47 protein-coding genes (1 of these 47 running past the window's edge) are annotated in these 57671 nt (G+C 60.3%); 41 read left to right on the top strand and 6 right to left on the bottom strand.

The genetic code is table 11. The features are described 5' to 3' along the window. From mtnN to AB8C10_RS04940, 6 genes are all read left to right on the top strand, one after another. On the top strand, nt 1-680 hold the 3' portion of the coding sequence (gene mtnN / locus AB8C10_RS04965; RefSeq protein ID WP_368867041.1) for a 5'-methylthioadenosine/S-adenosylhomocysteine nucleosidase. Its footprint begins 214 nt before the window's first position; the window shows 680 of its 894 coding nt (coding positions 215-894); the start codon falls outside the window, past its left edge; the stop codon is at nt 678-680. Between the two features lie 233 nt (nt 681-913). Beyond that, complete coding sequence (locus AB8C10_RS04960; protein WP_049344379.1) at nt 914-1252, top strand: hypothetical protein; 339 nt, start codon at nt 914-916, stop codon at nt 1250-1252. Between the two features lie 252 nt (nt 1253-1504). After that, nucleotides 1505-2920, top strand: coding sequence for an amino acid permease (locus tag AB8C10_RS04955; protein ID WP_368867040.1), 1416 nt, complete (start codon nt 1505-1507; stop codon nt 2918-2920). A gap of 283 nt (nt 2921-3203) precedes the next feature. Continuing rightward, nucleotides 3204-3473 carry a 30S ribosomal protein S15 gene (rpsO, locus tag AB8C10_RS04950; protein ID WP_005507098.1) on the top strand — a complete coding sequence of 90 codons (270 nt, stop codon included), beginning with the start codon at nt 3204-3206 and terminating at the stop codon, nt 3471-3473. A 380-nt stretch (nt 3474-3853) separates the two neighbouring features. Continuing rightward, a complete protein-coding gene (locus AB8C10_RS04945) occupies nt 3854-6073 on the top strand; it encodes a polyribonucleotide nucleotidyltransferase (RefSeq protein ID WP_368867039.1) in 2220 nt (739 codons plus the stop codon). Nucleotides 6074-6273: 200 nt separating this feature from the next. Continuing rightward, nucleotides 6274-7605: a M16 family metallopeptidase gene (locus tag AB8C10_RS04940; RefSeq protein WP_049341706.1), complete on the top strand. Its 1332-nt coding sequence runs from the start codon at nt 6274-6276 to the stop codon at nt 7603-7605. 192 nt (nt 7606-7797) lie between these two features. Here the strand turns inward: AB8C10_RS04940 and AB8C10_RS04935 are convergent, their stop codons facing one another. After that, nucleotides 7798-9750: an acyltransferase family protein gene (locus AB8C10_RS04935; RefSeq protein ID WP_368867038.1), complete on the bottom strand. Its 1953-nt coding sequence runs from the start codon at nt 9748-9750 to the stop codon at nt 7798-7800. Between the two features lie 251 nt (nt 9751-10001). Here AB8C10_RS04935 and dapB point away from each other — a divergent pair, with 251 nt between their 5' ends. The 11 genes from dapB to AB8C10_RS04880 all read left to right on the top strand — a co-directional run bounded on the left by dapB (nt 10002) and on the right by AB8C10_RS04880 (nt 24291). Beyond that, nucleotides 10002-10772 carry a 4-hydroxy-tetrahydrodipicolinate reductase gene (gene dapB, locus AB8C10_RS04930; protein ID WP_368867037.1) on the top strand — a complete coding sequence of 257 codons (771 nt, stop codon included), beginning with the start codon at nt 10002-10004 and terminating at the stop codon, nt 10770-10772. A 9-nt stretch (nt 10773-10781) separates the two neighbouring features. Then, nucleotides 10782-11444, top strand: a complete 663-nt coding sequence (locus tag AB8C10_RS04925; RefSeq protein WP_368867036.1) for a hypothetical protein — start codon at nt 10782-10784, stop codon at nt 11442-11444. 194 nt (nt 11445-11638) lie between these two features. Next, on the top strand, nt 11639-12574 hold the full coding sequence (dapA, locus tag AB8C10_RS04920; protein WP_368867035.1) for a 4-hydroxy-tetrahydrodipicolinate synthase: 936 nt from the start codon (nt 11639-11641) through the stop codon (nt 12572-12574). Between the two features lie 383 nt (nt 12575-12957). Further along, nucleotides 12958-14673, top strand: coding sequence for a ribonuclease J (locus AB8C10_RS04915; protein WP_368867034.1), 1716 nt, complete (start codon nt 12958-12960; stop codon nt 14671-14673). Between the two features lie 257 nt (nt 14674-14930). Next, nucleotides 14931-18113 (top strand): FtsK/SpoIIIE family DNA translocase, encoded by a 3183-nt coding sequence (locus tag AB8C10_RS04910; protein ID WP_368867033.1) that lies wholly within the window; start codon nt 14931-14933, stop codon nt 18111-18113. 212 nt (nt 18114-18325) lie between these two features. After that, entirely contained in the window at nt 18326-18973 is a 648-nt protein-coding gene (gene pgsA / locus AB8C10_RS04905; RefSeq protein ID WP_368867032.1) for a CDP-diacylglycerol--glycerol-3-phosphate 3-phosphatidyltransferase, read from the top strand. A gap of 99 nt (nt 18974-19072) precedes the next feature. After that, the gene (locus AB8C10_RS04900; RefSeq protein WP_368867031.1) at nt 19073-19663 is read left to right on the top strand and encodes a CinA family protein; all 591 of its coding nucleotides are present in this window, start codon (nt 19073-19075) and stop codon (nt 19661-19663) included. A 248-nt stretch (nt 19664-19911) separates the two neighbouring features. Continuing rightward, entirely contained in the window at nt 19912-20319 is a 408-nt protein-coding gene (locus tag AB8C10_RS04895) for a helix-turn-helix domain-containing protein (protein WP_005507109.1), read from the top strand. Between the two features lie 169 nt (nt 20320-20488). After that, nucleotides 20489-20710 carry a DUF3046 domain-containing protein gene (locus AB8C10_RS04890; protein WP_070832680.1) on the top strand — a complete coding sequence of 74 codons (222 nt, stop codon included), beginning with the start codon at nt 20489-20491 and terminating at the stop codon, nt 20708-20710. A 390-nt stretch (nt 20711-21100) separates the two neighbouring features. After that, a complete protein-coding gene (gene recA / locus AB8C10_RS04885; RefSeq protein ID WP_070643892.1) occupies nt 21101-22204 on the top strand; it encodes a recombinase RecA in 1104 nt (367 codons plus the stop codon). 206 nt (nt 22205-22410) lie between these two features. Next, nucleotides 22411-24291 carry a regulatory protein RecX gene (locus AB8C10_RS04880; RefSeq protein WP_368867030.1) on the top strand — a complete coding sequence of 627 codons (1881 nt, stop codon included), beginning with the start codon at nt 22411-22413 and terminating at the stop codon, nt 24289-24291. A gap of 169 nt (nt 24292-24460) precedes the next feature. Here AB8C10_RS04880 and AB8C10_RS04875 read toward each other — a convergent pair whose 3' ends face one another. Then, the gene (locus tag AB8C10_RS04875; RefSeq protein WP_368867029.1) at nt 24461-25846 is read right to left on the bottom strand and encodes a hemin ABC transporter substrate-binding protein; all 1386 of its coding nucleotides are present in this window, start codon (nt 25844-25846) and stop codon (nt 24461-24463) included. Between the two features lie 35 nt (nt 25847-25881). On the opposite strand from AB8C10_RS04875, the gene miaB reads away from it, so the two are divergent. The 3 genes from miaB to dapF all read left to right on the top strand — a co-directional run bounded on the left by miaB (nt 25882) and on the right by dapF (nt 29433). Then, on the top strand, nt 25882-27396 hold the full coding sequence (gene miaB / locus AB8C10_RS04870) for a tRNA (N6-isopentenyl adenosine(37)-C2)-methylthiotransferase MiaB (protein ID WP_049355142.1): 1515 nt from the start codon (nt 25882-25884) through the stop codon (nt 27394-27396). Between the two features lie 84 nt (nt 27397-27480). After that, nucleotides 27481-28401 (top strand): tRNA (adenosine(37)-N6)-dimethylallyltransferase MiaA, encoded by a 921-nt coding sequence (miaA, locus tag AB8C10_RS04865; RefSeq protein WP_439958518.1) that lies wholly within the window; start codon nt 27481-27483, stop codon nt 28399-28401. Between the two features lie 96 nt (nt 28402-28497). After that, nucleotides 28498-29433, top strand: coding sequence for a diaminopimelate epimerase (dapF, locus tag AB8C10_RS04860; RefSeq protein WP_070643906.1), 936 nt, complete (start codon nt 28498-28500; stop codon nt 29431-29433). A gap of 126 nt (nt 29434-29559) precedes the next feature. Here the strand turns inward: dapF and AB8C10_RS04855 are convergent, their stop codons facing one another. Further along, nucleotides 29560-30183 carry a class I SAM-dependent methyltransferase gene (locus tag AB8C10_RS04855; RefSeq protein WP_368867027.1) on the bottom strand — a complete coding sequence of 208 codons (624 nt, stop codon included), beginning with the start codon at nt 30181-30183 and terminating at the stop codon, nt 29560-29562. A gap of 143 nt (nt 30184-30326) precedes the next feature. Here AB8C10_RS04855 and hflX point away from each other — a divergent pair, with 143 nt between their 5' ends. Beyond that, the gene (gene hflX, locus AB8C10_RS04850) at nt 30327-32039 is read left to right on the top strand and encodes a GTPase HflX (protein ID WP_368867026.1); all 1713 of its coding nucleotides are present in this window, start codon (nt 30327-30329) and stop codon (nt 32037-32039) included. A gap of 6 nt (nt 32040-32045) precedes the next feature. Further along, nucleotides 32046-34118 (top strand): ATP-dependent DNA helicase, encoded by a 2073-nt coding sequence (locus AB8C10_RS04845; RefSeq protein WP_368867025.1) that lies wholly within the window; start codon nt 32046-32048, stop codon nt 34116-34118. A gap of 246 nt (nt 34119-34364) precedes the next feature. Here AB8C10_RS04845 and lexA read toward each other — a convergent pair whose 3' ends face one another. Then, a complete protein-coding gene (lexA, locus tag AB8C10_RS04840; protein ID WP_005507121.1) occupies nt 34365-35039 on the bottom strand; it encodes a transcriptional repressor LexA in 675 nt (224 codons plus the stop codon). An 830-nt stretch (nt 35040-35869) separates the two neighbouring features. Here lexA and AB8C10_RS04835 point away from each other — a divergent pair. The 3 genes from AB8C10_RS04835 (at nt 35870) to AB8C10_RS04825 (ending at nt 38164) form a co-directional block, all read left to right on the top strand. Then, complete coding sequence (locus tag AB8C10_RS04835) at nt 35870-36517, top strand: LysM peptidoglycan-binding domain-containing protein (protein ID WP_368867024.1); 648 nt, start codon at nt 35870-35872, stop codon at nt 36515-36517. Nucleotides 36518-36635: 118 nt separating this feature from the next. Beyond that, the gene (locus AB8C10_RS04830; protein ID WP_368867023.1) at nt 36636-37379 is read left to right on the top strand and encodes an imidazole glycerol phosphate synthase; all 744 of its coding nucleotides are present in this window, start codon (nt 36636-36638) and stop codon (nt 37377-37379) included. Further along, entirely contained in the window at nt 37379-38164 is a 786-nt protein-coding gene (locus AB8C10_RS04825) for a HisA/HisF-related TIM barrel protein (protein WP_368867022.1), read from the top strand. Before AB8C10_RS04830 ends, AB8C10_RS04825 begins: the two co-directional genes overlap by 1 nt. Nucleotides 38165-38328: 164 nt before the next feature. On the opposite strand, the gene AB8C10_RS04820 is transcribed toward AB8C10_RS04825, so the two are convergent. Continuing rightward, the gene (locus tag AB8C10_RS04820; protein WP_012903892.1) at nt 38329-38751 is read right to left on the bottom strand and encodes a DUF1844 domain-containing protein; all 423 of its coding nucleotides are present in this window, start codon (nt 38749-38751) and stop codon (nt 38329-38331) included. Between the two features lie 293 nt (nt 38752-39044). Here AB8C10_RS04820 and infC point away from each other — a divergent pair, with 293 nt between their 5' ends. From infC to tyrS, 16 genes are all read left to right on the top strand, one after another. After that, nucleotides 39045-39746 carry a translation initiation factor IF-3 gene (infC, locus tag AB8C10_RS04815; RefSeq protein WP_005507875.1) on the top strand — a complete coding sequence of 234 codons (702 nt, stop codon included), beginning with the start codon at nt 39045-39047 and terminating at the stop codon, nt 39744-39746. Nucleotides 39747-39943: 197 nt separating this feature from the next. Next, nucleotides 39944-40138 carry a 50S ribosomal protein L35 gene (rpmI, locus tag AB8C10_RS04810; RefSeq protein WP_004006287.1) on the top strand — a complete coding sequence of 65 codons (195 nt, stop codon included), beginning with the start codon at nt 39944-39946 and terminating at the stop codon, nt 40136-40138. 114 nt (nt 40139-40252) lie between these two features. After that, complete coding sequence (gene rplT, locus AB8C10_RS04805) at nt 40253-40633, top strand: 50S ribosomal protein L20 (protein WP_005507127.1); 381 nt, start codon at nt 40253-40255, stop codon at nt 40631-40633. Between the two features lie 206 nt (nt 40634-40839). Next, nucleotides 40840-41751: a TrmH family RNA methyltransferase gene (locus AB8C10_RS04800; protein WP_368867052.1), complete on the top strand. Its 912-nt coding sequence runs from the start codon at nt 40840-40842 to the stop codon at nt 41749-41751. A 99-nt stretch (nt 41752-41850) separates the two neighbouring features. After that, on the top strand, nt 41851-42771 hold the full coding sequence (locus tag AB8C10_RS04795; protein ID WP_070687935.1) for a cation diffusion facilitator family transporter: 921 nt from the start codon (nt 41851-41853) through the stop codon (nt 42769-42771). A gap of 18 nt (nt 42772-42789) precedes the next feature. Then, a complete protein-coding gene (locus AB8C10_RS04790) occupies nt 42790-43605 on the top strand; it encodes a DUF421 domain-containing protein (protein WP_368867021.1) in 816 nt (271 codons plus the stop codon). 16 nt (nt 43606-43621) lie between these two features. Beyond that, a complete protein-coding gene (locus AB8C10_RS04785; protein WP_368867020.1) occupies nt 43622-44104 on the top strand; it encodes a (deoxy)nucleoside triphosphate pyrophosphohydrolase in 483 nt (160 codons plus the stop codon). A 313-nt stretch (nt 44105-44417) separates the two neighbouring features. Beyond that, complete coding sequence (locus tag AB8C10_RS04780; RefSeq protein ID WP_368867019.1) at nt 44418-44939, top strand: ABC transporter ATPase; 522 nt, start codon at nt 44418-44420, stop codon at nt 44937-44939. Between the two features lie 235 nt (nt 44940-45174). After that, nucleotides 45175-46302: a phenylalanine--tRNA ligase subunit alpha gene (gene pheS / locus AB8C10_RS04775; RefSeq protein WP_368867018.1), complete on the top strand. Its 1128-nt coding sequence runs from the start codon at nt 45175-45177 to the stop codon at nt 46300-46302. 3 nt (nt 46303-46305) lie between these two features. Further along, nucleotides 46306-48876, top strand: coding sequence for a phenylalanine--tRNA ligase subunit beta (gene pheT, locus AB8C10_RS04770; protein ID WP_368867017.1), 2571 nt, complete (start codon nt 46306-46308; stop codon nt 48874-48876). 191 nt (nt 48877-49067) lie between these two features. After that, nucleotides 49068-49862 (top strand): hypothetical protein, encoded by a 795-nt coding sequence (locus AB8C10_RS04765; RefSeq protein WP_368867016.1) that lies wholly within the window; start codon nt 49068-49070, stop codon nt 49860-49862. A 396-nt stretch (nt 49863-50258) separates the two neighbouring features. Then, nucleotides 50259-50744 carry an arginine repressor gene (locus AB8C10_RS04760; protein WP_005507137.1) on the top strand — a complete coding sequence of 162 codons (486 nt, stop codon included), beginning with the start codon at nt 50259-50261 and terminating at the stop codon, nt 50742-50744. A 152-nt stretch (nt 50745-50896) separates the two neighbouring features. Next, a complete protein-coding gene (locus AB8C10_RS04755) occupies nt 50897-52507 on the top strand; it encodes an AMP-binding protein (RefSeq protein ID WP_368867015.1) in 1611 nt (536 codons plus the stop codon). A 134-nt stretch (nt 52508-52641) separates the two neighbouring features. Further along, nucleotides 52642-53217, top strand: a complete 576-nt coding sequence (locus AB8C10_RS04750; protein WP_049341761.1) for an adenine phosphoribosyltransferase — start codon at nt 52642-52644, stop codon at nt 53215-53217. Between the two features lie 203 nt (nt 53218-53420). Continuing rightward, on the top strand, nt 53421-55715 hold the full coding sequence (locus tag AB8C10_RS04745) for a HelD family protein (protein WP_368867014.1): 2295 nt from the start codon (nt 53421-53423) through the stop codon (nt 55713-55715). Nucleotides 55716-55873: 158 nt separating this feature from the next. Then, nucleotides 55874-57178 carry a tyrosine--tRNA ligase gene (gene tyrS / locus AB8C10_RS04740; RefSeq protein ID WP_049358214.1) on the top strand — a complete coding sequence of 435 codons (1305 nt, stop codon included), beginning with the start codon at nt 55874-55876 and terminating at the stop codon, nt 57176-57178. 263 nt (nt 57179-57441) lie between these two features. Here tyrS and AB8C10_RS04735 read toward each other — a convergent pair. Further along, on the bottom strand, nt 57442-57671 hold a 230-nt coding region (locus tag AB8C10_RS04735), incomplete at its 5' end, for a hypothetical protein (protein ID WP_368867013.1).

Genomic DNA, 57671 nt, shown 5'->3' with positions numbered 1-57671 from the left:
CAGTATTCCACCCGCGCTACCTGCAGGTGGGCGAGGACCAGGTTCCGCTGCTGCTGGTTCGCTCCAAGATTGGTCTGGTGAACGCAGCGAGCGCCGTCACCGAGGCGATCAGCTACTCCTCGAACTGCCTGGGCGTCATTAGCGCAGGTACCGCCGGAGGTTTGGCTCGCGGCATCAACGTGGGTGACGTGCTGATTGGCGAGAACTACACCTACACTGACGCCGACGCGACCGCGTTCGGTTACGCGCGCGGCCAGGTTCCGGGCATGCCCGAAAGCTACGACGGTCAGGTGGACGAGTGGCAGGATGCCCTGGAGCATGCGCTCGCCGCGCTGGAGCCGGTGCGTGAGCAAGCTGAGAACGCGTGGGAGGTGCGCCGCGGCCAGATGCTGGCGGGTAACTCCTTCGTAACCGCCCACAACGTGAAGGACACCCGCGAGGCGTTCGAGGGCGCCATCAGCACCGACATGGAGACCACCGCTATTGCTCAGGTCTGCCACAACTATGAGATTCCGTTTATCGGGGTGCGTTGCGTGTCTGATCTGTGCGGCCCAGAGGCTGACCAGGACTTCCACCTCTCCGTGGATGTGGTGGCTCCTCGTTCGGCTCGTTACGCGCTGCAGCTGGCTGCTGAGCTGTGGACCGAAGCGCAGCTGGAGGCGCTGGAGCTGGCTCTCTAAAGTTCTAGAGCATGCGGCACGAAGTGAGCTCGCATGCGGCAAGTGCCGGGGCGTGAACCTGACGGGTTTGCGCCCCGCTCTTTGCGCCCCGGTCCTTTTATGCCGGTCTTTTTGTACTGGTTTTTGTACCCCAGTCTTTTTCTGATTAGGCACTTTGATGTACCCGGTCCGTAAGAAACGCAGAAATATTAACCGTGGTGAATATACATTCTGTGTGTCGTGGAGTACTATGAATGAGGAAACTGTCCGATCTCACAGAGGAGTACGTCGTGAAGTTCTGCCCGACTCTCGCCTCCGTCACCGGTCTGCTCGGTGGCTACAAGGTTGCATCTAGCACCGGCATCCGCCCGCTCGGTGGCGCTATCCTGGCACTGTGCGGTGCCGTGGCTTACAAGAATTGGAAGCGTAAGGCTGGCGCAGGCCGTGCCACCTTCCTCACCGCTGTCTACCTCGGCGCGTTCGGCGCCGCTCATCCGCTCGCCAAGAAGCTTGGCGCGTGGCCTGCAGTCTACACCGTGACTGCTGCAACCGCTCTGTGCTCTATCGTCATTGGACGTAAGCGACAGAAGTAGTCTTTGACGAAAAGACGGCGGAAAGGCAACGTTGCCTTCCCGCCGTCTTTTGCGTTCCCTCCCACCGTACCGGTTGGGTGGGGATGCGCCGGGGCGACGCGCGAAGGCAACACTTTCTGCGCAACGCCCCATCACTCGATGGGGAGTGAATCAACCGGTACCGCTCTCAGTCACCTGCTGAGCTGCGGCACCGCTCGATAAGTTTCCCCGCCACCGGCGGGTACACCCCACGAGGTAAAGGAAAAGAAGAAGATGAATACCACTCCGGACTCATCCCCGGTACAGCAGGGCGTAGCTGAGGCTACCTCCGAGAGCCCGCAGTTAGCGCGTGGACTCTCCCTGCGTCACATCATGTTCATCGCCCTCGGCTCCGCCATCGGCACCGGCCTGTTCTACGGTTCGGCATCCGCCATTCAGCTGGCGGGCCCCTCCGTGCTGCTTGCCTACGTTATTGGCGGCGCGGCAGTGTTCATGGTGATGCGCGCAATGGGCGAACTCGCCCTGGCGCACCCGGTCTCCGGAGCGTTCTCCGAATACGCCACCCGCTACCTTGGACGCTGGGCGGGTTTTGTGACCGGCTGGACCTACGCCCTGGAAATGGCGCTGGTCGCCATCGCGGACGTCACCGCCTTTGCCGTGTACATGAAGTTCTGGTTCCCGAACAGCCCCTCCTGGATTTGGATCGTCTCGGTTCTGCTGATTCTGCTCGCCATTAACCTGGCGAAGGTCAAGGCGTTCGGCGAAACCGAATTCTGGTTTACCCTCGTGAAGGTCAGCGCCATTATCGCCATGATCGTTGGCGGCGTGGTTCTGCTCTTCGTGGGTGTGCAGGCGCACGACTCCGTGGCGCCCTCGGTTACGAACCTCTGGGCTCTTGAGGGCGGCTTCTTCGCAAACGGATTTACCGGCTTCCTCGCTTGCTTTACCGTGGTGATGTTTGCCTTCGGCGGTATTGAGAACATCGGTATTGCCGCCGGTGAGGCGAAGGACCCGCGCACCTCGATTCCCAAGGCGATTCGCACGGTGCCGTTGCGCATCCTCATCTTCTACATTCTGACCCTGTCGGTCATCATGTCCCTGTACCCCTGGTACTCGGTGACCAAGGCGAACTCGCCGTTCGTGCAGATCTTTGAGGGACTGGGCATTCCGGCTGCCGCTTCGATTCTGAACGTGGTCATCATTACCGCCGCCATCTCTGCGCTGAACGCGGATGTGTACGGTGCCGGCCGCATGATGTACGGCCTGGCGAAGCAGAACCTGGCGCCGGCTTCCTTTGCGAAGGTTACGAAGAATGGTGCGCCCTGGATGACCACCCTCATCATGGTGCTGGTTATGGCGGTCGGCGTGATTGTGAACGTGCTCTTCGAGAACGCGTTCGAGGTGGTCGCCTCCCTGGCAACCTTCGCGACCGTATTCGTGTGGGTCATGATTCTGCTGGCGCACATTGCCTTCAAGCGTAGCGGCGCCGATACCGAGGCGCAGCCGGTACACCAGCCCCTGTGGCTGAGCTACATGGCGTTGGCGTTCATGGTCTTTATCGTGGTGCTCTTCGGCTGCTTCGCGGACACCCAGCTGGCGCTGGTGATGGGGGCAATCTGGTGCCTGTTCCTGCTGGGCTACTACCGCCTCGTGGTGGTGCGCGCTCGCGCTGAAGCAGCAGAAGCATAGGGAGCAGAAGCATGAATACCGAATAAACGTAGAGCTGGTGCGAAAACCCGGTGTAAGAAACCGATGTGAGAAACCGGCTGTGAAGCCCGGCGACCGGTAGTGTGATGAGCTACCTGCCGCCGGGCTTCTGCTCACCCTTCCACGAAAGCGTCCCGGTAGCGTAGAATGGGAAGAACGCGTCTGCAGTCCGCAGTAGACGACGTGTATTACAGGGCGTAAGCCCACCACCCGGCGGCAACCGTCCGTACGGGACGTATGCGGTACTAACTCTAGGAGTTAAAAAGTGGCACTGGATCCCGCTGTCAAGCAGGCAATCATCAAGGAATACGCAACCCACGAGGGCGACACCGGTTCGCCCGAGGTTCAGATTGCAGTTCTGTCTCGTCGTATCGCCGACCTGACCGAGCACCTGAAGTTCCACAAGCACGATCACCACTCCCGTCGTGGTCTGATGATCCTCGTTGGTCGTCGCCGCAACATGCTCGGCTACCTGAAGAGCGTCGACATCGAGCGTTACCGTTCGCTGATCGAGCGCCTGGGCCTGCGCCGATAAAACAGGAGCGTCTTGACGCTTTTGTGGTGATTAATCGCCTTTAGGCGGTGTGTGCGGACGTGCTGTCAGCACTACCAGCCCTCCATTTCGGAGGCGGGTAGCGCCAGCGCGTCCGTACTGCCGCGTTGAGGGGCGCATCTTCCGCTGGCTAGATTCCAAACTGGAATTCAAAGCTACGTGAGAAGATGCCGTCCCACCTGAAAGAAAGAACACAGGCCGTGCCGGCACACACGCCGCGGTCCTCGGTAGCGAATTACGGAACAACACCACCCCACAACCTCGCCGATAAAAATCGGGCATACGTAGGGGAGCGGTGCCGTGGTTTCCTATCGAAGGCCGACTCGTGCGCCGTACGGCCTACCAAGAAGAAAGAAGGAACCGTGGAAGGTCCCGAAATCAAGTTTGCTGAAGTCGAAATCGACAACGGCATTCACGGAAAGCGCCACGTGCGCTTTGAAACCGGCCGTCTCGCCAAGCAGGCTAACGGCTCGGTGCTCGTCACCATCGATGACGAGACCACCCTGCTCTCCGCAACCGTGGTCGGCAAGTCTCCCCGCGAGGGCTTCGACTTCTTCCCGCTGACCGTGGACGTGGAAGAGCGCATGTACGCCGCCGGCAAGATCCCGGCATCCTACTTCCGCCGCGAAGGCCGCCCCAGCACCGAGGCGATTTTGGCAGCCCGCCTGATTGACCGCCCGCTGCGCCCCGCCTTCACCAAGGGCATCCGCAACGAGGTGCAGGTCGTCGTGACCGTCCTGACCTACAACCCGGACGAAATCTACAACACCTTCGCGATCAACGCTGCATCCGCATCGACCTCCCTGTCCGGTGCGCCGTTCAACGGCCCCATCGGTGGCGTGCGCATGGCACTGATTGACGGCCAGTGGGTCTGCTTCCCCAAGTACTCCCAGTTGGAAAACGCTGTGTTCGACATGGCTGTTGCAGGTCGTATCGTCACCAAGGCTGACGGTACCGAAGACGTCGCCATCATGATGGTTGAGGCAGAAGCAACCGACAACTCCTGGAAGCTCATTAAGGAAGACGGCCAGACCGCTCCCACCGAAGAGATCGTCGCAGAGGGCCTGGAAGCAGCTAAGCCCTTCATCGCAGCACTGTGCAAGGCGCAGGCTGACCTGGTGGCTCGCGCAGGCAAGCCCGCCCTGGAACTGCCCTTCTTCGGCGGCCACGGCGAAGACGTCGACGCAGCAGTTGAGGCATTCGCAGCAGACCGCCTGGCAGAGGTGTACTCCATCGCTGGCAAGCAGGAGCGCGAAGCCGCAGCAGCTGAGCTGCAGGACGAGCTCATGGAAGCTCTCACCGGCGAAGGCAAGGAATTCGAAGAGCGCGCCAACGAGGTCTCCGTAGCATTCGCGGCACTGACCAAGCATGTGGTTCGCCAGCGCATCCTCACCGAGCAGGTGCGCATCGACGGCCGCGGCCTGACCGACATCCGCCAGCTCACCGCTGAGGTTGAAATCCTGCCCCGCGTGCACGGCTCCTCCCTCTTCGAGCGTGGCGAGACCCAGATTATGGGTATCACCACCCTGAACATGCTCAAGATGGAACAGCAGCTGGACTCCCTGCACCCGCTCAAGTCCAAGCGTTACATCCACCACTACAACTTCCCGCCGTACTCCACCGGTGAGACCGGCCGCGTGGGCTCGCCCAAGCGCCGCGAAATCGGCCACGGCGCACTCGCAGAGCGCGCAATCACTCCGGTGCTGCCCTCCCGCGAAGAGTTCCCCTACGCAATCCGTCAGGTCTCTGAGGCTCTGGGCTCCAACGGCTCGACCTCCATGGGTTCGGTCTGCGCATCGACCCTGTCCCTGCTGAACGCCGGTGTGCCGCTGCGCGCACCCGTTGCAGGTATCGCAATGGGCCTGGTCTCTGACGAGGTTGACGGCGAGACCCGCTACGCAGCCCTGACCGACATCCTCGGTGCAGAAGACGCACTGGGCGATATGGACTTCAAGGTGGCAGGTACCTCCGAGTTCGTGACCGCTATCCAGCTTGACACCAAGCTCGACGGTATCCCCGCATCCGTGCTTGCTGGCGCACTGACCCAGGCACGTGAGGCTCGCCTGCACATCCTCGAGGTGCTCGTCAGCGCGATTGACGCACCGGATGAGATGAGCGAGTTCGCACCGCGCATTATTTCCGTGAAGATCCCGGTCGCCAAGATCGGTGAGGTTATCGGCCCCAAGGGTAAGATGATCAACCAGATTCAGGAAGACACCGGCGCAGACATCTCCATTGAGGACGACGGCACCGTGTACATTGGCGCAGCTGACGGCCCCTCCGCCGAGGCTGCTCGTGCGGCAGTGAACGCTATCGCTAACCCGCAGGTTCCCGAGGTTGGCGAACGCTACCTGGGTACCGTGGTGAAGGTGACCGACTTCGGTGCGTTCATCTCCCTGACCCCCGGTAAGGACGGCCTGCTGCACATCTCCGAGATGCGTAAGCTCAACGGCGGCAAGCGCGTTGTTGACGCTGAGGACGTTGTCTCCGTGGGCCAGAAGGTCCAGGTGGAGATCACCAAGATTGATGACCGCGGCAAGCTCTCGCTGGCACCGGTCGTTGAGGGTGGCGACGACGAGTAGTCGTAACCCCCGCTAAGTGATGAGGGGCGTTCGGCGCACCCGGTGCGGTTCATTCCCCGCCGGATGCACCGGGCGCCCCTTCGCTGTGCTTGCATGCATCTTTTGATGCTCACCCACCCCACCAACTGTGGGACTGCCTACAGGCAGTGGGGCGGGAATGCTTACCTTCAGACGTACCTGTTGAAAGGTTTCTTCTCTCTATGTCTATTTCCCTGCCCGTCGAGCTTGAGGCAATCGCCGAAGAGCTCAACTACGAGCACGGCCGCCTCATCTACGAGGGTGTGGGCGGTAACGAGGTGCGCCGCTCCATCCTGCCCGGCGGCGTGCGCGTGATTACCGAAAAAATGCCCGGTACTCGCGGCGTATCCATCGGCTTCTGGGTGGGAGTCGGCTCCCGCGACGAGGCCCCCGGCATGCTTGGCTCCACCCACTTCCTGGAGCACCTGCTGTTCAAGGGCACCGGCACCCGTACCGCCCTGGACATTGCATCCTCCTTCGACGCTGTAGGCGGCGAATCTAACGCCCTGACCGCTAAGGAGCACACCTGCTACTACGCGCGTGTGCTCGACGATGACGCACCCATGGCGGTGGACGTTATCACCGACATGGTCACCAATGCCCTGCTGGACCCGGCTCACCTGGAGCAGGAACGCGGCGTGATTCTCGAAGAGATCGCCATGGACCAGGACGACCCGACCGACGTTGCCTTCGAGAACTTCGTGGAGCAGCTCATGGGCGATAACCCGCTGGGCCGCCCCATTGGCGGTACCCCGCAGGAGATTACCGAGGTGCCGCGTGACGCCGTGTGGGAGCACTACAAGCGCTACTACACCCCGGACCGCCTGGTGATTTCTGCGGCAGGTTCGCTGGAGCACAGCACCATGGTCCGCCTCGTGCTGGAGGCGCTGACCCGCTACGGCTGGAATCTGCAGGAGGGGGTGGCACCGGCACCGCGCCGCGTGCGTACCGACAGCGGTATTGTGCCGCTGAGCGAGCTGCGTGAGGTGGAGAAGGGCTTTGAACAGACCAACATTGTGATGGGCTGCCCGAGCATTATCGCCGGCGACGACCGCCGCTACGCGATGAGCGTGCTGACCAGCGCGTTCGGCGCGGGCATGTCTTCGCGCCTGTTCCAGGAGATTCGTGAGAAGCGCGGCCTCGCCTACAGCACGTTCGCGTTCTCCGGTGCGTACTCGGATGCCGGCTACTTCGGCATGTATGCGGGCTGCCTGCCCGCCAAGACTGAGCAGGTGCGCGAGGTCATGGGCTACGAGTTCGATAAGCTCGCCACCGCCGGTATTACCGAGGAGGAGCTGACGAAGGTCCGCGGCCAGCTGGCCGGCTCCACCGTGCTCGGTAGCGAAGATTCGGGCTCACGCATGTCCCGCCTGGGCCGCGCCGAGCTGGACTCTGGACTGTTCACCAGCACCGATGAGCTGCTGGAGAAGATCCGTGCGGTCTCCCTGGAAGAGGTCCGCGACCTGGCGGCGTACCTGGGTGAGCAGCAGATGATTACCACCATCGTGCGCTAACCCTCAACGCTCCTGAAGCACAAAAATGCCCGTTCCCATACCCCATCAACGAGGGGAGAGAACGGGCATTTTCTTTGTCTGAAGTAGCGCTTACTGGCTGTCTGCCGCTGATGCTCTTGACGCTCAGCACGAGCGGCAGAACCCGAAAAGCTACCGCTGAGAGCTACCCCAGCGCGTTACTTCTGCGCGTTATTATTTCTGCGCCTTGGCAATAGCTTCCATCAGAACCTGTGCGTAGAGTTCCTGACCGGCGGCCTCCGGGTGAACACCATCGGAGGAGAGCAGACCGCTCTGAGTCTGCAGAGCCTGGCGGATCGTAGAGTTCCAATCCGCAATAATCACGCGATCAGAATGCTGCGCCGCGAACTCGCGAATCTTACCGTTTGAGTAGTCAATCCAGGTCAGGTTGCGCGGGCCGTAACCGGTGACCAGCACCAGCTTAGAATCGGCGGGCATAGCCGCCAGAACCTCGTCGAGCTGACCGTCCAGAATGGTCGAGTTCGCGGTCACCGACAGCACGAAGGTCTTACGGATCTGGCCGTTGGCGCCCATGGACTTAATAATCGGCAGAGCCTTGGCGATGGTGCGCGCTTCCGCCGCGTCGATGGATGCTTCGGGCATCTTGTCGTACAACTCGGGGGAAACCGCCACCACGATGGAGTCACCCACAATGGTCACCTTCGAAGAATCCACCGAACCTGCAGCAGCCTTAGAAGCCGAGGGGCTTGCCGAAGCCTTCGCGTCCTTGCCCGCAGCCGACGCACTCGGGTTTGCTGATGCGCTCGCCGCCTGCGCCTCCTGGCGCGCCTTCAGGCGCTCAGCGGCGGCACGCTTGCCGTCCTCAACGGACTGCTGGGCGGTGGTCATCGCCGGAGCGGTGTGTACCGCCAGGCCGGTCGAAGCAGCCGCCACGACAGCGGCAAGAGCCACCGAAACCGGCAGGAACTTAGTGCGCGAGGAGTGGAAAGCCGCCACCACACGGTTAGCGCTACCGCGGAAACCGTAGCGGCGAATCGGGGTCTCAACCCAGCGGTACGACATCTCCGCAATTGCGAAGGTTGCCACCAGAACACCCACGTTCACCAGCGGGGAGCGGTCCGCACCCAGCAGGTAATGCATGACCACGGCGAGCGGCCAGTGCCACAGGTACAGGCCGTAGGAGCGTTCGCCCACCCAGCGCAGGGGCGCGAAGTTCAGCAGGCGGCGCAGCATCTCGGAGGCGCCAGCAAGCATGTCGGGAAGCATACCCTGAATCACGCCCAGTGCCAGCAGGGAGGCGCCGAACAGACCCCAGGGAATCGCGCCGGGTGCCGATTCGGGAACCAGGATCGCGTAGGGAATCAGCGCGAACAGGGACAACCAGCTAATCATGACGCGGGCGAACGCGACCAGGCCGAAGGGCTGAGCCACGCGGTACAGCACGGACTGCTGCAGCGGCGGGTACAGCGACCAGGGGCGCGCGAACGCCAGCAGGGCGCCGAGGAGCAGACCGTAGAGGTGAGTGTCGGTGCCGTAGTAGACGCGGCTGATGGGTGCGCCGGACATCAGAAGAGCGGTAGCAACGCTCAGCGACGCAATAATGCCCAGCACCATAACCACGCTAAAACGACGCCAGCGGCGGCGCAGCAGCAGGCCAGCAGCAACAATCAGCAACGGCCACACCACGTAGAACTGTTCTTCCACCGCCAGCGACCAGAAGTTCGTGAAGAGCTCCGGGGAGGTCTGTGCGAAGTAGTCGTTACCGGCAAAAATGGAAATCCAGTTGGACGAGAAGGTCGCCGCACCGGCAAGCTGACGGCCCAGGTTCACCTGAATATCGCCGCCAATGAGCAGGCTGACCGGGCCGAGGACCAGAATCAGCAGGGTAATGGCGGGAAGCAGACGGCGGGCACGGCGAATCCAGAAGCTGCCCAGGGCAATCTTGCCGGTGAGCGCACCCTCCCGCAGAAGCAGGGAGGTAATCAGGAAGCCGGAGATGACGAAGAAGATATCCACGCCAATCATGCCGCCGGGTAGTACGGTGGGCCAGAAATGGTACACCATCACGAGGAGCACAGCGATTGCTCGCAGGCCGTCCAGACCCGGCAGAATATAACGCCGGTTAGCCTCATCTGGACGCACGGAGGTGGTAAAGAGGGACTTCATACTGTCAAAGCACTCCGTAGGATGGAAATTATAGAAATACTTCCTAATTATATGGTTGCTAACTTTAGATAACGTATTAAACGGCTTGTATGACGGTCAGATTACTTCGCTTTTTATGCGCTGAGGTTCCGCAGTGTATCTCATAGCGTGTGTGCGATGGCGTGCGCCGCGCCCGCACGGGGATAATAGAGGCTGTACGTCGCAGCGTCTGCCCCATCGTCGGGGTGCTCATAAGTTACGGAGGAGAGAAGATGGCCCGCGAGGGTGACGAAAAAATCTGGAAGGTAGCGGTACTCGGTGCCGCGGGCCGCATGGGTTCCGAGGCGGTGCGCGCCGTCAACACCTCCGCAGACATGGACCTGGTGGCGGCACTGGGCCGCGGCGACGACCTGCAGGAGCTGGTCGACGCTGGCGCCGAGATTGTGATTGACCTGACCGTCCCCGAATCCAGCGAATCGAACGTGCGCTTCGCGGTGGAGCACGGTATGCACGCGGTGGTTGGTACGACCGGTTGGACTCCCGAGCGCCTGGACTCCCTGCGCGAGCTACTGGCTGAGCACCCCGAGGTGGGCGTGCTCATCGCCCCGAACTTCGCGATTGGTTCAATCCTGGCAACCGAATTCGCGGCGAAGGCTGCACGCTACTTTGAGTCGGTAGAGATTATTGAGATTCACCACCCGAATAAGGTGGATGCCCCCTCCGGCACCGCCGTGCATACCGCCCGCAAGATTGCCACCGCCCGCGCGGAGGCTGGAGTGGGTGCAAGCCCGGACGCCACCACCTCCGACCCTTTGGGGTCGCGCGGCGCCGTGATTGACGATATTCACGTGCACGCGGTGCGTCTGCGCGGCATGGTGGCGCATCAGGAGATTCTGCTGGGTGACCCCGGTCAGCAGTTGGTGATTCGTCACGATTCCTTTGACCGTGCCTCCTTCATGCCCGGCGTGCTGCTGGGTGTGCGTGAGGTTGCCGCGCATCCGGGTTTGAGCGTGGGCTTGGACGCCTACATGGATTTGTCGTAGGGGAGCGTTATGTCTGAACAGACTTCACCCGAGAACTCGCAGGTACCCTCTGAGGCCCGCGGCCCCTGGTGGACGTCGCTGCGCCTGTGGACCGTCTGCGCATGCGTGCTGATGGTTCTGACCGTGCTGATTCTTCCGCTGCCGCTGACGGCGCGTGCCTCTATTCTGGGCGTGCTGATTTTTAGTGCCGTCTTCGTGACGGTGGATGCAGGCGGCTGGGGTAAGACTTTCGCGGCGCTGACCTGCGCACTGTTGGCGCTGTACCTGGTGCATATTGCGCAGCAGGGCTTTGTGATGCTGACCTCCGGTTCGGTGGCTGGCATGGTGCTCGGCGCGGGTATGATTCTGCTGCCGATTCTGGGGGCCTGGGCGCTGGTGCGTGAGGTGCTTTTTGGTGCTCGTATTCAGCGTATGGCTCAGGAGCTGGCGGCTTCGGGCGAGCTGGCGGAGGATACCCTGCCTCGCACCCCGAGCGGTAAGGTGGACCGTGAGGCGGCAGCGGTGGAGTTTGAGAGCTTCGCTGCGGCGGTGGAGCAGGAGCCTGAGAACTGGAAGGCGTGGTTCAACCTGGCGTGCATGTATGATGCCGGTGGCGAGCGCAAGCGTGCCCGTGCGGCGATGCGTAACGCGTGGGCGTTGCGTTCGGGCGGTGCCGCGAAGGGTATGCGGTAGGCGCTGTCCTTGGCGGCCCGTAGCAGGTACCGCATTTAGTTTCGGTATGAGGTTGATAACGCCGAGGCTGTGTGCCCGGTTTCATAGGCTCTCGCGGAAGTACCGTGGGTTTGGAAGAGTCCGAATAGTAGAACATGCATGATAACTTATGCGTTCTATAGCAAAAATCTGCATTTCGGGCGTACTCTGGACATATGTCTGAGAACCTTTCGAACCCCGGTACTTTTGTTGAACCCGTCTTTGGTCGCCTCCTGACCGCAATGGTGACCCCCTTCGCGAAGGACGGCTCCGTTGACGAAAAGCAGGTTGTAGACCTGGCGAACTACCTTGTGGAGAACGGCCACGACGGCCTGGTAGTCTGCGGTACCACCGGCGAATACTCCACCATGACCGATGACGAGAACGAGCGCGTCTTCCAGATTGTGAAGGATACCGTCGGCTCTCGCGCGAAGATCATTGCCGGTGTTGGTTCAAACGATACGGCGCATACTATTGAGCTGGCGCACCGTGCCGAAAAGATTGGTGTGGACGGCCTGCTGGTCGTGACCCCGTACTACAACAAGCCGACTCAGCCGGGTGTCTACGCCCATTTTGCGACCGTTGCTCAAGCAACTGAGACCCCCGTCATGCTTTACGATATTCCGGGTCGTGCGGGCATCCCCATCGCACCCGAAACCTACCGTCGCCTTGCAGAAATTGATAGTATTGTAGCGGTGAAAGACGCCAAGGCAGACTTCGGTGCCGCAACCGAGGTCATGGCAACCACCGACCTGCACTACTACAGCGGCGACGACGGACTGACCCTTCCCTGGATGGCAATGGGTGCCGTCGGCCTCGTTTCGGTGACCGCACACGTGGCACCCGCACTCTTCCGTGCCCTGATTGATGCTGTCGTTGCACAGGATTTGGTGGAGGCGCAGCGTCTTCACCTGGAACTGACTCCGATTGTCCGCGCAACCATGGGCCGTGCGCCCGGTTGCGTTGCCGCCAAGGAAATTCTTTCCTGGCAGGGTGTGCTGGATGAGCCCGTCGTTCGCCTGCCGCACGTACTCTCCGAACCGGAGGTGGCACAGGCTATGCGAGCTGACCTGCTCTCCTCGAGCATCGCTCACACCCTCAAGAACTCCTAAACTTTGACGCAGACCCGGCGCACTCAATAGCGCGGGGAAGCGTATATATAGAGGAATTCGGCTACCCTACGCCCCGCTTTCGGGGCACGTGATGTAGCCAACGGACGCGGACTCCACACCTAACACTAGGTGAGGGGTCCGCTCTGGCGTATTGCCGCGGTTTACCGCCACATGAAGCGGCTCCCACTCAGACAGGGGCCCACATTAGTCAGAGGCACCCGAGCACTACGCCCCGCATACTTTTGAATACTTTCGGTGATTTGGACGCACCGGCAGCACCACCGCCTCGGCACAAGAAAGCCAGCTGGAGTGCACGCGGTACGAAGCGTCGCCTACGAATCACAGACATCACAAGAAAACATAGAAGAAAGAGGAGACACACGATGAGCGTCTTTGAAGCGAATCTTCCCCTGCCTCCCCGCCTGAAGAAGGACACCCTCCGCGTGGTGCCCCTGGGCGGCCTGGGCGAAGTCGGTCGTAACATGACCGTGTACGAAATCAACGGCAAGCTGCTGATTGTTGACTGTGGCGTGCTCTTCCCCGAAGAGTCCCAGCCCGGCGTGGACCTGATCCTGCCCGACTTCAGCTACATTGTCGACCGTCTGGACGACGTGGTCGCCATGGTGCTGACCCACGGCCACGAGGACCACATCGGCGCGGTTCCTTACCTGCTGCGCCGCCGCCCCGACATCCCCCTGGTTGGCTCCGAGCTGACCCTGGCGCTGGTCGAGGCGAAGCTCGCCGAGCACCGCATCAAGCCCTACACCCTCGCGGTGAAGGAGCACCAGGTGGAGCGTTTCGGTCCGTTCGAGTGCGAGTTCGTTGCTGTGAACCACTCGATTCCGGATGCGCTGGCTGTTTACATCCGCACCAAGGCTGGCAAGGTTCTGCACACCGGTGACTTCAAGATGGACCAGCTGCCCTTGGACGGTCGTCTGACCGACCTGCGCCACTTCTCCCGCCTGGGCGAGGAAGGCGTGGACCTGTTCCTGCCGGACTCCACCAACGCTGAGGTTCCGGGCTTCACCCCGACCGAGAAGCACATCGGTCCGGTACTGTCGAACGTCTTCCGTGACGCCCGCGGCCGCATCATTGTGGCGTCCTTCTCCTCCCACGTTCACCGCGTGCAGCAAGTTCTGGACGCAGCCGCCGAGCGTGGCCGCAAGGTCGTGCTCGTGGGCCGCTCCATGGTGCGCAACATGACCATTGCTGAGAAGCTGGGCTACCTGAAGGTTCCCGCTAACGTGCTGGTGGATCTGAAGAAGGTTGACGACTACCGCCCCGACCAGATCGTGATGATGTGCACCGGTTCGCAGGGCGAGCCGATGGCGGCACTGTCGCGCATGGCGAATGGCGACCACAAGATTCAGATTGAGCCCGGCGACACCGTTGTGCTCGCATCCTCGCTGATTCCCGGTAACGAGACCAGCGTCTTCCGCATCATTAACGCCCTCATGAAGCTGGGAGCTAACGTGGTGCACAAGGGTAACGCGAAGGTTCACGTGTCCGGTCACGCTGCCGCGGGCGAGCTGCTGTACTGCTACAACATCCTCAAGCCGAAGAATGTTATGCCTGTTCACGGCGAGGTTCGCCACCTGATTGCTAGCGGTGACCTGGCGATGGAGACCGGCGTTCCGAAGAAGAACGTGCTGCTCTGCGAGTCCGGCACCGTTGTGGATCTGCGTGATGGCGTGGCGTCCGTGGTGGGCGAGGTTCCCTGCGAGTACCTGTACGTGGACGGCCGCTCCGTCGGTGAGGTCACCGAGAGCGACCTGAAGGACCGCCGCATCCTGGGTGAAGAGGGCTTCGTGTCCATCGTGACCGTCATTGACCGCGCAACCAAGCGCGTGGTGACCGGCCCGGATATTCACGCTCGCGGTATCGCTGAGGACGACTCGGTCTTTGACGAGATTGTTCCGAAGATTACCGCCGCCCTGGAGGATGCTCTGCACCGCGCACCCGAGAAGGTGCACACCGTGCAGCAGCTGCAGCAGATTGTGCGCCGCACCATCGGTGCCTGGATTTCTCGCCGTCTGCGCCGCAAGCCCATGATTGTTCCCGTGGTTGTTGAGAATACCTCGAAGGCTGCGAAGAACTAATACTCTGCGCGAGGCTAATTGCCTGGCACAGCTGAAGGCGGGGTCGATACGTTCGTGTCGGCCCCGCCTGCTGTGTATCTGCGGAACGCATGAGTGAAAGCTACGCGAAAAGCTGCGTAAGCGCGAACGCAGTAGGGGAGAAGCGTCTCGTCAGTGCCCTATCAATGCCTCTATAGGCACCGGGCGGGGCACACTTTTTAGCTCACTGATAACGAAAGAATCGGTACATTAACGGGAAGGTTGATACCCTAAAAGGTATGGCTCCACGGACCACGAAGGGTCGTAACACGACCTCTACTAAAGCAAATACTAAGAAGACCACCCGCAAGCGCACCACCTCCCGAGGCGGTGCCCAGCGCGGTGCCAATGCGGCGAACCCTGTAGCGGGCGCTATCTCCTCCGTCTGGCTGAGCATCGCTCACGCTATCGGTGGGCTCTTCCGCTCCATCGGCGCGGTGCGCACCGACCTTGCGCCCGAAGACCGCCGTGACGGCGGCGCGCTCACCATCCTGCTGTTCGGCCTGATCAGCGCCGGAGTGGAGTGGTACAACTGGCGTGCCCACACCTCCCTCGGTTTGTTGCGTGCGCCCCTGGACGCCTGGCACACCATGCTGGGCGGTATTTTCGGTCAGGGCGCCCTGCTGGTCCCGGTGTTCTGCCTCATCATGGCGTGGTGCATTTTCCGTGGGCCCGACCTGATTAAACGTAATAACCGCGTAGCGGTGGGGTCCTTCATCATGCTGATGGCGACCTCCCTGTTCTTTGCGCGCCATGCGGGTCACCCGACCTTCGCGGATGGTTTTGACGCCGTCTGGGCCGGTGGCGGTGTGGCTGGCGTGCTGCTGGGCACCCCCATCGTGCGGGTGAGCGGCCATATTGCGTTCGTTGAGATTCTGATTCACCTGCTACTGGGTATTGCCGGTCTGATGGTTTTGACGAACACTCCGATTCGTCAGGTGGTGCCGCGTACCCTGCACCTGGTCGGTCTGGCTCTGGGCGAGAAGCCCAATGGTACGACCCGAACCTCCCTGAAGGACAGCCCTTCGGATGCGACTCAGACCGTGGACCTGAACGCTGAGGAGCACGACCGCAGCTACCTGTACGGTGACGATGAGAAGCCGGCACGCCCGGCTAAGAAGTCTGGTGGCCTGTTCTCGCGTCTGCGCGGCTGGTTGGGCTTTGCTCCCACTGCGCCGACCGATTCTTCCCTGGACGAGTACGCCGGTGATGAAGCATTCGTGAGTGCCGTGGTGGATGAGACTCACCCGGAGACCACGCAGATGCCGGTACAGCAGGAGGACTCTGCACAGGATTCTGCGCAGGGATCCGCTCAGCAGGCGCGTCCGGCGGCTAAGCCGAACCGCCTGTCCCGTCTGCCCGGTCGCCTCAACCAGGCACCGGCCGCGCAGAGCACATCTGCGCAGGGTACTTCCGCGCAGAACAGTGCTTATTCGAGTAGCCCGGACCTCTTCGACGTTGAGGCGTCGGATGCGCCCGCCGCCCGCCTCGATCAGGTGCAGCGCGCCGCCGTGGCGAATGGCCGCGTGAACCGTATCCCGGGTGAAGAGCCCCTCTTTGACGTTGAGGCATACGACGGCTTCGGCACCGCTGAGGACGCGGCACCGCAGACCAAGCCTCACCAGGTAGTGAACCAGCCCGCCGCCCCGGCTCCTACCGCTCAGGCTCCTGCGGCTCAGCCTCCGATTCCGACCCGCATGCACTCGCCGGGTGCGCACCCGAAGAATGCGGCTCCCGCGGCTTCGCGAGCGCCTGAGGCTGGCGCATCCCGCCCGCTGCAGAACAATACTCAGGTGGCGACCACCGAGCAGGCTCGCGGCGAGCAGGTTGTGCAGTCTTCCCGCGGCGCGTACGTGCTGCCCTCGGAGGAGATGCTGGTTTCCGGCCCTCCCGCGAAGGAATCCTCCGAGGTCAACGAGCACGTGGTTGAGGCTCTGACGAACGTGCTAGAGCAGTTCAAGGTGGATGCGCAGGTCACCGGCTTCTCGCGCGGCCCGACCGTGACCCGTTACGAGATTGAGCTGGGTCCCGCCACGAAGGTGGAGCGTGTGACCGCGCTGAGCAAGAACATTGCGTACGCTGTGGCGAGCCCTGACGTTCGTATTCTGTCTCCGATTCCGGGTAAGTCCGCAATCGGTATTGAGATTCCGAATACGGACCGTGAGACCGTTGCCCTGGGTGACGTGCTGCGTTCCCCGCAGGCTCACGCGAACCACCACCCGATGGTTATGGGTGTGGGTAAGGACGTTGAGGGCGGCTTCGTGCTGGCGAACCTCGCGAAGATGCCGCACATGCTGGTCGCCGGTGCGACCGGTGCGGGTAAGTCTTCGTTCGTGAACTCGATGATTACCTCGATTCTGATGCGCGCAACCCCCGACCAGGTGCGTCTGGTGATGGTAGACCCCAAGCGCGTGGAGCTGACCGCGTACGAGGGTATTCCGCACCTGATTACGCCCATCATCACGAACCCGAAGAAGGCTGCTGAGGCTCTGCAGTGGGTGGTTCGTGAGATGGACGCCCGCTACGATGACCTCGCCCACTATGGCTACAAGCACGTGGACGACTTCAACAAGGCGGTACGTGAGGGTAAGGTTCAGCCCGAACCCGGTAGCAAGCGCACGGTGCACGAGTACCCGTACCTGCTGGTGATTGTGGACGAGCTCGCCGACCTGATGATGGTCGCTCCGCGTGACGTGGAAGAGGCGATTGTTCGTATTACGCAGCTGGCGCGTGCGGCGGGTATTCACCTGGTGCTGGCGACCCAGCGTCCGTCGGTGGATGTGGTGACCGGTCTGATTAAGGCGAACGTTCCGTCCCGTATGGCGTTTGCGACTTCCTCGGTTACTGACTCTCGCGTGGTGCTGGATCAGCCCGGCGCTGAGAAGCTGATTGGCCAGGGTGACGCGCTCTTCCTGCCGATGGGTGCTTCGAAGCCGATGCGTGTTCAAGGCGCGTGGGTGTCTGAATCTGAGATTCACGCCGTGGTTGAGCACGTGAAGAAGCAGGCGCCGACCATCTACCGTGAGGACGTGATGGTGTCTGCCGCGAAGAAGCAGATTGACGAGGAAATCGGCGATGACCTCGACGATTTGTTGCAGGCGGCGGAGATTGTGATTACGACCCAGTTCGGTTCGACCTCGATGCTGCAGCGTAAGCTGCGCATGGGCTTCGCGAAGGCTGGCCGCATTATGGATCTGCTGGAGTCGCAGGGTGTGGTGGGCCCCTCGGAGGGTTCGAAGGCACGTGAGGTGCTGGTCCGCCCGGATGACCTGCAGGCTACCCTGGCTCGTATTCGCGGTGAGGAGCCTCCGTCGGCTGACCCGTACGCGAATGCGGTTGACCCTGGCGAACCGGTCACCGATTACTTCGATGAGCCCGATGATGAGGGTTCGGAGGACGCCTGGCAGCTGACCGGCCGCTAGCCCTTCAGCGCCCTGTCCATTCGGCTGAGTCCACCCGGTTGAGTCCATTCGGCTGAGTGCGCGCGACATGCACCCCGTATCGTCCCCGTGATGTCTGCTACGGCACACGTATAATGGACGGTACGGGGTGTTTGCGTACCCCCGATACGATTAGGTGTCGGTGCGTACGCGGTCTCTCACCGTCGAAAGCCATCTACCCGTAAGGAGCCGATATGAGTGAAGCTCGCAATTCCGCACCCGCCGGTGCGGTCAGCACAGCGAAGCCTTCAAACTGGAACGTGCCGAATGTGTTGACGGTTCTGCGTATTATTGCGGTTCCTTTCTTCATCGTTGCCCTGGTCGCGGGCGGTACCTTTGGTGCCGCTGATCCAACGCACCGCTGGCTCGCATGGATTATTTTCATTCTTGCCATGCTCACGGACTGGGCGGACGGCTACCTGGCGCGCTCGCGGAACCTGATTACGAGCTTCGGTAAGATTGCTGACCCGATTGCCGATAAGTTCCTCACCGGCGCGGCATTTATTGTGCTGTCAGCGCTGGGTGAGCTGTGGTGGTGGGTCACGATTGTGATTCTGCTGCGTGAGTGGGGCATTACGATCATGCGCCTGTTCGTCATCAAGTACGGCGTGATGGCGGCTAGTAAGGGCGGCAAGATTAAGACTGTGTTGCAGACGGTGGCGCTGGTGCTGATGCTTCTGCCGCTGGGTCAGCTGGGTATCGGTTGGCTGATTCCGGGTTGGGTTCTGATGGGTGCGGTCACCGCGATTACCGTGTGGACCGGCCTGGTGTATGTGCGTGATGCGTATATTTTGCGTCGTAACTGGTTGCAGGCTCAGGCCTCCCAGGGCGGCGGTAAGTAGAGGCGAGGGGAGTGGCGTGTGCTGCTCCCCTTCGCTGTACCTGCGGTGCGTTGTGTGCCGCGTGAGGTTTGGGCGGCGGTGCGCCGCTGAAAGGAGAGAATGATGGTTCCCCTCGTACTTGAAGATGCTCTGTCCCTTGAGCTTTCGACCGCTGAGGTTTTCTCCGGCACCCCGGAGGCGGCGGCGCTGCTACTGCGTGATGCGGTGCGGCAGCGTGCCTCCCAGGAGGGCCCCGTGCAGGTGGCGACGGCTGAGTCGCTGACCGGCGGGGATGTGGGCGGCGCGATTTGTACGGTGCCGGGTGCATCCGCGTATTACCGTGGCGGCGTGATTTCCTATGCCTACGAGGTGAAGGCTCAGGTGCTGGGCGTGGACGCTCAGCTGCTGGCGCGTGAGGGTGCGGTGCATCCTGCGGTGGCGGTGCAGATGGCTGTTGGTGCGGCGCGTGTGTGCGGTGCCGATTATGCGGTGTCGACCACGGGTGTTGCCGGTCCCGACCCTGCGGATGGTCAGCCGGTGGGTACGGTCTATATTGGGGTTCGCTCGCCGCAAGGTTCTGAGGTGTTTGAGCGTCACTATTCGGGGGACCGCGCGCAGATTCGTGCGGCGGCGAGCGCGGATGCGATTGCTCTGCTGGCGCGTGCGGTGCGCGGCGGTGCCGGTGGTGTGCTGGAGAACGAGTTGGCGTAGCGTGCCGGGGGTGGACCGGCTGTGCGGTACCTATCTGAGAAGAAATTTTACGGTTCAAATATATTCACAGGGTTCTCTCAGCTCCGCAGGAATAAAGGCATAGGTTCGCCTGTTTGAATAGATACAAGCCGTAAGAAGAGGACGAAAATGGCGAGACTCCTAGCCCGCGCCTCAAAAATCAGTTAGGCTTAACTCTGTACAGTCCCGCAGGTCGGGAATACCTACTCAGGAAAGTGATATAGAAGCTCATGGCTAAGCAGCGCGTATCGATTAATGGCATTACTAAGTGGAAGGAAATCGAGGAGACCCCCCGACAGGTCGCCCCGGTCGTTGAGGAAGCTAAGGTTGTTCCCCTGCGACAGGCAATCGGTGAGGTTCTTCGCGATGTTCGTCAGCGTCAGGGCCGCACCTTGCGTGAGGTTTCCCAGCGTGCCCGTGTTTCCCTCGGTTACCTGAGCGAAGTTGAGCGCGGTCAGAAGGAAGCTTCCTCCGAACTGCTGGCATGGATTTGCCAGGCTCTGGACATTCCGATGTCCCAGATGCTGCGTGAGGTTGCCGACCGTATGGCGGTTCTCGAGGGCGTTCAGATTCCGGATACTGTTCCGGCTGAAATGTCTGAGCAGTACAAGAGCGATTACTACATTCTCTCGAAGTAATGCGAGGCGGCTGATGCCGCGCTAAACGTAAAGCGATGCCGTGCATCCCCGTAAGGTGGGTGTGCGGCATCGCTTATTCTCGGGTCTATTCTCGGGTTTACTCTGGACTAGTTCTGGGGCGATGTGACGAATTATGAAGCGAACTAGCGGTGAAACGGAAGGAGCGCTTGTGAAGCTGAGCGAATTTTGGGCGTGCATGGAGTATGAGTTCGGTGCCGGGTATGCGCCGGTGCTGGCGCGCGACTTGGTGCTGGGTGCGCTGGGCCATGTGACCGCTGCGGAGGCGCTGGACCAGGGCGTTAATCCGAAGGATGTGTGGCTTGCGATTTGTGATGAGCAGGAGATTCCGCAGGAGCGCCGCCTGGGCCCGGATAAGGAGCCGCTGCGCTAAGTAGCGTGGGTGGCATTGCCTACCGTAGGGGCGGGGCATCCTATGTGTTCGAGTGCTAGCGCTCGCGCGGGCGGTATTTTCGAATAATCAGCCGGAATTTCGGGGTTTTTCGAAAATATATGCCGAAACCCTATCCGATTCATTCGAAACTAGGTCGTAATTTTGTTCGATTCGTGCTAGACTTTTCCACATCAGGAATTTTTCGGAAAAATCTTCAGAGTTTTCCACAGATTTTAAAAAATGGCCTTATCCTGTCAGGCTGTGACCCTAGAGTAGTCTCAGAAGGAACCGGTAGGCCACAACCTTCAAGGTCTCGATTACGAGTCCCACCGATTCCGAAGAAACATTACTCCCGTCAACCACTGACAACACAAAGAACGAGGTACTACCGTGGCTAAGAACACCAAGTCTCAGAGCGTAGCTCGCGTTCCCGAAGAGGGTCGCGCCAAGGCACTTGAAGCCGTGATGGCACAGATCGACAAGAACTACGGCAAGGGTGCAGTCATGCGCCTGGGTGATAAGGAAACCACCAAGACCGAGGTTATCTCCACCGGCGCTATCGCCCTGGATGCCGCTCTGGGCATTGGCGGTCTGCCCCGCGGCCGCGTTATCGAGATTTACGGTCCCGAGTCCTCCGGTAAGACCACCGTCGCACTGCACGCGGTAGCGAACGTTCAGAAGGCAGGCGGCGTGGCAGCGTTCATCGACGCCGAGCACGCACTGGACCCGATTTACGCGGCAAAGCTGGGCGTGGACATCGACCAGCTGCTGGTTTCTCAGCCCGACACCGGCGAGCAGGCACTGGAAATCATGGACATGCTGGTTGGTTCCGGCGCCGTTGATATCGTGGTCGTCGACTCCGTGGCAGCACTGGTACCCCGCGCCGAAATTGAAGGCGATATGGGTGACTCCCACGTGGGTCTGCAGGCTCGCCTCATGAGCCAGGCTCTGCGTAAGATTACCGGCCGCCTCTCCGCAACCGGCACCACCGCAATCTTCATCAACCAGCTGCGTGAGAAGATTGGTGTCTTCTTCGGCTCCCCCGAAACCACCACCGGTGGTAAGGCGCTGAAGTTCTACGCTTCGGTCCGTATCGACATTCGCCGCATTGAGACCCTCAAGGACGGCGCTAACCCGATTGGTAACCGCACCCGCGCCAAGGTTGTGAAGAACAAGATGGCTCCGCCCTTCAAGCAGGCTGAGTTCGACATCCTCTACGGTGAGGGCATCTCCGTTGAGGGTGGCATCCTTGACCTGGCGGTGGAGAATGACATCGTCAAGAAGTCCGGCGCATGGTTCACCTACGACGGTGAGCAGCTGGGCCAGGGCCGCGAGAACGTTCGTAAGCTGCTCAAGGACAACCCCGAGCTCACCGAGGAACTGCAGTACAAGGTTCTGGTGAAGCTGGGCATCATTGAGGAAGAAGCTGACGAGCAGGCAGCCGCCGAGTCCGAGGGTAATGACCCGCTGGACGAGCTGGCTGAGGAGTTCTAAGCCCTCATATAAGGCTTTGTAATGCCACGACTGATTGCCGTGTGCTGTGCATTCCGCACGGTGCACGGCAATCTGTCGTTAACGGGAGCGCGTTAACTGGCGTATCGGGGGTGCGGAGACAACGCCTCGTTACAATGGGGGAGCGCCGTACAGCTCGGCGCACGGGTCATCAAGCGAGCAGACACAGGGGAGAGGAGGAACTGAACATGACGGAACAGCGCATGACGGAACAGAACGGTCATAAAGAGCGCGAACAAAATAGCGCGCGTGACGGCGACGCGGGCTTCGCGGCGCTAGATGCGACCGAACCGCACTTTGGTTCCTCAGCGCTTGGATCCTCAGCTCTTGGTGACGCTGTATTCTCAGCGCCTGTTTCCTTTGAGCCTGTTGCCCCTCCGGTTGAGGTAGGCGGCTTCGAGGCGCTCAGTTTTGAGGCACCCGCACCTCTGGCGGAACCCACCCTCAACTGGGAAACGCCTCCCGCTGTTCTGGAGCCCGCGCCCGCTGCGCCGCAGACGGTGGAGCCCCTGTACCCGGATGAACCCTCGTATTCGGATGAGCCGCCCTACCCCGAGGAGCCTCCGTACGAGGACGAACCCCCGTATTCTGTGGAACCTGACTATGCGGGGGAGTACTGGGTACCCTCGGACGAAGCGGCACCCGCAGAAGCGGAGAAGCCCGCGCCTATTGAGCTAGAGCCCACGCAGAAAGCGCGGCAGACCGAAAAGCCTACACCCAAGAAATGGACGCGGAACAAGGCCGCGGAGCAGGTAGCCGCAGAGGAGTTTCCGGACTGGCACCCTGCCGCGCACGGTTTTGTCGAAGAAAGCATCGCCCGTGATAACGGCAACGACTATGCGGGGGAGTTCCGCGTACCTGAGCTACCCCTGCAGGCTGTGCCCTCCAACTTTGAGGATGGCAGTTCTGGGGAAGACGGCGAATCGCCGCGCCGCAGCCTGCTCGTTGACCCGAACCTGCCCGCCGTCTCGATCGATGAAGCGCCCGTGCGTGCGTTCATGCCCGGCGGTGCCGAGCCGCGCCCCATGGCGGCAGGCCGCATGAGTCGAGCCGGTGCCGCATCCATCGGATCGGGGCTCACCGCCGAAGAGAAGGAAGAGATTGAGAGGCAAGCCGCTCAGCGGGATAAGCAGAAGAAACGCAAGCCTTCGCGAGCCTCCAAGAACACCGACTATAAGCGCGGATTCCGTCGCATGAGCGCGGCGCAGGAAGAGAAAATGCGGAGCCGTTCGCCCTATGCGCCCGCCTTCGGGGCTCGCAGTGACGACGAGGAAACCCGCAAGAGCCCCACGCGCCGCGGCTCGGGAAGCAACCTATTTAGGGAGGGAAGCGCCTTGAACGAAGAACTCACCCCCGCCGAAGAGGCACTCATCCGCGGTATCGCCGAGGAGGAGGCGCAGGGTGTCGGCACCGGAAAGCGCCGCGCCGCTTCGACTGGTTCCCCAAAGGGCGGTTCTCGAGCGCACGGTTCTCAGTCGGGCAGCTCTCAGAGGGGAAACACCACTTCGCAACCGGAAAGCAACGTGCCCTCCTGGAAGCAGAAGGTGCGTGCCGCCCGCGCCGCCGAGGAGACCGACCCCTACACTCGCGCTAAAACCATCGTGTACAACCAGCTGGCGTACTCGGCAAAAACCCGAGGTCAGCTGCGGAAGAAGCTGCAGGCAGAAGGCTTCGACGCGGAGCTCATTGAGCCGCTGCTCGATAAATTCGAGGCTGCAAAACTCATTGACGACGCCGAATACGCCCAAACATTTGTGGCGCAGAAGAGCCGCACCAAGAAGCTCTCCCGCGCCGCGCTACGCCGTGAGCTCGCTGAACGCGGGGTGCGCGGTGAAGAAGCGGAGAATGCACTGGCTCAGCGCACCGACGAGCAGGAACGTGAGGACGCCGCCGAGCTGGTGCGTAAGAAGCTGCGCCCCGGCATGGACCTGAGCGACCGCGCCGAAAAGGATAGGGTGACTCGCCGACTGCTGGGGATGCTGGCTCGCCGCGGGTACTCCTCCTCGGTGTCGATGTCGGTGATTCGTGAGGAACTCGCCGTCTACGGTGCGGAGGACGAGCTCTGGTAGTTCGCGGCTTTGGCAGAAGACGGGCAGATACGCCCCGCTAAAGAGCCTCCGTGAATGAGCAAAAGGGTGGGCTCGCCACAGAAATACTCTGTAGCGAGCCCACCCTTTTATTCTTTTACGCTGTGTAAACCGCCTTGTCGAAAGCTATATCTGCCACCTACTCTGCTGCTTATTCAGCGGCACCCAGACGCTCCGCGAACTCTGCGAGGGTTGCATCCTGAGAACCGGCAATTTCCAGCAGTAGGCGCATCAGCTGCGCACCTTCGCGGCGAATACGCGGCAACAAGTCAGAACGCGCCGAAGAGGAGTACAGTTCCACCAGGGCGCACACGGTCACTGCCGCGCACACGGCAAGGTCTTCCGCCAGGTGCTCATCCAGCGGGGCGTCCTCGAAGAGTGCAGAGTACAGCGCCGGTAGCGCCTTTTTGCGGTCCACTCGGTAGCGCGGGTACTCCGGCGAGGAGGGGAAGCCCAGCATCGCCTCAACGAAGGGGAAGCCGCGGTGGTGCAGGCAGGTGCCTTCCGCATCGACCATGCGCACCTGCGCGCCGTCCGCCGAACCGATCAGCACGTTCTGCGGCGAAAAATCACCCGACGAGAGCATGTAGACACGTCCACGGTTGAGCTTGAACTGCTCGGGTACCGGCGGGCGCTTGGTGAAGAAGGGCTGCAGAACGCGGCGGAAACGGAAGGACAGCTCCTCAACTGCGGCGGGAAGAACGGGCGCATCCTCATGCTCAGCGGAGGCAGAGGCGGGGCTGGAGTCAGCACCGTGCTCGGGCGCGCGTGCCTCATCAGCCACACCGTAGAGCTTCTTCAAGCCACGCTCAGCCAGCCCCGGCGAGGCGATAGCGCCCGGGAACTGCGCCTTACGGTCAGCGCGCGCCAGGTTCAGGCGGTAATCCTCCACCGCCTCACCCATGATGCCGCTGGCGGCGAGGGAACGGTACGCCTCAATGTAGTAGTTCAGCGCATCCAGCGCCTGCTGCTCGGTGCCCTCCAGCAGGGCGTGGGCGACCGAATACTGCTCGCCCTCAACGGTCCCGGCGCTCACATCCTCCAGCGCCAGCACGCGCAGTTCGGCGTCCGCACCGTAAAGCTGCGGGAACAGACCCGGAACCTGCTGGTTCAGCGCCTCCAAGCCGTAGCGCTCACGCAGGTACCCGAAACCGCCCGCGTTCACCGTCGAATCCTTACGGCGGTAACGCTTCACAATAATCGAGGTCGGCAAAGACTGTGCAGATTCGAAAGACTGGGCAGACTCGGCCGCAGGCTCATACGCCACACGCACCACAACGGAACGCATGCCGGTACCCAAAATCTGTACGCGCTCCACCGCGCGGCCAGCCACCTGCTCCAGGGAATGCGCCCAGCTCAGCAGCTGCATCAGGGTCTGACGCATCGAGGCAGAATCAGCGCTCGCTTGAGACGGCACGGGGGAGTAGGCGGCAATCGCCTCCTCGATGAGGGGGTTTAGAAGCTCCCCGTCAGGGGCGGGGGCGGAAGAATCGTTCGGTGACAGAGCCGGAAAGTTGCTACTAAGGGAAACCTGCATAGAGCCATTATCCCCCATCGGATACCCTATAGGGCATGACTTCGACCCTCAGCGATTCCGCCCAGACCCCCGAAACCAGCCCCCGCACCTACGAAGTGCGCACTTTCGGCTGCCAGATGAACGTGCACGACTCCGAACGAATGTCCGGCCTGCTGGAGGCTAACGGCTACGTTCGCGCTGAGGAAGGCACCCAGCCCGACCTGGTGGTTTTCAACACCTGCGCGGTCCGCGAAAACGCTTCCAACCGCCTGTACGGCAACCTCGGTCAGCTGGCACCGGTCAAGCGCGCCCACAAGGGCATGCAGATCGCTGTGGGCGGCTGCCTGGCGCAGAAGGACCAGGACGCCATTATCGAGAAGGCGCCCTGGGTGGACGTCGTGTTCGGTACTCACAACATTGGTGCCCTCCCCACCCTGCTGGAGCGTGCCCGCCACAACCACGAGGCGCAGGCAGAACTGCTCGAATCCCTCGAAGTTTTCCCCTCCACCCTGCCGACTAAGCGCGACCACGTGTACTCCGGCTGGGTGTCCATCTCGGTGGGCTGTAACAATACCTGCACCTTCTGCATCGTGCCGTCTCTGCGCGGTAAGGAGAAGGACCGCCGCCCCGGCGACATTCTCGCTGAGGTTCAGGCGCTGGTCGATGACGGCGCCATTGAGGTGACCCTGCTCGGTCAGAACGTGAACTCCTACGGTGTGGAGTTCGGCGACCGCCAGGCGTTCTCCAAGCTGCTGCGTGCCTGCGGCGAGATTGAGGGCCTGGAGCGTGTGCGCTTCACCTCCCCGCACCCGGCAATGTTCACCGACGACGTGATTGACGCGATGGCGGAGACCCCGAACGTCATGCCCGTGCTGCACATGCCGCTGCAGTCCGGCTCCGACAAGGTGCTCAAGGACATGCGCCGCTCCTACCGTTCCAAGAAGTTCCTGAACATTCTGGACAAGGTGCGCGAGCGCATCCCGAACGCCGTGATTACCACCGACATTATTGTGGGCTTCCCCGGCGAGACTGAAGAAGACTTCCAGGACACTCTGAAGGTTGTGGAACAGGCTCGTTTCTCCTCCGCGTTCACCTTCCAGTACTCGATCCGCCCCGGCACTCCGGCGGCGACCATGGAGAACCAGATTCCGAAGGATGTCGTGCAGGAACGCTACGAGCGTCTGATTGCCCTGCAGGACCGCATCGCCGGTGAAGAGAACCGCAAGCAGCTCGGTAAGACCGTTGAGCTGATGGTCGTTGCGGAGGCTGGTCGTAAGGCGGACCAGACTCACCGCCTCTCCGGTCGTGGCCCGGACCAGCGCCTCGTGCACTTCTCGGTGCCTGAGGGTTGCGAGACTCCCCGCCCCGGCGACATGGTCACCGTGCCCATTACCGAGGCTGGTTCTTTCCACCTGATTTCTGACCCGACCGCCGAGCAGTACCAGCTGCGCCGCACCCGCGCCGGTGACGCGTGGGACCGCTCCCAGGCTGACTCTTGCGGTACCGGCACCACTCAGGTGCCCGGTGCGCCGGTGGGTCTGGGCATGCCGACCATCGGTCTGCGCCCCTAAAACCTATAACGAATCATGCGCCCTGTTCTTCGGGCTCGCACCGCCACCGCAAGTGGGGGTGAGGGAACCGGTAGAATGGGGCGCATGACTATCTCCGAAACTCTGCCCGTTATCGCTATTGTGGGCCCGACCGGCACCGGTAAGAGCGCGCTCGCCATTGAGCTGGCTCTGCGCCTGAACGGTGAGTGCATTAACGCTGATTCTATGCAGTTCTACCGGGGTATGGATATTGGTACCGCGAAGGTCACCGCGGAGGAGATGCGCGGCGTTCCGCACCACCTGCTGGACATTATGGACGTGCGGGATGAGGCGTCCGTGGCGGAGTTTCAGGAGCGTAGCCGTGAGCTGATTGAGCAGATTCGCGGTCGTGGCCGCTACCCGATTCTGGTGGGTGGTTCCGGCCTGTATGTGCGTGCCGCCCTGGATAAGTTGGAGTTCCCCGGCACGGATGCGCGGGTGCGTGAGCGTCTGGAGGCGCAGGCGCGTACCGAGGGTATTGGTGTTCTGCACGCCCGCCTGGCGGAGGTCGACCCGGAGTCGGCTGCGCGGGTGAAGGATGAGCGCCGTATTATTCGAGCCCTGGAGGTATTCGAGGTGACGGGCCGCCCGTTCTCGGCGTTCATGCCGGTGCGCGAGTACGTGACGGAGAGTATTCAGATTGGTCTGGATATGGATCGTGCCCTGCTGCACGAGCGTCTGCACCGCCGCGTGGAGCTGATGCACGAGCAGGGGCTGCTCGATGAGGTTCGCACCCTGAATGAGCAGGGGCTGCAGGAGGGTAAGACCGCCTCCCGCGCGATTGGTTACGCGCAGTTCGCGCGCGCCCTTGAAGATGCGGACTACAGCGTGGAGCAGGCGATTGAGGATACGACGATCGCTACCCGCCAGTTTGCGCGCCGCCAGCTGACCTGGTTCCGTGCGGACCCGCGCGTGCACTGGCTGGATGCGCTCTCACCCACTCTTGCAGATGAGGCGGAAGCTATCATCCGCGAAAGCACCCGATAAGCCACAATAACGAGCCGCAGCCGAACAGATACCCCCTCGAACCGGTCGGCGCGGTAAAATCATAAACGGACTGGTCACCAACCTTAAGGACAGCATATGAGCGAGAACCCTTCCATCTGGGGCGAGCTGGCAGGCCTGACTCTCACTAAGGGTCACGGCACCGGTAACGACTTCATTTTTCTGACGGACGAGAACGCAGAAATTGCCCTCACCCCCGAGCTGGTAGCCCGCGCCTGCGACCGACACTTCGGCATTGGTGCGGACGGCTTCATTCGTGCTGCCCGTAGCACCGCCTCCCGCGCGGGCCAGAAGCTGCTCGAGGAGCACCCGGACGCTGTCTGGTTCATGGACTACCGCAATGGTGACGGCTCTATCGCAGAGATGTGCGGCAACGGCGTGCGTGCGTTCGTGGAGTACCTGCGCACTGAGGGCCTGATTGAGCTTGAGGTGGGCGAGACCGTCAAGATCGGTACCCGCGCCGGCGTGAAGACCGTCGCACGCACCGAAGAAGGCTACGCGATTGACATGGGTCCGTGGAGCTTCATTCACGGTGACGCTGCCCGCGAGGGTGGCGAGGACTGCCTGGTGTCTGCTCGCGGCCTGAAGACTCCGCGTGCTGGCCTGTCCATTTCGATGGGTAACCCGCATACCGTGGTGATGCTCGGCTCCGACGGTAAGCTGGACGGCCTGGACCTGCACAGCCTGCCTCAGGTGAACCCCGCCCCGGTCAACGGTACGAACGTTGAGTTTGTGGTGCCGGTCGACCTGGACGTTGAGAGCGGCGCGCAGGTGGGTGCTATCCGTATGCGCGTGCACGAACGCGGCGTGGGCGAGACTCTGTCCTGCGGTACCGGCGCGTGTGCGGCTGCTGCTGCGACTCGTTTCTGGGGCGGCGAGGAAGCACCGGATGAGTGGCTGGTGCATGTGCCCGGCGGTACCCTCGCGGTGACTTTCGTGCTGGGCCCGGATGACCTGGAGCATGTTGTTCTGGCTGGTCCGGCGCAGATGGTTGCAACCGTCGTGCTACGATAACGTGCTGTTTTAGAACAGAGATTTTATAGACAAAAGCGGCGGGTGTTTTCTGATAACACATTCAGAAAACACCCGCCGCTTTTACGTTTTTAGCAATGAGCGCCAGAGGATTTAGCGCCAGAGGTTTTAATCCTCGTAGCGGTGCACCTGCAGAATACGGAAGCCCTTCGAGGTCGCATAGCGCGACACCTCAAACTCGCCGGGGTGCAGCTGTCCAAGCTGCGCGTCCATCCACTTCTGCAAAGAATCGGAGCCCAGGTTCTTCTGAACCACCAGGTAGGCGTCACCGCCAGGCGCCAGGCGCGGTAGCCAGGTCAGCAGGATCTCGTGCAGAACCTCCTTGCCCACGCGAATCGGCGGGTTCGACCAGATGGTGTCAAAACGCAGTTCGGGGTCAACCGACTCGGGGGTTCCCACGGTAACGTTGGGCAGGCTGAGAGCGGCGGCGTTGCGTTCGGTCAGGCTAATGGAGCGGGAGTTCACATCCACCGCGTGCACCTGCGCCTGCGGGGCGAGCATCGCCAGGGTCAGGGTAATGGGGCCCCAACCGCAGCCGATGTCGAGCATGCGTTCGCCCTGCGGATCGGGTGCTTCCTGCAGCAAAATAGCGGTGCCCTTATCAATGCCGGAGGGGCTGAAAATGCCGTTAGCTGTGGTGACGGTGACCTTGCGGCCGGCAAGCTCCACCTGCACGGGGCGGGGCTTGAATTCGGTCTCGGGGGTTTCAGAGAAATAATGCTGCTCGCTCATGCTATCCAGTGTACCGGTAGGGCAAGAACACGCCGCACACGGGCAGAGTATGCGCGGGGCGGGTCAGGAGCTTGCACGCCCTGAGCGCACAGGTGACCGAACCCCCTACCTGAAGCGGGCAACGGCGGTAGAATTAGAGTCGTATGAATTCTAAGAACACCCCCGTATCTGATACCGAAAAGCTGCCCAGCGATGAGCAGCTGCGCCGCACCGTAGACCGCGTTCTGGGTCGCTCCCAGGCCACCGCCTCCGTCACGACGTATGACGCCGCCGGTACCGCGCACCACAGCGATAACTCCTCCAGCACGCACGGCAACACTAGCCGCCGTGTGCTGGATACTCGCGCACGCGAAATTTCTGACGTTCAGCGCGAACACTCTGAATATGACGGTGACCAGGAGGACCTTGCCGAGCGCCGCGCACTGCGCCGTATCGCGAACCTCTCCACCGAGCTTGAAGACGTCACCGAGGTTGAGTACCGCCAGCTGCGCCTGGAGCGTGTGGTGCTTGCCGGCCTGTGGACTGAGGGCACCGTCGAGGATGCCGAGAACTCCCTGCGTGAGCTCGCGGCACTGGCTGAAACCGCAGGTTCCGAGGTTCTGGACGGCCTGGTTCAGCGCCGCCTCAAGCCGGACCCCGGTACCTTCCTTGGCTCCGGTAAGGCGCTCGAACTCAAGGACATTGTGGAGGCGACCGGCGCCGACACCGTGATTGTCGACTCCGAACTGGCGCCCTCTCAGCGTCGTGCCCTCGAAGACATTGTGAAGGTCAAGGTCATTGACCGCACCGCCCTGATTCTCGACATTTTCGCTCAGCACGCTAAGTCCCGCGAGGGTAAGGCGCAGGTTGAGCTGGCTCAGCTGGAGTACATGCTGCCGCGTCTGCGTGGTTGGGGTGCGTCCCTGTCCCGTCAGGCGGGTGGCCGTGCCGCAGCCGGTGAGGGTATCGGTTCGCGTGGTCCCGGTGAAACCAAGATTGAGATGGACCGCCGCCGCCTGCGCGCTCGCATGGCGAAGCTGAAGCGTGAGATTGCTGCGATGGCGCCGGCGCGTGAGACGAAGCGCCTGAACCGCCGCCGTAACCGTGTGCCTTCGGTGGCTATTGCCGGGTACACGAACGCGGGTAAGTCCTCCCTGCTGAACCGTCTGACCGACGCGGGCGTGCTCGTGGAGAACGCCCTGTTTGCGACCCTGGACCCGACCGTCCGTAAGGCTCAGACCCCGGACGGCATCGGCTACACCCTCTCCGACACGGTGGGTTTCGTGCGCTCGCTGCCGACCCAGCTGGTGGAGGCGTTCCGCTCCACCCTGGAAGAGGTCGCCGACGCTGACGTGATCCTGCACGTGGTGGATGCTTCGCACCCGGACCCGGAGGGGCAGATTCGCGCTGTCCGCGAGGTCATCGCGGAGGTTGACGCCCGCCATATCCCCGAGATCATTGTGCTGAATAAGGCGGACGCCGCCGACCCGTTCGTGCTGGAGCGTATGCGTCAGCGCGAGCCGGAGCACGTGATTGTTTCGGCGCGTACCGGTGAGGGCATTGAGGAGCTGAAGCAGAAGATTGCGGACACCATTCCGCGCCCCTCCATTGAGGTGAAGCTGCTGATTCCGTACTCGCACGGTGAGATTATTTCGCGCCTGCACGAATGGGACGCCGAAATTAAGAGCACCGATTTCGTATCGGACGGCACCTTCGTGGTGGCTCTGGTCCGTGAGGATGTCGCCTCCGAACTGTCCGAGTATGTGCTGGAGGGCGACCTGCTGGAGGTCCTGGAAGAGGAACTTGCGGAGGCGCACGCCCTGGCTGAAGCGACCGCTTCTGTTTCCGAGCAGTCCTCTACCCCCGAGGCTCTCTAAGGGCGGATGAGCGTGACCGAGAGCATCAACGCGCCCAAAAACACCCCGGGAACTGTGCCCGGATTGGCGACCGACGGCACCCGATTCACCGGGCAGGAGTTTGAGACCCTGCCCGGTGCGAAGGATGCCCTGACCCTGCTGGACGAGGCGGTTGCCGCCACCGGCGGTCAGAACCGTGCCGGTCAGCGCACCATGGCGGCGCATGTGGCGCAGGCTCTTGAGCTGCAGCGTCACCTGCTGGTTCAGGCGGGTACCGGTACCGGTAAGTCCCTGGGCTACCTGGTTCCTGCCCTGGCGCGTGTGGGGGAATCGGACCAGCCGATTGTGGTTGCGACGGCGACCCTCGCCCTGCAGGCGCAGATCGTGAACCGTGATATTCCGCGTCTTCTGGAAGCGCTGGAGCCGCGTCCGGAGTCGCAGGCGCAGGTGGCTCTGCTCAAGGGCCGTAATAACTACCTGTGCCTGCACAAGCTGGAGGGCGGCTACCCGGAAGACGAGCCGGATGCTCTCTTTGACATGCCTTCTTCGACCTCCCGCGTGGGCGAGGAAGTGGTGCGTCTGCGCGAGTGGGCTGACCGCACTGAGACCGGTGACCGTGACGAGCTGAAGCCCGGCGTCTCTGACCGCGCATGGGCTCAGGTATCGGTCAGTGCCGCCGAGTGTCTGGGTCGCCGCTGCCCGCTGGTGGAAGAGTGCTTTAGCGAGATGGCGCGTGGCCGTGCCGCTGAGGCTGATATTGTCATCACGAACCACGCCCTGCTGGCGATTAACGCTTTCGAGGGCATGAAGGTTCTGCCCGAGCACGAGACCGTCATCATCGACGAGGCCCACGAGCTGGTGGACCGCGTGACCGGTGCCGTGTCTGGTTCTTTGACGGTTGCGATGGTTCGCCGTGCGGTGCGTAGCGTGAAGAAGCATTCGAAGGCTGATTCCGGGGCCCTGGAGATGGCGGCAGGCACCCTGGAGACCGCGTTCGAGGGGCTTGCCGAGGGCCTGCTGAAAGGTCTGGACGGTCGCCTTTTGACCGCTATTTCTGCGGTCAATGATGCCGCCCGCACTGCCCTGTCCGATACCAAGCCGGACGGTCAGGACGTTGATGCCGGCCTGCAGATGGCGCGCTCGCGTGTCTCTGAGGTGCACGACATGAGTAGCCGCATTCTGGAGGCTTCGGGCGAGCAAGACGTGCTGTGGATTTCTCGTCAGGGTGGTTGGGAGAACGGCCGCTATGTGGCTGCTTCCGATACCGATCCGGCGACCCTGAATATCGCTCCGTTGAGCGTTGGCCTGCAGCTACGTGACGGCCTGTTCGCTGACCGCACCGTGATTCTGACGAGTGCGACCCTGACAGTGGGTGACTCTTTCGAGGTTGCCGCCGGTGCCCTGGGGTTGCAGGGCGAGGGCGCGCCGCGCTGGACGAGCATCGACGTAGGTTCGCCGTTCGACTACCGCAAACAGGGCATCATGTACGTCGCCGGGGATTTGAAACCTCCGGTATTCGGTGTGCATGAGGGGCAGCTGGAGCGCCTGCGTGAGCTGTGCGAGGCCTCGGAGGGCGGTGCCCTGGGCCTGTTCTCCTCGAAGCGTGCCGCCGAGCGTGCCGCCGAGTACATGCGTGAGCACAGCGACCTGAACATTCTTCTGCAGGGCGAGTCTTCGCTCAAGGCTCTGGTGGAGGAGTTCAGCGAGGACGTTGACTCGTGCCTCTTCGGTACGATGAGCCTGTGGCAGGGCGTGGACGTTCCCGGTGACTCTTGCCGCCTGGTGGTGATGGACCGCATTCCGTTCCCGCGCCCGGATGACCCGATTGCGCAGGCTCGTACGGAGGCGGTGAACCGTCACCGCGGTAACGGCTTTATGGCGGTTTCTGCTCACCACGCGGCGATTCGTATGGCGCAGGGCGCGGGTCGCCTGATCCGTTCGGTGTCTGACCGCGGCGTGGTGGCTGTACTGGATTCTCGTGTGGCGACTAAACGTTACGGCGGTTTCTTGATGAAGGCGATGCCGCCGATGTGGTCGACGCAGAATAAGGCAGCCGTGATTGGTGCGCTGGCTCGTCTTTCGGCGAGTATTGAGCGTTAGCTCGGGCGAGATCCATTCCTTGCCGCGCCGCCGCCCCGTTTTGGGCATATAAATTTAGACATATAGAAATCACCCCGGTGATACGTGAACGTTTACGTATCACCGGGGTGATTTCTATAGAGAGCTAAGAGCCCTAACGGTTATGTCTGTTAGAAGCCGTGCTGTTTAGAACCAGCTTCTTTTAGAAGCTGTGCTGTTGAGAGCCCGCGTCTTCTAGAGACTGCAATTTTTAGAGACTTGTATCTTCTAGAGACTACGCAGCACGGAGACGACCTTACCCATAACGGTTGCGCGGTCGCCCATAATCGGCTCGTAGTTAGAGTTGCGCGGCATGAGCCAGGTGTGGCCGTCAACCTGACGGAACACCTTTACGGTTGCTTCATCGTCGAGCAGAGCAGCAACGATATCGCCGTTGTCTGCGGTGTGCTGCTCGCGGACAACCACCCAGTCGCCGTCGCAGATTGCGGCGTCAATCATGGAATCGCCCTTGACCTTGAGCATGAAGAGCTTGCCGTTACCGACCAGCTGGCGGGGCAGGGCGAGCACATCTTCCACGGACTGCTCGGCGGTGATGGGACCACCCGCTGCAATTCGTCCAACCAGGGGAACGGGTACGAGGTCTTCATCGCCGACTTCGAAGTTCGGCAGCTCGGGCAGGGAAGAGGAAGCGCTACCGTGGATGCCGACGCCGTTCTCATCCAGCACCTCAATGGCGCGGGGGAGCTTGGGGTCGCGGCGAATGTAGCCCATGGTCTCGAGGCGGCCGAGCTGGTGAGTGACCGAGGACAGGGACGCAAGACCCACCATGTCACCAATCTGACGCATGGACGGCGGGTAACCCTTTTGTTCAATCTCGGTGCGGATCGCGTCAAGAATCTTCTGCTGGCGCGCGGTCAGCGCCGGACGGGGTGCTGTTGCCATTTCTTTTCCTTCGGTCTGTGCCCCGATTTCTGTATTCCGGTCTCTGCAGTCTGTTTGAGACACAGTCCGGTCGGGGCACGGATGGGTGCTTCACACGTTTTCCGATGGTGTCCTAAAAATTTTTTTGGTTCTGCTGAAATTGGTCTTATCTCGTCAGGGGGTGGAGGAATTCTATCCGTGCCGGAGCGATACGCGGGCAACGAGTATGCGCCTCCGCCCTATAAAACTCAGTCAGCAGCACCTGCATTTAGATACAGAACCAAGCTGTAACGGGTACAGAAACCTGCTGTGAGTAGGACTCATCAGGAGCGTGTGGAACGTCTCTTGACACCAGTGTAGAACACTACACCGAAAAACTCAAACAAATATTCTAGATTTTTTCTTCGAAACTCGAAGAAATTTTTAGTACATCTCTGCTAGACTTTAGAACAAGAGTTCGTATATACTCTTGAATCTCTCCTGAAATTCAGGATTTACGGGTGAATGTTCGAAAAATATTCGAAGATTCGACCCGGAGTCTTCCAGGAGGGGCGAGTGAAGGAGTGTTCGAATGTATTCGAATCCTCTGCCTCTCTCTTCGCACGATCTACCCCGGATGCTCTAGGGAGCATCCGGCGAAGAGAGAGCGCAGGGGATGGGGTGTTGGGGCGACCCAGCGCAACCCGGTGCATCCGGCGCTCTGACCTAACTAGAGAATAGCTACCCAATAGTTATCGCCTAACAATCACCACTCCATAGTTATCACTCAACTAGGACCTTCGAGCGGGTATCGCTCGGCATTGCTAGACCCGCGGGGTAACCCCGGGGCGAGCTAAGAGAAAGGAACCACAATGACTACTGCAGCACCTATTGCTTCTCGTGGCACTTCTGCACACCTTCCGGCAGGTTTGGTGGTACTTCACCCCGCCCGCACTACCCAGCGTCACACGCGTGTGACTTCTTCTCCTCAGTCTGTTCGCTCTTCTCGTGCGGCTCATGCACCCCGTCCCGCGCAGGTGGCTCAGCCTACCCACGCTCCCACCGTATCTGCCCCCGCTGTTTCTGCTCAGAAGTCCGCACCGGTTCGCCCTGTAGCTTCTGAGACGCAGGCTGCTTCTGATGCACAGGCGCCTAGCGTGAAGAGTGCTCTTCTGGCTAGGGGAGGCGAACTTCTGCGCTCTGTTCCCGCTTCTATTCGTCGTCTCGGTACTCCGCGCGGTTTCCTGAAGGGTCTGCCCCTGCTGACCCTGGCGGCGCTGATTGTGCTCGGCGCTATTAGCTTTTTCGGTCCGGCGGCTTCTGCTTCCGTGGAGAATGCTTCGGTGACTCGAACTGTCGTCGTGGTCAAGCACGGCGAGACCCTGTGGGATATTGCTCGAGAGGTCAATCCGCAGGGTGACACCCGTGATACTGTGGTTCGTATTATGGAGTTGAACTCGCTGACCAGCACCTCTGTTGATGCCGGTCAGCGTCTGGAAATTCCTCAGACTCAGCGCTAAGCATGGACCCGTGTGTGGTTGGCTTCTGCATGAGGTTGATGTCTTGACTCCGAATCCTTCATCTCTCAAGCTAGAGTGCTTGAACCGAATTCTGAGCCTATGAAATAGGAGCGCACCGATGCCTGTCCCCGCTGAATCCAGAGCCGTCGAAACTGAAACTGTGCAGAGCACTCGTCCTGTGGTTGCCGTCTTGGGCGAACCTGGAACCCGTGGCGCCCTGGTGAAGCTCCTCCAGGATGCGGGGGCGGACGTTATCGTCACTACCGTGCCCGATCAGCTACGTGAGGCTGACGGCATGGTGGTTGCTGGCGGTGTGAGCTCTCTCGAGGCGTACGAAGATCTGAAAGCTAAGGACGCTGAGCGCGTGATTGGCCGCCGCGTGGCGGGTGGTCGTCCGGTGCTGGCTGCCGGCGCAGCGCTGAGCTGTCTTTTTGACTCTATTACGGTGGAGCATCCGCAGATGGGTCAGGTTCAGGTGCAGTGCATGGGGGAGTGGCCCGGCGAGAGTGTGGAGCTTTCTACCCGCGACCTGATGCCCGGAACTTCCGCTCTGAGCCCGTCTGCCGATAGCGCGCTGCTCAAGGACCTTGAGGGTGAGGCTCACTTCAAGTCCGAGCACGGTGTTTTTGAGTGGGCTTTTGACCAGAGCATTGAATATATCGCCCCTCCCGCGGTGACCTGGACGGCAACCGAACCCGCCTATATTGCGGCGGTTGAGAACGGCCCGCTGACGGCGGTGCAGTTCTGCCCGGTAGGTTCTGGTGAGCTGGGTGCGGAGTTTATGCGCCGCTGGGTCGCCTCCCTTGCTGTGACCGGTCGTCTGTCTTCTGGCGACTCCGCTACTGCTGCAGGAGGTAACTAATGTCTGCACCCGTTCTTGAACTTCTACCTGCCGTCGATATTTCCGAAGGCTACGCGGTGCGCCCGGTGGGTGGCACCCTGTCCGGTGGTGAGCAGCGCCTCGACCCGGTGGAGGCGGCTCTGACCTGGGTGAAGGCGGGTACCCGCTGGATTCACCTGGTTGACCTTGATTTGGCGTTTGGCCGCGGCACGAATACTGAGGTTTTGGCTGAGGTGGTAGCCGCCGTCCGTGCCGAGAATGCCCGAACGGGCTCCGCTCCGGTTCGTATCCAGGTCAGCGGCGGCGTTCGTAATGCTGAGAGCCTGGAGCGCGCCCTGAGTCTGAACCCGGACCGCGTGAACGTGACCAGTGCGGCTCTGGCAGATTCTTCCTGGCTTGAAAGCACCCTGGCTCGCTACGCGGATTCTGATCTTTTGGCTCTTGGCCTGGACGCCCGTTACAACCTCGAGCTTGGCTGGGTGACGGTGGCTCGCGGTACCGAATGGTCGGGTCCTGACCTGGCGGAGGCGCTGGCTTGGCTGGAGGGCGCGGGCGTGCGCCGCTATATTGTTACGGACGTGAGCAAGGATGGCTCTCTGGCGGGTCCCGGTGCGGAGCTGTTGGATGAGGTGCTGGCTCAGACTGCCTGCCGGGTGGTGGCGTCCGGTGGTGTGGCGTCGCTGGCTGATCTTGAGAAGCTGCGTTCCATGGTGCCTTATGGGCTGGAGGGCGTGGTGCTTGGTAAGGCACTGTATGTGGGGAACTTTAGTTTTGAGCAGGCTCTTGAGGCCGCTGGCTCCCGCTAAAGCTTCCGGTTCGCTCTAGCCCGCATATTTAGTCCATGCAGGTTTCTCGTCCGCACAGACTTTATACATAACGAAGCCCCGTCTCCCTCATCGTGAGGGAGACGGGGCTTCGCTGTAAGTAGACCAGATGCGGCTTGGCGGCCCGAGCGGGTTAGAAACCTGGTTTAGTAGACCGGGCCGGTGAGCTTTTCACCGGGGCCCTTGCCGGGCTCGTCCGGGAAGGGGGATGCTTCGCGGAATGCGAGTTGCAGGGTGCGCAGGCCGTCGCGCAGGGGTGCTGCGTGCTGGGAGCCGATTTCGGGTGCTGCTGCGGTGACGAGGCCTGCCAGTGCAGTGATGAGCTTGCGCGCTTCGTCGAGGTCCTTGAGGTCGTCGGCGTTTTCGTCGGCTGCGAGGCCGCACTTGACGGCTGCGGCGCTCATCATGTGGATGGCTGCGGAGCTGATGATTTCGATGGCGGGTACGTCTGCGATGTCGCGCAGCTGTTCGTTGACGGCCTCGACCTGCTCTTCGGTGAGTTCGGTGTGGCCGTGTACGGGGGTTTCTTCTTCCGCGGTGAAGCGGAAACTCGTGTTTTCAGTGCTCATAGTCCTAGAATCTCATATTTCGTTTGTTTCGGTAAATGCGTCCTTAAGAGTGGGCGCCTCTTGGACTTTCCGCGAGATGTCCCGCATTTTTTTATGGTGTTTTGCGTCTATTTCCTTGCGTCTGTCGGGGATTCTGCGGTATGGTTGTAGGCAGTTTGCAAGTGGAGCATGCCTCCCACCCGGTTGACCGCCGCAGGCGTTTGTTTGCGAGTTTTGAGGTGAACGGGTTCGTCCGCCGCTTTCGGCGTACGCTGGTTTGTGCCTCCGCTTGTGTAACTGCGGGGGCTTTTTTAGTGCCCGCAACGGATAGTATTCACGGGGAAACCCACAGAGCACAGGAGCTAGTCATTAGCGAACCACGCATTAACGATCGTATCCGCGTTCCCGAGGTCCGTCTTGTCGGTCCCGGTGGCGAGCAGGTAGGCGTTGTCCCTCTGAAGGACGCTCTGCGTCTGGCTGAGGACGCCGAACTCGACCTGGTCGAGGTTGCCCCGAACGCGAAGCCGCCCGTGTGCAAGCTCATGGATTACGGTAAGTACAAGTACGAAGCCGCAATCAAGGCTCGTGAATCCCGCAAGAAGCAGGCTAATGCCGTTCTGAAGGAGATCCGTTTCCGCCTGAAGATTGATACCCACGACTACGAAACCAAGGTTGGACACGCTCGTCGTTTCCTTTCCGGTGGTGACAAGGTCAAGGCAATGATTCAGTTCCGTGGTCGTGAGCAGCAGCGCCCCGAGATGGGTGTGCGTCTGCTGGAGCGTCTGGCGGCTGAGCTGGCTGAGGTGAGCACCGTTGAGTCTCGCCCCCGTCAGGATGGCCGCAACATGGTGATGGTTCTGGCTCCGCTTCGCGGTAAGGCAGAGGCTCGCCGTGAGCAGGGCGCCGGCGGTCGCAAGGGTCGCGAGCGTATTGACACGACCAAGGCGAAGCCCGTAACTAATTCTCTGGCAGACGCTATGCCTGCCGAGTTGAAGGCGCAGGCTTCCGCCGAGTAGGGAACCGGGTCGTCACTTTAGGATGGGCACGCGCCTCCACCGTTGGGTGGGTGTTGCGGGTTCACCCGGTGCCGGTTCCGAGGCACCTCGCGAGGGGTGCCTCACCTTTGGTCCTTGGGGCTGATGCGTGTATCGCTCAACCCCACTAAGCTACCCCGCTGTTGTGGCGGGGGATGAATGTAAGGAGAACGGCAGCTATGCCGAAGCAGAAGACCCACTCTGGTGCTAAGAAGCGCTTCAAGCTCACCGGTAGCGGCAAGGTTAAGCGCCAGCAGGCGAACCGTCGCCACTACCTGGAGCACAAGTCCTCTCGTCTGACCCGTCGTCTGGCTTCTGACCAGATCGTTACCGGCGGCCAGGCAAAGGTTGTCAAGAAGATGCTGGGTAAGTAAGCAACGCTTACTCTCTGCACCTGGCGCACCGATAGTGGTGCGCACTGATTAAAGACTCGCTCCTGTTCAGCGTGATATGTGAGCTGTTCAGGACATAAGACGAAGGAGACACACGTGGCACGTGTGAAGCGCGCGGTTAACGCGCACAAGAAGCGCCGTACTATTCTCGATCGTGCATCCGGCTACCGCGGTCAGCGTTCTCGCCTGTACCGTAAGGCTAAGGAGCAGGTCACTCACTCGCTGGTTTACAGCTACGACCACCGTCGTAAGAAGAAGGGTGACTTCCGTCGCCTGTGGATTCAGCGTATTAACGCTGCTTCCCGCGCACAGGGCCTGACCTACAACCGCTTCATCCAGGGCCTGAAGGCTGCTGGTGTTGAGGTTGACCGCCGTATGCTGGCTGAGCTGGCTGTTAACGAGCCCGCTGCCTTCAACGCACTGGTTGAGATTGCTAAGAACAACCTGCCCGAGGACACCTCGGCTCCCAAGGCTTAATTAGCCTAGGTTGTGTTCTTACCTCGAAGATCTAGGTTCGGGGTAGGATGCTTAAGCGTCGTGAGCGGCCGTCTGCACTTTTGAGTGTGGGCGGTCGCTTTCTGCGTATCTGGGGGGCGCTGGTGACTGTTCTGCGTTTTTGGGTGCGTCTTTGCCTGTACCCTTTAAGAGTGAACTTTTTTGAACGTATTAGTACCCCCGTTGTGATGTCCAATCCGCAGGCAGATCGTGTGCGCGATATTGCGAAGCTGCGTACCCGCGCTGCCCGCACGAAGAAGGGCCAGTTCCTGGTGGAAGGCCCGCAGGCTGTGCGTGAGGCGTTGAAGGCGCATCTGAAGAAGCCGATTCTGGATGCTGTCTACGTTACGGAGGCGGCTTTTGACCGTCATGAGGATATTGCTGAGCTGCTGGAGCAGGTGTACGGCACTCCCACCCCGGAGGAGGGCCGCCGCGTTTTTATGCGTGTGGTGACCGATGAGGTGCTGGAGGCGATGGCTGATTCGGTGAGCCCGCAGGGTATTATTGCGGTTTCCTTTATGGTGGATGCGTCGTTCTCGCTGCTGTGGGGTGAGGGCGCGCTGAACCCGAAGCTGATTGCTGTGCTGTCTCGTGTGCAGGATCCGGGTAATGCGGGCACGATTCTTCGTGTGGCTGATGCTGCCGGCGCGGACCTGGTGATTACGACTAAGGGTTCGGTTGATTTGTATAACCCGAAGACGGTGCGTTCTACTGCGGGTTCGCTGTTCCACGTGCCGATTATTCAGGGCGTACAGCTGGAGGATTTCGCGGAGGACGTGAAGTCTCAGGGTACCGCTGTGTTGGCTGCTGACGGCTATGGTGCGGTGAATCTGCAGGAGCTGAGTGAGTACACTGCGGCTCGTCGTGCCGGTGTGGAGGCGAGCGCCCCCTCCGGTGTGAAGGGTAATTTTGATCTTTCAAAGCCGACGATGTGGCTTTTCGGGAATGAAGCTCAGGGCCTGAACGCTGAAGAGAAGGCAGCGGCGACCATGCGCGTGGCTGTTCCTGTCTATGGTTCGGCTGAGTCTTTGAATGTGGGTACGGCTGCTGCTGTGTGCCTATATGCTTCGGCGATGGCTCAGCGCGGCATGTCCCGCTAGTTTTTCTAGGGTTTGGGCGGTTCGTGGCTGTGGTGCAGCGGCGGGCCGCCTTCGCCTCATAGTTTTAGAGTTTTGGTTTAGGGCTGTAGAAAGGGAATTATGTCTGCTCCTTCTGGTCATTCGGGTTCGGGCGCGATTATTGCCGCGCTGGGCGCGAATCTGGGTATTGCGGTGCTGAAGTTTTTGGCTTTTGCGCTGACTCGTTCTTCGTCGATGTTGGCGGAGGCTATTCATTCGGTGGCTGACTCGGGTAATCAGCTTCTGCTTCTTCTGGGCGGTCGTGCTTCGCAGAAGCAGGCTGATGAGGAGCACCCGTTTGGTTATGGTCGTAACCGCTATATTTACGCGTTTATTGTGTCGATTATTATCTTTGCCCTGGGTGGCTTGTTCGCCCTGTATGAGGGTTATGAGAAGCTGCATGACCCGCACGGTATTACTGAGTGGCAGTGGGTTCCGGTGGCTGTTCTGGTGGGTTCGATCCTGCTGGAGGGTAATTCGTTCCGCGTGGCGGTGAAGGAGTCGCGTGAGCTGAAGGGCAAGCAGAGCTGGATGCGTTTCTTGCGTACTTCGAAGAACCCGGAGCTTCCGGTGCTTCTGCTGGAGGACGCGGGTGCGCTGCTGGGTCTGATTTTTGCGCTCTTTGGCGTGGGTCTGACCCTGCTGACCGGTAATGGCCTGTGGGATGCGTTCGGCACCCTGGCTATTGGTGTGCTGCTGGTCTTTATTGCTGTGTTCCTTGCGGTGGAGATGAAGTCGCTGATTTTGGGTGAGGCTGCTTCGCCGGAGGATTTGGCGAAGATTCGTGCGGCGATTGAGGATGGCGATAGCGAGCGCATTATCCACATTAAGACTGTGCACCTGGGTCCTGAGGAGATTCTGGTGGCGGCAAAGATTCGCATTCATGATGCTGACACCGGCCGCGCGGTTGCTGATGAGATTGACGCGGCTGAGGTACGTATTCGTGAGGCAGTTCCTGCGGCACGCATCATTTATTTGGAGCCGGATATTTTCCGGGCTTAGTTCTAGGAGATTTTCGTTATGACCGTTGAGATGATCGTTGATGGTTTGCTAAAGATTTTCGTTGGCCTGATCATTCTTTTGGTGTACCTGCGTCTGACTCACCGTTCTCAGGCGGGGCACCAGACCCCGATTGATACCATCGGTAACTTTGTCATCGGTGGTGTGTTCGGTGGCGTGTTGTACAGCACGCAGATTAGCCTGTTCTACTTTGTCATCTACATGGTGTTTACGCTGTGCATGATTCAGCTGCTGAACGTGGCGACGACGAAGGTTCGTTTTCTGCATATGGCGGTGCGTGAGCAGCGCGTGCCGGTCATTACGGATGGTGATATCGATATTAAGAGCTTCCAGCAGGCAGATGTGGTTCTTGATCCGATGCGCCTGATTGCTGACCTTCGTGCGCAGGGTATTTACGACCTGGAAGACATTGAGTTCGCTCAGATTGAACCGAACGGTGCGCTGAGCGTGATCCGTAAGGGTGACGGTGTGCCGAACTTTGCTCTGATTGTGAAGGGTAGCTTGGTCACTCGCGATATTGCGGATGCGCACAAGACCGAGGATTGGGTGTACCTGCAGTTGCGTGCGGCTGAGGTCGAACTTGAGGATGTCTTCCTCATGGAGTTCAAGAACGGTAACCGCCTGCTGATTCTGCTGAATGACGGCACTAATATTCGCCGTGAGGTAGCAGAGGCCTCGAATATGAATGATGAGGAAGAAGAGTGGCAGGAAGGCGTGGAGGAAGCTCCCGAGCCTGAGGATACTGAGGATGCAGAGCAGGAAGTAGCGGAGCACGCTGCTGAGGATGCGCATCCGATGAAGGATTCTAAAGCGTAGAAGAAGGTAGAGAAAGATGAGTGAAGTGTCGCCCTCGTTTGAGGTTCAGGTGGTTGGCGCCGCCGTGGTCGATTCTTTGGTGGCTCCGACCCGTATGCTGGTGGCTCAGCGTTCTGAGCCGCAGACTGTTGCCGGCATGTGGGAGTTCCCGGGCGGTAAGGTCGAGCCGGGGGAGAGCTGCGAGCAGGCGCTGGTGCGTGAGCTGAAAGAGGAGCTGGGGGTGCAGGCGCGTTTGGGTGCTGAGGTGCCCGGCGCGTACCCGCAGGGTTGGCGTCTGAGCGAGCGTCTGGCGATGCGCGTGTTCTTCGCGGAGATTCTTTCGGGTACTCCGGATACTTTGGAAGATCATAGTGCTCTGCGGTGGATGCCGTTGCCGAAGTCTAAGGATGACGCGCAGGCGTACGATGACCTGCTGGGTTTGCCGTGGATTCCTGCTGACTTCCCGATTGTGGAAGCGCTCCTGCAGCAGCTGCAGGATGCAGGTACTGGCGAGGCGTAGACCCAAGGTCTGACCTAATGCTCTGCGCTAGTTCGTTGCGAGGCTAAGTCACCGTTATGTGACACGTTCGCGGCGGTAACAGGATAAATTTTCTCTATCTTTTTTGACACTGTTTGAAGGTGGGATTCCCTGTGGGGAGTCCCGCCTTTATTCATATTTTGAGGGCGATTTATGCGCCAGGTGATTCTGACTTGTGTATTTGTTGGGGAGGGGATTTTGTCATATATGGGTTCGACACGGATACATACTTTGGAAACCAATCGGTAGGCGGGTAGTATTGAGGGAGAAATCACATACGTATTGGGAGACAATGATGACTGCTCAACCCCCGTTTGATCCGGGTGCCTACCGCTCCGACGCGGTTCCCTCGGACACTCAAGCTATTTATATTCAGGAAGGCGGCGCTGAGCCGCGCGGAATTCTGTTCCATTCGCCGACCAAGCACCCGAAGATTCTGCGACTGCAGGAGATTATGATTGTCTCCGCGCTGCTCTGCTTGATTCACGGTGTTATTTCCTCGTTCGCACCGGATAACCTGTCCCCGCTGAAGGGCCTGCCGGAGTTTGGCGTGGCGGGCGGTATTGGCCTGCTGGTCGTCTCTGCGGTCGTGTACATCTGGGTGTACTTCACGATTCAGAAGGGCAAGCGTCTGGGCCTGACCGTTGGCCTGGTGTTTGCAATTCTGGGTGCGTTCGTGGCGATTCTGTCTTTGATTGGTAATGTCATTGACGCTCAGCGTTACGGCTTTGTGCCCCTGTACGCGGCATGGTTTATTGCGAACGTGCTGTGGATTCGTGCTTCTTTCGACCCGGCTGTGAAGCAGGCTCTGAAGTAAGTACAACCCTTCAACCTTGTTGTTGAGGCAATATACCTAAGAACGCCCGGATGGACTATCCGGGCGTTCTGCTGTTTGCGCTTCGTTCTCTGGTCTAAAATGGATAGGATATGCGCCCGTCGCCTGCCCCTGTTCCGCACCCTGTGCGGGTAGCTGGGGGAGAGCAGACGGTGCTGCCTAAGGTGTATAACGAGCCAGCCGGCATAGTGCCGGTGGTATGCAGAGAAGAGTGACAATGACCGATTCCGTGCAGGAACACGAGGGTCTTAACGGCCCGGCTCAGGTTCTCGCCCGCATTGCGCAGGTTCTGGAGGAGAACCCCGAGAACGGCTTGGACGCTATCCGTGAGGCTTTTGAGGCTGAGCGTGAGCGCGCCCGCCAGGAGATTCGCGAGAAGGCTAAGGACTTTGACAGCCTCAAGGAGGTGCGACTGAGATTCTTCGGTGAGAAGGGCATCATGAGCATCGCTAACCGCCAGATGCGTGATCTTCAGAACCAGCACAAGGGCCCGGTGGGTAAGCTGCTGGGTCAGGCTCGTGCAGCCCTGACTGAGGCTATTGAGGCTCGTACCGCTGAGCTGGAGGCTGAGCGTGAGGCTCGCATCCTGGCTGAGGAAGCTGTGGACGTTTCTGCTGCTTCGCCTCGCCGTTCCCTGGGCGGCCGCCACCCGATTGCTCTGATGCAGGAGCGCCTGACCGACATTTTCGTTGGTATGGGTTGGGAAGTTGCTGACGGCCCGGAGCTGGAGTCCGAGTGGTACAACTTTGACGCTCTGAACATTAAGCCGGATCACCCGGCACGCGAAATGCAGGACACTTTCTACGTTGAGCCGAAGAACGCTCACCTGCTGCTGCGCACCCACACCTCCCCGGTGCAGATGCGCTCGCTGCTGTCTCGTGAGCTGCCGCTGTACATTGTGTGCCCCGGCCAGGTGTACCGCACCGATGAGCTGGATGCGACCCACACCCCGGTCTTCCACCAGATTGAGGGCCTTGCCGTGGATAAGGGCCTGACGATGGCTGATCTGAAGGGCACCCTGGAGTACATGGCCCGCGCCATGTTCGGCGAAGAGGCTAAGATTCGCCTGCGCCCGAACTTCTTCCCCTTCACCGAGCCCTCCGCCGAGCTGGACCTGTGGCACCCCAACGCCAAGGGCGGCCCCCAGTGGATCGAGTGGGGTGGCTGCGGCATGGTGAACCCGAACGTGCTGCGTGCCGCCGGCATCGATCCCGAGGAGTACTCGGGCTTCGCGTTCGGTATGGGTATTGAGCGTACCCTCATGTTCCGTAACAACGTCGCCGACATGCACGACATGGTCGAGGGCGACATCCGTTTCTCTGAGCAGTTCGGGATGGAGATCTAAATTATGCGTATTCCCCTGTCATGGCTGCGCGAGTTCGTGCCGGTCGCCGAGGACGCTTCGGCTGAAGATTTGATGGCAACCCTGGTGAAGGTTGGCCTGGAAGAAGAAGACGTTCACCGCCCCACCGACGAGATGTCGGGCCCGATTGTGGTGGGCCAGGTTCTCTCGATGGAACCCGAGACCCACTCCAACGGCAAGACCGTGAACTGGTGCCAGGTGCGCGTGGTTCCGGAGGGTCGGGAGCAGACCCTGACCGGCAAGGGCATCGAGCCCTCCGGCGTGCAGGGCATCATCTGCGGTGCCCACAACTTCAAGCCCGGCGACAAGGTCGTCGTGACCCTGCCCGGCGCCGTGCTGCCCGGCGGTTTCGCGATTACCGCCCGCAAGACCTACGGCCACAAGTCGGCCGGCATGATTGCCTCGACCCGCGAGCTGGGCATCGGCGACGATCACGGCGGCATCCTGGTGCTCTCGACCCTGGGCCTGGACCCCGAGGTCGGCACCGATGCGATGGAGCTGCTGGGCCTGTACGACCAGGCAGCCGAGGTGAACGTGACCCCGGACCGCGGCTACGCATTCTCCCTGCGCGGTATCGCCCGCGAGTGGTCCCACGCAACCGGAACCCCCTTCGAGGACTTCGTGCTCGCCTACGGTGAGCGCGCTCCCGAGGCGAACTCCTCCGGTTACCCGGTGGCCCTGCGTGACGAGGCCCCGATTCACGGTAACCCGGGTTGCGTGCGCTTCGTGATGCGCGAGGTATCCGGCGTGAAGGCCGAGACCCCGGTTCCGACCTGGATGTCCTCGCGTCTGCGTCTGGCGGGTGTGCGCTCGCTGTCGCTGCCGGTGGATATTTCGAACTATGTGATGCTGGAGACCGGTCAGCCGCTGCACTTCTACGATGCTGACAAGGTTCAGGGTGAGATTGTGGTGCGCCGCGCTGTTGCTGGCGAGAAGCTGGTGACCCTGGATGGTGTGGAGCGTACTCTGCACCCCGAGGACATCGTTATTGCTGATGATTCTGGCGTGATTGGTCTTGCCGGTGTGATGGGCGGCGCCTCGACTGAGGTGACCGATTCGACCACCCGCATTCTGGTTGAGGCTGCTCGTTTTGATGAGGTGTCGGTGGCTCGCACTGCTCGCCGTCACAAGCTGATTTCTGAGGCGTCGAAGCGTTTTGAGCGTGGCGTTGATCCGCAGATTCAGGCTGCGGCTGCTCAGCGTGCGGTTGAGCTGCTGGTTGAGCTGGCTGGCGCTCAGGTTGAGCCGGGCGTTACTGACGTGTCCCTCGGCTATGAGCCGGTCGTGATTGACCTGCCGGTTGATTACACTGCCGGTCGTATCGGCGTGGACTACTCGCCGGAGCAGATTGAGTCCTGCCTGCGTGAGATTGGTTGCTCGGTGGAGCGCACCGAGTCCGGTTACGCGGTGACTGTCCCGTCGTGGCGTACTGACCTGCGCGCGAAGGAAGACCTGACCGAGGAAATCGCACGTATCGACGGTTACGAGAACATCCCTTCGACTCTGCCGGTGGCTCCTGCAGGCCGCGGTTACACTCCGGAGCAGGCGGGTAAGCGTCGTGCGCTGAATGCGCTGGCTGCTTCCGGTCTGACTGAGGTGTTTGCGTACCCCTTCGTATCGGCTGATGCGAACAACCTGTGGTCGGCTCCGTGGATGAGCACCCCCGAGAACCCCGTGACTGAGGTTCCTTCGATTCGCCTGGAGAACCCGATTTCTTCGGCTGAGGGTTGGATGCGCCGCTCGCTGCTGCCCGGCCTGGTCGAGGTGCTCAAGCGCAACCTGTCTCGCGGCTTCAAGAACCTGGCCATCTTCGAATCCGGCCACGTGTTCATCCCGGGTGAGAAGCTGGGCTCGGAGTCTATTCCGCCGCTGGGCGCTCGTCCTTCGGATGAGGTCCTGGCTGATCTGAACGCCGGTATTCCGCAGCAGCCCACTTTCATTGCTGGTCTGTTTGCAGGTACTGAGCATGAGGCGATGCCGGGTGCTGCTCCGCGTGCTTACGACTGGCGTGACGCTCTGGACGCTGTGCGTCTGGTGGCTGCTGCTGTGTCGGCTGAGATTCAGGTGCGTAATGGTGTGCACACTGCATTCCACCCGGGCCGCGTGGCTGAGGTGCTGAATGCTGCCGGTGAGCGTGTTGGTTTCGCTGGCGAGTTGCACCCGAAGCTTCTGCAGGAGCTGAACCTGCCGGAGCGTACGTGCGCGTTTGAGCTGGATTTCTCGGCGCTGTTCGCTGGTCGTGTTGAGGCGCATCAGGCTACTCCGGTGCTGACTTTCCCGGCTGCTACTCAGGATGTGGCGCTTCTGGCGGATCGTGACCTGCCTGCTTCTGAGGTGGAGCGTGTTCTGCGTGAGGGTGCTGGCGAGCTGCTGGAGGATATCCGCGTGTTCGATGATTACCGCGGTACCGGCATTGATGAGTCGAAGAAGTCCCTGGCGTTTGCGCTGCGTTTCCGTGCGCCGGATCGTACGCTGACTGCTGATGAGGCGTCGGCTGCTCGTGAGGCTGCTGTGGCTGCGACTGTTGAGCAGCTGGGTGCAGAACCGCGTGTCTAACCGGGTCTAACCCTACGGCGTAACGCCTAGTGCTGACGGGGTGGGAGTCGCTGGCTCCCACCCCGTAGCTTTTGGCATTGCGTGGTGGGTTTACCCGTCGGTGTGTTCATGAAGCGCTGATAAGCGCTTTCCTTGGTGAACTCATGTGGTTATGGGTACCCTAGAAGATAGATGAAGTGAGGGAGAGAGTAATGGCTAATCGAGAGAACTCGCGCGATCAGGACGAGCTGTCGCAGTCTGAGGTCGAAGAAACCTATTTCGAGGATTCTCAGTACGATGACTCTGAGTACGGTGATTCTCACTACGAGGACTCTGAGTATGAGGAGTACGACGAGTACGAGGATTACGACGATGAGGAAGAGAACTCCTCTCTTTTCGCGATGAGTGAGGAAGAGCTGGAGGACCGCCCGGGTGTGAACTGGCTGTCGGTTCTTTCTGCTGCGGTTGCGGTTATTCTTTCCATTATTTTGGCTGTTGTGGGTGTCCGCGCGTTTGCGTCGGTCAATAATAACGCCGAGTATGCCGGTAAGAGCTGGGTTATTCAGGGTACTTATCAGGATTTGACTCCTGACCTGATTACGAAGGGTAATGTGGCTCGCTATAAGGGCAACCTGCCGGCTGATGACGCGCTGAACGGTAAGACCTATGTGTCGAACCTGAAGGATAAGTACCAGGTGACTTCGGGTGCTTCGATTGAGTTCCGTGGTTCGCAGACTGGTGATGTTCCCTCGGAGTTCCCGCGTGAGGTGGACGGCCTGCTGGTGGAGAAGAACGGCAACCTTGAGGTCGTTTACACCGCTGAGAAGGGCACGTTGAAGCCTGTGACTGAGGCAAGCGTGAACGCTGAGCGTTTTGCCGGTATCGCAAGTATTGTTGGTGCGGTGCTGGTACTTTTGCTGGGTCTTGGTTTTGCTGTGTGGCTGAACCGCCGTTCGCGCGATGTTGAGTATGAGGACTTGGATGGTCTGGTGGAGGATGAGCGCTAGGCGTTCTGAGTCCTGAGGATTCACCTCGAAGTTTTGCTGAAGGAGCCTGTTTCCGGCGCACGTGGTGTTGCTGGAGGCGGGCTCCTTTTTCGCGCTCGCCTACCGGAAGGTCTCTTGACCGGCGTAACGCGTCAGCCCACAATGTTCTTGCACGCTATGCATTCATTGCGAGGTTATGCGCCCGAATGTGTAGATACACGCTACATTCGCGGCGTTTTGTGTGACAGCTGGTGAGATAAACCCTGAAAATTCCCCCATATCTTGGAATAATCCATATTTGGCGCGCATATTTATGTGCATATGTATTATCTTGGGTAGTAAAGAATGTTGCGCTGCGCCACCGTTGGGCAGCTCCGTTCTGAATTCGTGATTGGCACCGTAGGAAGAAGAGATATTATGCCTTTCCCCTCGACCAAGATCGCGCGTCAGGCACGCATCGTTGAATTGTTGCAGACCCGACGTGTCCGCTCCCAGGCTGAACTGGCGCAGTACCTGACCGATGATGGTATGAAGGTTACTCAGGCGACCCTTTCCCGCGATCTTGTTGAAATTGGCGCTGAGCGCATCCGTGATGAAGGCGCCGGCTTGATTTATGCTGTGCCGAATTACCCTGCTCGTCGTGGCGGCGGCACTGCACCTGATGCTCGTATGATTTCCCTGTTTAAGGAGCTGCTGATTACCGCTGAGGGTTCGGCGAATATTACGGTTCTGCGTACTCCGCCGGGTGCTGCGCAGTTCTTGGCTTCGTCTATTGATCAGGGCGGTCTTGAAGCGATTATGGGCACTATTGCCGGTGACGATACGGTAATAGTGATTACTCGTGACCCCAATGGTGGGGCTGCGCTTGCCGAGAGCTTCTTGGATTGGTCTGCTGCTCAGTAGTAGCTGGGGCGTATCTTGCGCTGTTCTTCTGATGTTTCGGGGGAGCGGTTGAAGGTACGCCCTTCTGCTGTCTTCGGGCTCTTTGCCGGGCTTCTAGCTCGGCTTCTCTTTTTCTAGATATACCGATTTTTCTGTGGTGAGAGTTTTCTATCATGTCTGAAATGCACGATTCAGCGAACAATATTGCCTACCTTTTGGCGGAGGCTGGTTCCGGTTCTGATTCTGGGGTTAAGGCGGCTTTGACGATTCCGGCTTCTGACTCTGCTGATATGCAGGTGGTGAGCTACGCGCAGTTGGCATCTGCGGCCGCGCAGGTTCAGCGTCATCTGGTGGGGCTGGGTGTTGAGCGTGGTGACCGTGTGGCGTTGTCTATGCCGAATGTGGCGTTGATGCCGGCGTTGTATTACGGCATTGTGGCTGCGGGTGCGATTTGTGTTCCGTTGAATCCGCTGTTGTCGGGTGCTGAGCTGGAGTATCATCTGCGCGATAGCGGGGCGAAGGTGCTTTTTGCTTTTGCGGGTACTCGTCTGGCGTCGGAGGCGACCTCGACGGTGCCGGTGAAGAACGGTTCGGTTCGTTGCGAGATTTTCACCGGGGGAGAGGGCTCACCGGTGGCTCCTTTTGAGGCGCCTGCTGATAGCGCGCTGTCGGATGCTGTTCCGTCGGCTGCTGTTCTGGAGCCTGTCCCGGTAGCGGAGAGCGACCCGGCGATTATTCTCTACACTTCGGGTACGACGGGCAAACCGAAGGGGGCGACGCTGACTCACGCGAATATCCTCTCGAATGCTCGTAGCTGCGTGAGCGTTTTTGGGTTCACCGCTGAGGACGTCATTTTTGGTGGTCTTCCGCTGTTCCATGCGTTCGGTCAGACTGTGTCGATGAACGCGGCGTTTGCGGCGTCGGCTACGGTGGCTCTGCTGCCGCGTTTTACTCCCGATGGTGCGCTGAACCTGATTGAGCGTGCCGGGGTATCGGTGTTGGCTGCGGTTCCGAGCATGTATGTGTCGTTGGCGGCAGCGCTGGAGGCTGAGCCTGAGCGTGCGCGCTCGCTGCGCGGTCGCATCCGTTTCGGTATTTCGGGCGGTTCGCCGCTGCCCGCCCCGGTGCATGCCGCATGGAAGACGCTGATTGAGTGCCCGGTATACGAGGGCTACGGTTTGAGCGAGACCTCGCCGGTGGTTTCCTTTAATCAGGCGGAGTTTGGCATGGTGCTCGGCTCGGTGGGTCGTGTGCTGCCGGGCGTGCAGGTGCAGGTGCGTTGCCCGGAAGGTTCCGAGTGCGCGCCAGGCGTGAGCGGTCAGCTGTGGGTCCGCGGCGAGAATGTGATGGCTGGTTACTGGAATAATCCGGCGGCTACTGCTGAGGTTTTTGACGGCGAGTGGTTTGCGACCGGTGATGTTGCTCGTGTTGATGAGCAGGGCAATATTTTTATTGTGGACCGTATTAAGGACATGGTTCTGCGTAACGGCTATTCGGTGTATCCGCGTGAGATTGAGGATGTTCTCTATACCCATGAGCAGGTGCAGTCGGTAGCTGTGTTGGGCGTGCCGGATGAGCGCGTGGGCGAGGAGGTTGTCGCCGTGGTGATGCCGCGTCCGGGTGCTGATGAGGGCGTGCTGCAGGCGGAGTTGAATGCGTTGGCGCGTACTCGTTTGGCGGCGTATAAGTATCCTCGCCGCTACGTGATGGTGGAGAGCATGCCGCTGGGGCCGACCGGCAAGATTCTTAAGCGTGACTTGCGGGTTGTGATTCAGCGGGGCTAGTCCCGGCAGATGGTTCTTATCGCTCATCTGAGGACAAGCGCGGGTGAAGAGGGTAGAATTTTGTAGGCGGCTTCTACCGCGTTATTGTTCCCGGGTAGTTTTTCCGGGGCTATCCCCTTCACGAAAGAGAGAGCATGAGCGTTCCCGCTTCTGAGGCTTCGCGAACCCCTATTGAGCAGTTGATTCCGACTGCTTGCGCTACGATTCCGAATTACCCGCATGAGGGTATCCTCTTTTACGATGTGACCACTCTCTTCGCTGATGCTGAGGTGTTCAAGGCGTGCATTGATGAGCTGGCTGCTCGTTTTGAGGGTCAGTTTGATGTGGTGGCTGGTGTTGAGGCTCGCGGTTTCTTGCTGGCTTCTGCGCTCGCGTACGCTACGGGCACTGGCATTATGACGGTTCGTAAGGCGGGTAAGCTTCCGCGTGAGACGTACCGTGAGGAGTACGCGCTGGAGTACGGTAGCGCCGCGATCGAGATTCACTGTAGTGATTTCGCGCCGGGCACCCGTGTTCTTCTGCTGGATGATCTGCTGGCGACTGGCGGTACTCTGGTGGCTGCCGCGAAGCTGGTGGAGCGCGCGAACCTGAAGGTTGCCGGCGTTGGTGCTCTTCTGGAGCTGGAGGGCCTGGGCGGTCGTGAGGCGCTGGACGGTTACCGTCTTGAGACGCTGAGCTTGGTCTCTGAGTACCCGCTGCCGTCGAAGTAGTTTTATAGAGTTTGAGGCGTACCGTCCTTTGGGCGTGTGCAGCTGATATTGATGAGGGGTGCCCCGCCGGTTGAGCCGGTGGGGCACTTTTCTGTGGGGGTAATATTTCGGCGCTGCGGAGCCTGTCCTGTAAAATAGTGACCCGTATTTTTGGGTGTCTGTCGCACCCTGTCTTTGAGACACCATAGGTTTAAGGAGCTTACGTGTCATCTGAATCTTTGCCCCAGCAGTCTGCTGATTCTTCGGCGGCTGAGAAGCTGTTTGCTGAGCAGATGGCTGCGGAGCGTGAGTATGTTGCTCGCGTGTATGCCCGTCTGGATGAGCTCCGTGAGGAGACGGCTGAGAAGCTGGCTGCTGTGCGTAAGAATCAGGCGGTGGGCGGTCATCAGAACCGTTCGGAGCGTGACTCTTTTGCTACTCACTATGAGGATCGTTTGGCACAGCTGAATGCTGTGGATTCTCGTCTGACCTTTGGTCGCCTGGATATGGACCGTGAGGGCGCTGATGCGGTGCGTTATATCGGTCGTATCGGTATTACGGATAGCAATCAGCAGCGTCTGCTGATGGACTGGCGTGCCCCGGAGGCGGGTACGTTCTATCAGGCGACTGCTTTCCAGCCGATGGGTGTGCGCCGTCGCCGTCACCTGATGCTTGAGGGCCGCACTGTCGTAAATATTGAGGACGAGGTCTTCGATTCGGAGATGCTGCAGGATGAGGACACCCTCCACGGTGAGGGTGCTCTGCTGGCGGCGTTGAACAAGAAGCGTACCGGCCGCATGGGCGATATTGTGGCGACGATTCAGGCTGAGCAGGATGCGATTATCCGCTCGGAGTTGCCGGGTGTGCGTGTGGTGCAGGGCGGTCCCGGTACCGGTAAGACCGCTGTGGCGCTGCATCGTGCGGCGTACCTGCTGTACACGAACCGTGAGCGCCTGTCGAAGGCGGGCGTGCTGGTGGTTGGTCCGTCGAATTCGTTCATGTGGTACATCGAGCGTGTGCTTCCGTCGCTGGGTGAGACCGGCGTGGTGATGTCTTCGTTGGCGACCCTGTACCCGGGTCTGCGTGCTGTGCCTGAGAAGGACCGTGCGGTTGCCGCGTTGAAGGGCGATTTGCGCATGGTGAAGGTTATTAAGCGTGCGGTTGCGGATCGTCAGAAGGTGCCTGCGCAGGTTCAGCGTCTGAATGTTGAGGGTACTGATGTTGAGCTGACTCCGGAGATGGTTCGTTCGGCTCGTTCTCGTGCTCGTTCAACGGGCAAGCCGCATAATGAGGCTCGTGAGACGTTCGTGAAGATTCTGTTGAAGGAGCTGACCGCGAAGCTGGACGATCAGCTGAACCGTGCGGCGGGTCGTGTGGTGGAGCGTCCGTATCTGCAGGATGATGTGCGTGCTTCGATGGATGTGCGCCGTGCCTTGAACTTGGCGTGGATGCCGCTGTCGCCGGAGACTCTGTTGCGCTCGCTGTTCTCGAAGCCGCACTATCTGGAGTCTGCTACTCGTGAGTTGTCGAAGGCTGAGCGTGAGCTGCTGGCTCGCCCGGCGGATGCCCCCTTTACGGAGGCTGATGTTCCTCTGTTGGATGAGGCTGCTGAGCTTCTGGGTGATTTTTCGAAGGTGACCGGTGCGGCGGCTGCGGCTCGTGCTGCGGCGGAGCATCGCGCGAACCTTGAGAATGCGGCGAAGGCGCTGGAGAATGTTCACCAGTCGCTGGAGGATATTGGCGCTGATGGCGTGATTACTCCTGAGCAGATTGCGATGATGAATGAGGTTCGTGGCGAGCGTATGACGGCTGCGGCTGCGGCTTCTGCTGATCGTACCTGGGCGTATGGCCATATTGTGGTGGATGAGGCTCAGGAGCTCTCGCCGATGCAGTGGCGTCTGCTGATGCGTCGTTGCCCGATGAAGTCGTTCACGATTGTGGGCGATATTGCTCAGGCTTCCTCGGCTGCGGCTGCTTCCTCGTGGTCGCAGGCGTTGGAGCCGTTTGTGGGTGAGCGTTTCACCCTGGAGGAGCTGACGATTAATTACCGTACTCCGGCTCAGATTGCTGAGGCGGCGGTGTCGGTTGCTCAGGCTGCTGGCTATGAGGTGTCTGCGCCTCGTGCGGTGCGTGAGGGCAAGTGGCCTCCGCTGGTTCATGAGGTCGCCTCCGAGTCGGTTGTGGAGCAGACCGTGTCTGTGGTCAGCGAGGAGGTCGCTCATTCGGGTGGCGCTCTGATTGGTGTGGTGTGCCCGCCGAGTCTGTACGTTCAGACGGCTCAGGCTGTGGCTCGTGCTCATGCTGATCGTACGGGTACCGCGCAGACGGCGTTGGAGAATCAGGTGCTGGTTCTGACTCCGTGGGAGGCTAAGGGCCTGGAGTTTGATGTTGTGGTGATTGTTGAGCCGCAGCAGCTGATTGATGATGCTGATGGTGCCGTGGGTGACTTGTATGTGTCGATGACTCGTCCGACTCAGCGCCTGCATATGGTGGGTTCGCGGATGCCCGCGGGCCTGTAGCTCTGTAGCACCTTTCTTGTTATTTCTTTGAGCCGGTGCCGTACCGGTTTGGGCGCTCGCTTGGGTTTTTCTGAGCGTTTGTGCCGGTGCGGTGCTAGGCTTGTTACATATTTTGTTCGAGCGCCTTTGGGCGTTGTTACCTTGTGAATGGGAGAAGCATGTCTGCCGAGATCCTCAACGCGCAGCATAATGACGATACCTTCGAGAATATTTGGCAGGAACTGAAGTGGCGCGGCCTGGTGCACGTGAGCACTGATGAGGCTGCCCTGGAGAAGGCGCTGAGCGAGGAGAGCCTGACTTTCTACACGGGCTATGATCCGACTGCTGCGTCCCTGCACCTGGGTCACTTGGTGCAGCTGCTGGTGATGCGTCGTCTGCAGCTGGCTGGTCACAAGCCGCTGGGTCTGGTGGGTGGTTTCACCGGTTTGATTGGTGATCCGCGTCAGACGTCTGAGCGTGTGCTGAACTCTCCCGAGGTTGTGGCTGAGTGGGTTAAGTCTCTGCGCGCGCAGATTGAGCGTTTCCTCTCGTTCGAGGGTGAGAACGCTGCTCGTATGGTGAATAACCTGGACTGGAGCGGTCAGATGTCTGCTCTGCAGCTGCTGCGCGATGTTGGTAAGCACTTCCGCGTGGGCACCATGGTGAAGAAGGAGATTGTGGCGAAGCGTCTGAACTCTGATGAGGGCATTTCGTACACCGAGTTCTCGTACCAGATTCTGCAGGGCCTGGACTTCCTGGAGCTGAACCGTCGTTTCGGCTGCACCCTGCAGACCGGTGGTTCTGATCAGTGGGGTAACCTGACCAGCGGTACCGAGCTGATCCGTAAGGTCGAGGGTAAGAGCGTTCACGCTATTGGTACCCCGCTGATTACTAACTCTGACGGCACCAAGTTCGGTAAGAGCGAGGGTAACGCTATTTGGCTGAACCCGCAGATGTGCTCGCCGTACGCTTTCTACCAGTTCTGGCTGAACACTGCGGATGCGGATGTGGTGGATCGCCTGAAGGTCTTCACCTTCCTGACTCGTGCTGAGATTGCTGAGTTCGCTGAGAAGGTTGAGAAGGAGCCGTTCAAGCGTGAGGCTCAGAAGACTCTGGCGTACCTGGTGACTTCGCTGGTTCACGGTACTGAGGCTACTGATCAGGCTGTTGCTGCTTCGGAGGCTCTGTTCGGTAAGGGCGATTTCGCCGCTCTGGATGAGGCTACCTTGGAGTCTGTGGTTGCTGAGCTTCCTTCGGCTAAGCTGCCCGAGGATCGCCTGGACATGATTTCTGTTCTGACTGAGCTGGGCTTTGCGAAGTCTAACTCTGAGGCTCGTCGCATTCTGAAGGAGGGCGGCGCTTCGGTGAACGGCGTGAAGGTTCAGGGCGAGGACGCAGCTATTTCTAAGGATGACCTGTTGCACGGTCGTTTTGCGATGGTTCGCCGTGGCAAGAAGAACCAGGGTGCTGTAGAGCTTATCTAGTCTTTTCTGACTTTCTCTATACATATAGAAGGGGGGAGGGGTCTTCTCCACTGAGTAGTCAGTGGGGGAGTGCCCCTCCTTTTCTGTTCTCCTCATGTCCCTACATACGAGTCCTATAGAGAGCCCCTCCGTCAGGAGGGGCTCTTCTTTTATCGTTCTGCTGCCTTCTGGTTCTGGGTTTGCCTTTGTTCGCGAGGGCTTTGGGTGCCTTTCGACCCTGTTTTGGGGATCCAGAGAGGGGGATTCGCAGATTTTTGAGGTTTCTAGAAGTTTTTTTGAAGATTTTCTATCACCCTTAAAACACTCTGACTAGGCACTTTAGTGCCTGGAAGGGTGTTTGAGACCCTTTCAAGGCCCTTTTTGTGTCCTACTTCACCCTTTTTCGGGTTGCAGGGGTGTTTAGGGGTCTGTATAGTTGTATGAGTCGCTGCGGCGAGGAGGAAAAAACGAAGAACTTCTTCGGTGTTTCTCCTAGTCGGAAGCGGTTTGACTG

This window comes from Rothia mucilaginosa, from assembly GCF_964210535.1.
GTDB classification, from domain to species: domain Bacteria; phylum Actinomycetota; class Actinomycetes; order Actinomycetales; family Micrococcaceae; genus Rothia; species Rothia mucilaginosa_F.
The sequence above is the reverse complement of the archived record's forward strand: the minus strand, read 5'-3'. Positions and strand labels throughout refer to the sequence as shown.

What these genes read in the sequence shown, in the direction of transcription:
- AB8C10_RS04780 (WP_368867019.1), top strand. Translation starts at nt 44,418, where the DNA reads ATGACTGCTCAACCCCCGTTTGATCCGGGTGCCTACCGCTCCGACGCG.
- AB8C10_RS04755 (WP_368867015.1), top strand. Translation starts at nt 50,897, where the DNA reads ATGTCTGAAATGCACGATTCAGCGAACAATATTGCCTACCTTTTGGCG.
- AB8C10_RS04955 (WP_368867040.1), top strand. Translation starts at nt 1,505, where the DNA reads ATGAATACCACTCCGGACTCATCCCCGGTACAGCAGGGCGTAGCTGAG.
- miaB (WP_049355142.1), top strand. Translation starts at nt 25,882, where the DNA reads ATGACTTCGACCCTCAGCGATTCCGCCCAGACCCCCGAAACCAGCCCC.
- AB8C10_RS04895 (WP_005507109.1), top strand. Translation starts at nt 19,912, where the DNA reads ATGGCTAAGCAGCGCGTATCGATTAATGGCATTACTAAGTGGAAGGAA.
- pheT (WP_368867017.1), top strand. Translation starts at nt 46,306, where the DNA reads ATGCGTATTCCCCTGTCATGGCTGCGCGAGTTCGTGCCGGTCGCCGAG.
- AB8C10_RS04960 (WP_049344379.1), top strand. Translation starts at nt 914, where the DNA reads ATGAGGAAACTGTCCGATCTCACAGAGGAGTACGTCGTGAAGTTCTGC.
- AB8C10_RS04820 (WP_012903892.1), bottom strand. Translation starts at nt 38,751, where the DNA reads ATGAGCACTGAAAACACGAGTTTCCGCTTCACCGCGGAAGAAGAAACC.
- AB8C10_RS04940 (WP_049341706.1), top strand. Translation starts at nt 6,274, where the DNA reads ATGTCTATTTCCCTGCCCGTCGAGCTTGAGGCAATCGCCGAAGAGCTC.
- AB8C10_RS04900 (WP_368867031.1), top strand. Translation starts at nt 19,073, where the DNA reads ATGATGGTTCCCCTCGTACTTGAAGATGCTCTGTCCCTTGAGCTTTCG.
- pheS (WP_368867018.1), top strand. Translation starts at nt 45,175, where the DNA reads ATGACCGATTCCGTGCAGGAACACGAGGGTCTTAACGGCCCGGCTCAG.
- AB8C10_RS04760 (WP_005507137.1), top strand. Translation starts at nt 50,259, where the DNA reads ATGCCTTTCCCCTCGACCAAGATCGCGCGTCAGGCACGCATCGTTGAA.
- AB8C10_RS04875 (WP_368867029.1), bottom strand. Translation starts at nt 25,846, where the DNA reads ATGCAGGTTTCCCTTAGTAGCAACTTTCCGGCTCTGTCACCGAACGAT.
- rpmI (WP_004006287.1), top strand. Translation starts at nt 39,944, where the DNA reads ATGCCGAAGCAGAAGACCCACTCTGGTGCTAAGAAGCGCTTCAAGCTC.
- AB8C10_RS04910 (WP_368867033.1), top strand. Translation starts at nt 14,931, where the DNA reads ATGGCTCCACGGACCACGAAGGGTCGTAACACGACCTCTACTAAAGCA.
- AB8C10_RS04785 (WP_368867020.1), top strand. Translation starts at nt 43,622, where the DNA reads ATGAGTGAAGTGTCGCCCTCGTTTGAGGTTCAGGTGGTTGGCGCCGCC.
- dapA (WP_368867035.1), top strand. Translation starts at nt 11,639, where the DNA reads ATGTCTGAGAACCTTTCGAACCCCGGTACTTTTGTTGAACCCGTCTTT.
- AB8C10_RS04790 (WP_368867021.1), top strand. Translation starts at nt 42,790, where the DNA reads ATGACCGTTGAGATGATCGTTGATGGTTTGCTAAAGATTTTCGTTGGC.
- dapB (WP_368867037.1), top strand. Translation starts at nt 10,002, where the DNA reads ATGGCCCGCGAGGGTGACGAAAAAATCTGGAAGGTAGCGGTACTCGGT.
- tyrS (WP_049358214.1), top strand. Translation starts at nt 55,874, where the DNA reads ATGTCTGCCGAGATCCTCAACGCGCAGCATAATGACGATACCTTCGAG.
- AB8C10_RS04925 (WP_368867036.1), top strand. Translation starts at nt 10,782, where the DNA reads ATGTCTGAACAGACTTCACCCGAGAACTCGCAGGTACCCTCTGAGGCC.
- AB8C10_RS04845 (WP_368867025.1), top strand. Translation starts at nt 32,046, where the DNA reads ATGAGCGTGACCGAGAGCATCAACGCGCCCAAAAACACCCCGGGAACT.
- AB8C10_RS04855 (WP_368867027.1), bottom strand. Translation starts at nt 30,183, where the DNA reads ATGAGCGAGCAGCATTATTTCTCTGAAACCCCCGAGACCGAATTCAAG.
- AB8C10_RS04935 (WP_368867038.1), bottom strand. Translation starts at nt 9,750, where the DNA reads ATGAAGTCCCTCTTTACCACCTCCGTGCGTCCAGATGAGGCTAACCGG.
- AB8C10_RS04800 (WP_368867052.1), top strand. Translation starts at nt 40,840, where the DNA reads ATGTCCAATCCGCAGGCAGATCGTGTGCGCGATATTGCGAAGCTGCGT.
- lexA (WP_005507121.1), bottom strand. Translation starts at nt 35,039, where the DNA reads ATGGCAACAGCACCCCGTCCGGCGCTGACCGCGCGCCAGCAGAAGATT.
- miaA (WP_439958518.1), top strand. Translation starts at nt 27,481, where the DNA reads ATGACTATCTCCGAAACTCTGCCCGTTATCGCTATTGTGGGCCCGACC.
- AB8C10_RS04765 (WP_368867016.1), top strand. Translation starts at nt 49,068, where the DNA reads ATGGCTAATCGAGAGAACTCGCGCGATCAGGACGAGCTGTCGCAGTCT.
- AB8C10_RS04825 (WP_368867022.1), top strand. Translation starts at nt 37,379, where the DNA reads ATGTCTGCACCCGTTCTTGAACTTCTACCTGCCGTCGATATTTCCGAA.
- pgsA (WP_368867032.1), top strand. Translation starts at nt 18,326, where the DNA reads ATGAGTGAAGCTCGCAATTCCGCACCCGCCGGTGCGGTCAGCACAGCG.
- AB8C10_RS04915 (WP_368867034.1), top strand. Translation starts at nt 12,958, where the DNA reads ATGAGCGTCTTTGAAGCGAATCTTCCCCTGCCTCCCCGCCTGAAGAAG.
- AB8C10_RS04795 (WP_070687935.1), top strand. Translation starts at nt 41,851, where the DNA reads ATGTCTGCTCCTTCTGGTCATTCGGGTTCGGGCGCGATTATTGCCGCG.
- AB8C10_RS04830 (WP_368867023.1), top strand. Translation starts at nt 36,636, where the DNA reads ATGCCTGTCCCCGCTGAATCCAGAGCCGTCGAAACTGAAACTGTGCAG.
- AB8C10_RS04880 (WP_368867030.1), top strand. Translation starts at nt 22,411, where the DNA reads ATGACGGAACAGCGCATGACGGAACAGAACGGTCATAAAGAGCGCGAA.
- AB8C10_RS04835 (WP_368867024.1), top strand. Translation starts at nt 35,870, where the DNA reads ATGACTACTGCAGCACCTATTGCTTCTCGTGGCACTTCTGCACACCTT.
- hflX (WP_368867026.1), top strand. Translation starts at nt 30,327, where the DNA reads ATGAATTCTAAGAACACCCCCGTATCTGATACCGAAAAGCTGCCCAGC.
- AB8C10_RS04750 (WP_049341761.1), top strand. Translation starts at nt 52,642, where the DNA reads ATGAGCGTTCCCGCTTCTGAGGCTTCGCGAACCCCTATTGAGCAGTTG.
- dapF (WP_070643906.1), top strand. Translation starts at nt 28,498, where the DNA reads ATGAGCGAGAACCCTTCCATCTGGGGCGAGCTGGCAGGCCTGACTCTC.